Source organism: Ruegeria sp. SAZD013, assembly GCF_059612525.1.
Genome location: NZ_JBXWQT010000020.1, coordinates 625,433 through 681,110, shown reverse-complemented (window position 1 = coordinate 681,110; position 55,678 = coordinate 625,433). Strand labels below are relative to the sequence as shown.

General features: G+C 57.2%; 58 protein-coding genes (2 of these 58 cut by a window edge). 24 read left to right on the top strand and 34 right to left on the bottom strand.

The genetic code is table 11. The annotated features are described in order from the left end of the window. The 3 genes in view from AC2FLU_RS09580 to lptG are tightly spaced (each overlapping or abutting the next) and all read right to left on the bottom strand, a layout consistent with a single transcriptional unit that may run on beyond the window. Positions 1 to 714: the 5' portion of a peptidylprolyl isomerase gene (locus AC2FLU_RS09580; RefSeq protein WP_480553718.1), read on the bottom strand. The gene continues 540 nt to the left of window position 1, outside the view; the window shows 714 of its 1,254 coding nt (coding positions 1-714); its start codon is at positions 712 to 714; the stop codon falls past the left edge of the window. Further along, positions 705 to 2,867 carry an LPS-assembly protein LptD gene (locus AC2FLU_RS09575; RefSeq protein WP_496808740.1) on the bottom strand — a complete coding sequence of 721 codons (2,163 nt, stop codon included), beginning with the start codon at positions 2,865 to 2,867 and terminating at the stop codon, positions 705 to 707. The genes AC2FLU_RS09580 and AC2FLU_RS09575 overlap by 10 nt, the downstream gene beginning before the upstream one ends. Further along, complete coding sequence (gene lptG / locus AC2FLU_RS09570; protein WP_480621905.1) at positions 2,867 to 3,967, bottom strand: LPS export ABC transporter permease LptG; 1,101 nt, start codon at positions 3,965 to 3,967, stop codon at positions 2,867 to 2,869. Before lptG ends, AC2FLU_RS09575 begins: the two co-directional genes overlap by 1 nt. A 229-nt stretch (positions 3,968 to 4,196) precedes the next feature. Here lptG and AC2FLU_RS09565 point away from each other — a divergent pair, with 229 nt between their 5' ends. The 3 genes from AC2FLU_RS09565 to AC2FLU_RS09555 are packed head-to-tail and all read left to right on the top strand — an operon-like array spanning position 4,197 to position 7,202. Beyond that, positions 4,197 to 5,663, top strand: a complete 1,467-nt coding sequence (locus AC2FLU_RS09565) for a leucyl aminopeptidase (protein WP_496714811.1) — start codon at positions 4,197 to 4,199, stop codon at positions 5,661 to 5,663. 4 nt (positions 5,664 to 5,667) lie between these two features. Beyond that, entirely contained in the window at positions 5,668 to 6,126 is a 459-nt protein-coding gene (locus tag AC2FLU_RS09560) for a DNA polymerase III subunit chi (protein ID WP_480621903.1), read from the top strand. Positions 6,127 to 6,155: 29 nt separating this feature from the next. Continuing rightward, complete coding sequence (locus tag AC2FLU_RS09555; protein WP_496714812.1) at positions 6,156 to 7,202, top strand: aldo/keto reductase; 1,047 nt, start codon at positions 6,156 to 6,158, stop codon at positions 7,200 to 7,202. A 67-nt stretch (positions 7,203 to 7,269) separates the two neighbouring features. Here AC2FLU_RS09555 and AC2FLU_RS09550 read toward each other — a convergent pair whose 3' ends face one another. Beyond that, positions 7,270 to 8,256 (bottom strand): GlxA family transcriptional regulator, encoded by a 987-nt coding sequence (locus AC2FLU_RS09550; RefSeq protein WP_480517314.1) that lies wholly within the window; start codon positions 8,254 to 8,256, stop codon positions 7,270 to 7,272. Positions 8,257 to 8,389: 133 nt separating this feature from the next. Between AC2FLU_RS09550 and bcoG the strand changes: the two genes are divergently transcribed. The 3 genes from bcoG to AC2FLU_RS09535 all read left to right on the top strand — a co-directional run bounded on the left by bcoG (position 8,390) and on the right by AC2FLU_RS09535 (position 11,611). Then, positions 8,390 to 9,304, top strand: a complete 915-nt coding sequence (gene bcoG / locus AC2FLU_RS09545; RefSeq protein ID WP_480517312.1) for a 3-dehydrocarnitine:acetyl-CoA trimethylamine transferase BcoG — start codon at positions 8,390 to 8,392, stop codon at positions 9,302 to 9,304. An 85-nt stretch (positions 9,305 to 9,389) separates the two neighbouring features. Continuing rightward, entirely contained in the window at positions 9,390 to 10,856 is a 1,467-nt protein-coding gene (locus AC2FLU_RS09540; RefSeq protein ID WP_496808798.1) for a carnitine 3-dehydrogenase, read from the top strand. Further along, entirely contained in the window at positions 10,853 to 11,611 is a 759-nt protein-coding gene (locus AC2FLU_RS09535) for an SDR family oxidoreductase (protein ID WP_496808741.1), read from the top strand. The genes AC2FLU_RS09540 and AC2FLU_RS09535 overlap by 4 nt, the downstream gene beginning before the upstream one ends. A gap of 1 nt (position 11,612) precedes the next feature. Here the strand turns inward: AC2FLU_RS09535 and AC2FLU_RS09530 are convergent, their stop codons facing one another. Continuing rightward, positions 11,613 to 11,795, bottom strand: a complete 183-nt coding sequence (locus tag AC2FLU_RS09530; protein WP_480493037.1) for a hypothetical protein — start codon at positions 11,793 to 11,795, stop codon at positions 11,613 to 11,615. 79 nt (positions 11,796 to 11,874) lie between these two features. Then, the gene (locus tag AC2FLU_RS09525) at positions 11,875 to 12,744 is read right to left on the bottom strand and encodes a helix-turn-helix domain-containing protein (RefSeq protein ID WP_496714814.1); all 870 of its coding nucleotides are present in this window, start codon (positions 12,742 to 12,744) and stop codon (positions 11,875 to 11,877) included. A 108-nt stretch (positions 12,745 to 12,852) separates the two neighbouring features. Here AC2FLU_RS09525 and AC2FLU_RS09520 point away from each other — a divergent pair, with 108 nt between their 5' ends. Genes AC2FLU_RS09520 through AC2FLU_RS09510 form a run of 3 tightly spaced genes read left to right on the top strand, consistent with a single transcriptional unit; the run spans position 12,853 to position 14,875 of the window. Further along, a complete protein-coding gene (locus AC2FLU_RS09520; protein WP_267366130.1) occupies positions 12,853 to 13,056 on the top strand; it encodes a DUF2061 domain-containing protein in 204 nt (67 codons plus the stop codon). Further along, entirely contained in the window at positions 13,049 to 13,951 is a 903-nt protein-coding gene (locus AC2FLU_RS09515; RefSeq protein WP_480553713.1) for a fatty acid desaturase, read from the top strand. The genes AC2FLU_RS09520 and AC2FLU_RS09515 overlap by 8 nt, the downstream gene beginning before the upstream one ends. Before the next feature lie 21 nt (positions 13,952 to 13,972). Beyond that, on the top strand, positions 13,973 to 14,875 hold the full coding sequence (locus AC2FLU_RS09510; protein ID WP_480553712.1) for an EamA family transporter: 903 nt from the start codon (positions 13,973 to 13,975) through the stop codon (positions 14,873 to 14,875). Here the strand turns inward: AC2FLU_RS09510 and AC2FLU_RS09505 are convergent. The 4 genes from AC2FLU_RS09505 to AC2FLU_RS09490 form a co-directional block, all read right to left on the bottom strand. Continuing rightward, entirely contained in the window at positions 14,872 to 16,218 is a 1,347-nt protein-coding gene (locus AC2FLU_RS09505) for a DEAD/DEAH box helicase (RefSeq protein ID WP_480553711.1), read from the bottom strand. The two genes, AC2FLU_RS09510 and AC2FLU_RS09505, sit on opposite strands and share 4 nt — an antisense overlap. Positions 16,219 to 16,404: 186 nt before the next feature. Further along, complete coding sequence (locus tag AC2FLU_RS09500) at positions 16,405 to 17,334, bottom strand: glycosyltransferase family 2 protein (protein ID WP_480553710.1); 930 nt, start codon at positions 17,332 to 17,334, stop codon at positions 16,405 to 16,407. Further along, positions 17,331 to 18,074, bottom strand: coding sequence for a hypothetical protein (locus AC2FLU_RS09495; RefSeq protein ID WP_496808743.1), 744 nt, complete (start codon positions 18,072 to 18,074; stop codon positions 17,331 to 17,333). Before AC2FLU_RS09495 ends, AC2FLU_RS09500 begins: the two co-directional genes overlap by 4 nt. 49 nt (positions 18,075 to 18,123) lie before the next feature. Further along, positions 18,124 to 19,728: a peptide chain release factor 3 gene (locus tag AC2FLU_RS09490; RefSeq protein ID WP_496811952.1), complete on the bottom strand. Its 1,605-nt coding sequence runs from the start codon at positions 19,726 to 19,728 to the stop codon at positions 18,124 to 18,126. Between the two features lie 109 nt (positions 19,729 to 19,837). Between AC2FLU_RS09490 and AC2FLU_RS09485 the strand changes: the two genes are divergently transcribed. From AC2FLU_RS09485 to AC2FLU_RS09450, 8 genes are all read left to right on the top strand, one after another. Further along, on the top strand, positions 19,838 to 20,200 hold the full coding sequence (locus tag AC2FLU_RS09485; RefSeq protein WP_496808745.1) for a SnoaL-like domain-containing protein: 363 nt from the start codon (positions 19,838 to 19,840) through the stop codon (positions 20,198 to 20,200). Positions 20,201 to 20,272: 72 nt separating this feature from the next. After that, entirely contained in the window at positions 20,273 to 21,052 is a 780-nt protein-coding gene (locus AC2FLU_RS09480) for an SDR family oxidoreductase (protein ID WP_480476761.1), read from the top strand. A 2-nt stretch (positions 21,053 to 21,054) separates the two neighbouring features. After that, a complete protein-coding gene (locus AC2FLU_RS09475) occupies positions 21,055 to 22,167 on the top strand; it encodes a YhaZ family DNA alkylation repair protein (protein ID WP_496808799.1) in 1,113 nt (370 codons plus the stop codon). A 106-nt stretch (positions 22,168 to 22,273) separates the two neighbouring features. Further along, positions 22,274 to 23,323 (top strand): methyltransferase domain-containing protein, encoded by a 1,050-nt coding sequence (locus AC2FLU_RS09470; protein ID WP_480553708.1) that lies wholly within the window; start codon positions 22,274 to 22,276, stop codon positions 23,321 to 23,323. A gap of 107 nt (positions 23,324 to 23,430) precedes the next feature. After that, the gene (locus AC2FLU_RS09465) at positions 23,431 to 24,498 is read left to right on the top strand and encodes an ABC transporter ATP-binding protein (protein ID WP_480517756.1); all 1,068 of its coding nucleotides are present in this window, start codon (positions 23,431 to 23,433) and stop codon (positions 24,496 to 24,498) included. Positions 24,499 to 24,612: 114 nt separating this feature from the next. Further along, the gene (gene surE / locus AC2FLU_RS09460) at positions 24,613 to 25,395 is read left to right on the top strand and encodes a 5'/3'-nucleotidase SurE (protein WP_480473150.1); all 783 of its coding nucleotides are present in this window, start codon (positions 24,613 to 24,615) and stop codon (positions 25,393 to 25,395) included. Then, positions 25,392 to 26,042, top strand: a complete 651-nt coding sequence (locus AC2FLU_RS09455) for a protein-L-isoaspartate(D-aspartate) O-methyltransferase (protein ID WP_496808746.1) — start codon at positions 25,392 to 25,394, stop codon at positions 26,040 to 26,042. The genes surE and AC2FLU_RS09455 overlap by 4 nt, the downstream gene beginning before the upstream one ends. A gap of 62 nt (positions 26,043 to 26,104) precedes the next feature. Beyond that, positions 26,105 to 27,277: a peptidoglycan DD-metalloendopeptidase family protein gene (locus AC2FLU_RS09450; RefSeq protein ID WP_480553707.1), complete on the top strand. Its 1,173-nt coding sequence runs from the start codon at positions 26,105 to 26,107 to the stop codon at positions 27,275 to 27,277. A gap of 61 nt (positions 27,278 to 27,338) precedes the next feature. On the opposite strand, the gene AC2FLU_RS09445 is transcribed toward AC2FLU_RS09450, so the two are convergent. Continuing rightward, entirely contained in the window at positions 27,339 to 28,010 is a 672-nt protein-coding gene (locus AC2FLU_RS09445; RefSeq protein WP_480553706.1) for a helix-turn-helix transcriptional regulator, read from the bottom strand. 21 nt (positions 28,011 to 28,031) lie between these two features. Then, a complete protein-coding gene (locus AC2FLU_RS09440; RefSeq protein ID WP_209503726.1) occupies positions 28,032 to 28,337 on the bottom strand; it encodes a hypothetical protein in 306 nt (101 codons plus the stop codon). A gap of 222 nt (positions 28,338 to 28,559) precedes the next feature. Between AC2FLU_RS09440 and AC2FLU_RS09435 the strand changes: the two genes are divergently transcribed. From AC2FLU_RS09435 to AC2FLU_RS09420, 4 genes are all read left to right on the top strand, one after another. Further along, positions 28,560 to 28,775 carry a twin-arginine translocase TatA/TatE family subunit gene (locus AC2FLU_RS09435; RefSeq protein ID WP_209503727.1) on the top strand — a complete coding sequence of 72 codons (216 nt, stop codon included), beginning with the start codon at positions 28,560 to 28,562 and terminating at the stop codon, positions 28,773 to 28,775. A gap of 6 nt (positions 28,776 to 28,781) precedes the next feature. Further along, positions 28,782 to 29,240, top strand: coding sequence for a Sec-independent protein translocase protein TatB (tatB, locus tag AC2FLU_RS09430; protein WP_480553705.1), 459 nt, complete (start codon positions 28,782 to 28,784; stop codon positions 29,238 to 29,240). Further along, entirely contained in the window at positions 29,237 to 30,115 is an 879-nt protein-coding gene (tatC, locus tag AC2FLU_RS09425) for a twin-arginine translocase subunit TatC (protein WP_480473140.1), read from the top strand. Before tatB ends, tatC begins: the two co-directional genes overlap by 4 nt. A 117-nt stretch (positions 30,116 to 30,232) precedes the next feature. Then, positions 30,233 to 31,075, top strand: a complete 843-nt coding sequence (locus AC2FLU_RS09420; RefSeq protein WP_496714821.1) for an ATP-binding protein — start codon at positions 30,233 to 30,235, stop codon at positions 31,073 to 31,075. A gap of 60 nt (positions 31,076 to 31,135) precedes the next feature. Here the strand turns inward: AC2FLU_RS09420 and AC2FLU_RS09415 are convergent, their stop codons facing one another. The 10 genes from AC2FLU_RS09415 to alr all read right to left on the bottom strand — a co-directional run bounded on the left by AC2FLU_RS09415 (position 31,136) and on the right by alr (position 40,282). Then, entirely contained in the window at positions 31,136 to 31,780 is a 645-nt protein-coding gene (locus AC2FLU_RS09415) for an SDR family NAD(P)-dependent oxidoreductase (protein ID WP_480517279.1), read from the bottom strand. Between the two features lie 42 nt (positions 31,781 to 31,822). Next, a complete protein-coding gene (locus tag AC2FLU_RS09410) occupies positions 31,823 to 32,071 on the bottom strand; it encodes a hypothetical protein (protein ID WP_480473134.1) in 249 nt (82 codons plus the stop codon). 297 nt (positions 32,072 to 32,368) lie between these two features. Then, the gene (gene purF / locus AC2FLU_RS09405; protein ID WP_480493046.1) at positions 32,369 to 33,892 is read right to left on the bottom strand and encodes an amidophosphoribosyltransferase; all 1,524 of its coding nucleotides are present in this window, start codon (positions 33,890 to 33,892) and stop codon (positions 32,369 to 32,371) included. Between the two features lie 650 nt (positions 33,893 to 34,542). Then, positions 34,543 to 35,136 (bottom strand): CvpA family protein, encoded by a 594-nt coding sequence (locus AC2FLU_RS09400; protein WP_267364181.1) that lies wholly within the window; start codon positions 35,134 to 35,136, stop codon positions 34,543 to 34,545. Positions 35,137 to 35,176: 40 nt separating this feature from the next. Continuing rightward, positions 35,177 to 36,538 (bottom strand): DNA repair protein RadA, encoded by a 1,362-nt coding sequence (gene radA, locus AC2FLU_RS09395; RefSeq protein WP_480473130.1) that lies wholly within the window; start codon positions 36,536 to 36,538, stop codon positions 35,177 to 35,179. Between the two features lie 77 nt (positions 36,539 to 36,615). Next, positions 36,616 to 37,065, bottom strand: a complete 450-nt coding sequence (locus tag AC2FLU_RS09390) for a paraquat-inducible protein A (protein WP_480473128.1) — start codon at positions 37,063 to 37,065, stop codon at positions 36,616 to 36,618. Between the two features lie 77 nt (positions 37,066 to 37,142). Beyond that, entirely contained in the window at positions 37,143 to 37,625 is a 483-nt protein-coding gene (locus AC2FLU_RS09385; protein WP_480473126.1) for a cytochrome b, read from the bottom strand. Between the two features lie 100 nt (positions 37,626 to 37,725). Continuing rightward, positions 37,726 to 38,472: an ABC transporter ATP-binding protein gene (locus AC2FLU_RS09380; RefSeq protein ID WP_480473124.1), complete on the bottom strand. Its 747-nt coding sequence runs from the start codon at positions 38,470 to 38,472 to the stop codon at positions 37,726 to 37,728. After that, complete coding sequence (locus AC2FLU_RS09375; protein WP_480473122.1) at positions 38,469 to 39,251, bottom strand: MlaE family ABC transporter permease; 783 nt, start codon at positions 39,249 to 39,251, stop codon at positions 38,469 to 38,471. Before AC2FLU_RS09375 ends, AC2FLU_RS09380 begins: the two co-directional genes overlap by 4 nt. Then, positions 39,248 to 40,282, bottom strand: a complete 1,035-nt coding sequence (gene alr, locus AC2FLU_RS09370) for an alanine racemase (RefSeq protein WP_496808747.1) — start codon at positions 40,280 to 40,282, stop codon at positions 39,248 to 39,250. The genes AC2FLU_RS09375 and alr overlap by 4 nt, the downstream gene beginning before the upstream one ends. A 240-nt stretch (positions 40,283 to 40,522) precedes the next feature. On the opposite strand from alr, the gene AC2FLU_RS09365 reads away from it, so the two are divergent. Next, positions 40,523 to 41,062: a GNAT family N-acetyltransferase gene (locus AC2FLU_RS09365; RefSeq protein WP_496808748.1), complete on the top strand. Its 540-nt coding sequence runs from the start codon at positions 40,523 to 40,525 to the stop codon at positions 41,060 to 41,062. Between the two features lie 155 nt (positions 41,063 to 41,217). Here AC2FLU_RS09365 and AC2FLU_RS09360 read toward each other — a convergent pair whose 3' ends face one another. From AC2FLU_RS09360 to AC2FLU_RS09310, 11 genes are all read right to left on the bottom strand, one after another. After that, a complete protein-coding gene (locus tag AC2FLU_RS09360) occupies positions 41,218 to 42,708 on the bottom strand; it encodes a replicative DNA helicase (protein WP_480517267.1) in 1,491 nt (496 codons plus the stop codon). A gap of 199 nt (positions 42,709 to 42,907) precedes the next feature. Continuing rightward, positions 42,908 to 43,585, bottom strand: coding sequence for an orotate phosphoribosyltransferase (locus AC2FLU_RS09355; RefSeq protein ID WP_480473114.1), 678 nt, complete (start codon positions 43,583 to 43,585; stop codon positions 42,908 to 42,910). 149 nt (positions 43,586 to 43,734) lie between these two features. Continuing rightward, positions 43,735 to 44,727 carry a type II secretion system F family protein gene (locus AC2FLU_RS09350; RefSeq protein ID WP_480553700.1) on the bottom strand — a complete coding sequence of 331 codons (993 nt, stop codon included), beginning with the start codon at positions 44,725 to 44,727 and terminating at the stop codon, positions 43,735 to 43,737. A gap of 13 nt (positions 44,728 to 44,740) precedes the next feature. Further along, positions 44,741 to 45,709, bottom strand: a complete 969-nt coding sequence (locus AC2FLU_RS09345; RefSeq protein WP_480473110.1) for a type II secretion system F family protein — start codon at positions 45,707 to 45,709, stop codon at positions 44,741 to 44,743. After that, on the bottom strand, positions 45,706 to 47,094 hold the full coding sequence (locus AC2FLU_RS09340) for a TadA family conjugal transfer-associated ATPase (RefSeq protein WP_480473108.1): 1,389 nt from the start codon (positions 47,092 to 47,094) through the stop codon (positions 45,706 to 45,708). Before AC2FLU_RS09340 ends, AC2FLU_RS09345 begins: the two co-directional genes overlap by 4 nt. Positions 47,095 to 47,106: 12 nt before the next feature. After that, positions 47,107 to 48,333 carry a CpaE/TadZ family protein gene (locus AC2FLU_RS09335; protein WP_496715614.1) on the bottom strand — a complete coding sequence of 409 codons (1,227 nt, stop codon included), beginning with the start codon at positions 48,331 to 48,333 and terminating at the stop codon, positions 47,107 to 47,109. Continuing rightward, on the bottom strand, positions 48,333 to 48,980 hold the full coding sequence (locus tag AC2FLU_RS09330; protein WP_480603432.1) for a TadE/TadG family type IV pilus assembly protein: 648 nt from the start codon (positions 48,978 to 48,980) through the stop codon (positions 48,333 to 48,335). The genes AC2FLU_RS09335 and AC2FLU_RS09330 overlap by 1 nt, the downstream gene beginning before the upstream one ends. Continuing rightward, positions 48,977 to 49,474 carry a TadE/TadG family type IV pilus assembly protein gene (locus AC2FLU_RS09325; protein ID WP_480517257.1) on the bottom strand — a complete coding sequence of 166 codons (498 nt, stop codon included), beginning with the start codon at positions 49,472 to 49,474 and terminating at the stop codon, positions 48,977 to 48,979. The genes AC2FLU_RS09330 and AC2FLU_RS09325 overlap by 4 nt, the downstream gene beginning before the upstream one ends. Positions 49,475 to 49,487: 13 nt before the next feature. Then, entirely contained in the window at positions 49,488 to 51,026 is a 1,539-nt protein-coding gene (locus AC2FLU_RS09320; RefSeq protein ID WP_480493051.1) for a pilus assembly protein TadG-related protein, read from the bottom strand. A gap of 8 nt (positions 51,027 to 51,034) precedes the next feature. Beyond that, entirely contained in the window at positions 51,035 to 51,994 is a 960-nt protein-coding gene (gene cpaB, locus AC2FLU_RS09315; protein ID WP_480553697.1) for a Flp pilus assembly protein CpaB, read from the bottom strand. A gap of 135 nt (positions 51,995 to 52,129) precedes the next feature. After that, the gene (locus AC2FLU_RS09310; RefSeq protein WP_267367933.1) at positions 52,130 to 52,294 is read right to left on the bottom strand and encodes a Flp family type IVb pilin; all 165 of its coding nucleotides are present in this window, start codon (positions 52,292 to 52,294) and stop codon (positions 52,130 to 52,132) included. Between the two features lie 646 nt (positions 52,295 to 52,940). Between AC2FLU_RS09310 and AC2FLU_RS09305 the strand changes: the two genes are divergently transcribed. Together AC2FLU_RS09305 and AC2FLU_RS09300 are read left to right on the top strand one after the other, a co-directional pair. Further along, positions 52,941 to 53,657 carry a helix-turn-helix transcriptional regulator gene (locus AC2FLU_RS09305; protein WP_480517253.1) on the top strand — a complete coding sequence of 239 codons (717 nt, stop codon included), beginning with the start codon at positions 52,941 to 52,943 and terminating at the stop codon, positions 53,655 to 53,657. A gap of 473 nt (positions 53,658 to 54,130) precedes the next feature. Further along, positions 54,131 to 54,316: a hypothetical protein gene (locus AC2FLU_RS09300; RefSeq protein ID WP_480473092.1), complete on the top strand. Its 186-nt coding sequence runs from the start codon at positions 54,131 to 54,133 to the stop codon at positions 54,314 to 54,316. Between the two features lie 236 nt (positions 54,317 to 54,552). Here AC2FLU_RS09300 and AC2FLU_RS09295 read toward each other — a convergent pair whose 3' ends face one another. Continuing rightward, positions 54,553 to 55,678 carry the 3' portion of a hypothetical protein gene (locus AC2FLU_RS09295; RefSeq protein WP_496808750.1) on the bottom strand. It continues 128 nt past the right edge of the window, so 1,126 of the gene's 1,254 nt are visible here — the last part of the coding sequence; its start codon lies beyond the right edge, outside the window; it ends in the stop codon at positions 54,553 to 54,555.

Here is a 55,678-nt window from a genome sequence, read left to right as displayed (position 1 = left end):
CAGGTTCGAGATATTCAACCAGTCCAGACGTCCACCCTGACCCCGTGTTGCGGCTGCGGAATACTGAGCCGCGGCGGCAGAAAAAGCGTCTTGCCCTTCCAGCCGCGAGATTTCTTCGGCCAACAGCTCGGTCTGGGCAACCGTTTGCGGGTTTACCGGGATGATGATTTCGGACAGCAGGACCTGCAATCCGCCACCGCCCGTCTGGCCCAGAGCGCGATCGATCTCATCCTCGGTCGGGCGGGCCTGCGACAGATAGCGCGAACTGATATAGTCGCGCCATGCCAGTTGATCGGCGACATAATCCCGGACCGTTTCCGGGTCGACGCCCGCGTCGCCGAGAAGTTTTAGGAATTGTTCGGATGACAATTGTCCGCGCGAGGCGAATTCGTCGATGCCCAGTTGAACGGCCTCGGGCGTCGCTTGCACGCCGGCGTCACGCATGACCTGCCTGCGCAGTTTTTCATCAATCAAGGCATCCCTGACGTCAGCTTCGCTACCACCGGGCAGGCCCAGAACATTCAGGAATTGCAAGCGCTGTTCAAGCTCATACCAGGTGACAATGTCCTGATTGACGCGGATCGCGGGTGAGAACAGGCTTTGCGCGCCGCCCTGAAGAGGCGCGATTGCAAAAACTGCGGCAACTAGTGCCGGTGTGACCGGCTTAAGCCAACCGGAACCGAGAAACCTGGAGAAACCTAATATCAACTGCATGTTCTCTTGTATGTCTTGCCACCGCCTTCAAGGGCGTACCCTGTCAGAGAAAGGGTAAAGCCGAATTCTGTCGAAGGCTCAATAGTGGATGTTGAAGTAAAGCGCCGACTTACGGACATGTTAACCTGAACACATTCGTTCTGGTAGGTCACGCCCAGACCCAGCCGGATCGGTTCCGACTCGGCCAGATCGTAGCGCGCCAGGGCATTTGTCAGCCAGTTCTGATCGACCTGGTAACGCCCGAGCAGCAGAATTTCCGAGATTTCTTCGGTGATGTTTTCCGCCGGGTCCGGTTCCTGCCAGATATAGCTGCCAGACAGGCCGGCATATTTGGATGCCCATGCGCCGCGCAGCTCGGCTTTGACAAAGCTGAAATCACCGTCGATCAAACCGCGCCCGGCAAGTGACCAGCCATTGGCCGTGCTGATCTGCCCGGCCACCAGCAAATCCGACGATGTGCCCTGCAACCCCGATGTCAGCGTGAAATTCGGATCGGCGTCAGCACGAAACACCTGACCCACGGTCGCCTGGGCCTGCCAGCCACCCGCGCTATACCGAGCCCAGTTCAGGCCAACCACGCCGGTGGCGCTGTTCTCGCGCTGATCTTCAGCCGGGAAACGAGACAGGGACAGAAGGTTGCCCTGATCGAATTCCTGAAAGGTACTTTCATCATTCGGTACATCGGTGTCCGACACATGTGTCCATCCAAACTGTGCGATCGGTTCGAGGAACTGAACTGCCCCCGACTCCTCGCGCCGTGTCATTGGATAACGGAGTGTCAAAGCCGCACGCGGTGTAGATCGGGTCACGTTGTCTGGATAGTTGCTGTCGTGGCGGACGTTGAAAGTGTCAACCGACGCCCCTAGCGTCGTATCGACCCGCAGCCCCGACGCGAACGTCCAGCTGCGCAACCATTCGGCGTCGAAGGTGGCCCGTGCAATATCCCGGCCAACAACATCTGTGTTGCTGGTTCGTTCGTGCGCGTGGCCGATGAAAGCCAGCCGAACCTCGCCACCCAGTGTGTTGGGAAAATAGCGTTTTTCATAGTTGAGATCGAAGACGCGGGACGGGATCTCGTCCTGATTTTCGCTGTCCCGCAGTGTTTTGTAATAGATCAGGCTGGTTTTGAACGCGCTGTCGCGCTTGATCCTCTCCAGCGCGATTTCACTGCGCAAACGGTCCAGATCCGGCAAGCCATAGTCGGCCAGGTAGGCATCGTCGGATGTGGTTTCCAGATTGAAGGTCAGACGAAAATCGTTCTTCAGATTGAACCAGCCGGTGGCAAAAAGGTAGCCGCGATCCTGATCGGGTTGCACATCATCCCGTGTATAAGCGCCTTCCACCTGAATGCGTCCGTTCACGAAAGCCTGACGATAGCGGTATCCCAGCGTTGTCGTCTTGGCTGAGACGTAAGGAGTAAGTGTCAGGTCCTTGTGATCGCCAAGTTTAAAGAAATAAGGGACCTGAACTCCAGTGCCCAATTGCGACGTGCTGCGGATCGAAGGAACCAGAAATCCGGTTGCCCTCTCTAGCGTTGGGTCGGGCAAGCGCAGATAGGGAAAGTAGAATACCGGATAATCCAGCACCCGAAGCTGAGCGCCTTCGAAATATAGTTGCCGTTCCAGTTGATCATGCGTGACTTTGCGCGCCCTGATCTGCCACAGAGGCGGCCTGCCGTCGGTGCAGACATGACAAGATGTGGCCGAAACCTTGCTGAATTGCGTATAGCGACCTGCGGTCCGTTTCGCCTGAACCGAGGCGATTTGTACCTGCTGTTCGAACACCATGCGTGCGCCGATCAGCAGTCCGTTCTGAATTCCGCTGTCCAGTTGCCCTGAATCCGCCAGTAGCGTGGTCTGGCCACCCTGATCGATACGAATGGGGCCTTCCAGTATCAGCTCGCCGGTCTCGCGGTCATAAGTGATGCGATGAGCGGACAATTTGGTGTCGCCCTGAAAGGCTTCGACATTGCCTTCTGCCACAAGTTTACGTTCAGGCGTGATGAAAACCTTGTCGGCCACCAGCAAGGCAGGCTCTTGCTGCGCTTGTGTGCCCTGTGGCTGTGGTTGACCTTGAGAGGTCTGTGCTGCAAGTCCCGCCGGGACGGACAAAGCGAGCGCACTGGTAAGCAACACATGAATAATATGCCGCATCAGCCGTCCTCCGCATGCAGAAGCAGACCAAGAGACAACAGAATTGCGGCAAAGGGCGGTGCCCAGGCAGCGATATAGATGGGCAATTGTCCGTTTTCCCCGAGGATTTGCGCAAAATTGCGCACGAAATAGATGGCAAATCCAAGCAGGACGGCTGTCAGGACGGCGATCCCTGTGCCGCCGAACCGAACGTGGCGCATGGTGAACGCGGCCCCGATCAGAACCATCGAGATCAGAAACAAAGGCCGGGCAAGCTGAACTTGCAGCCAGACCTCATATTGTTTGGTCGAAAATCCCGCCTCGCGCAGGTCGCTGATCAACTGGGGCAGGTCATAAACCGAAACCGAATCCTGTTGTCCCAAAGTGTCCATGATCCGCTGTCGGGTCAGCGAGGTCGGCAGCTCCAGACGCTCGTGTACAACTGAATTGGATTCGGGGTTTTGCCCATCCTGCAAGGCCCAGGTTTTTGCCTGATACAGAACCCAGTTCCTATCTTCCAACTCGGCCCGGTTTGCAACGATCTGCTGGGTCGGTTTGCCATCCCGCCCAAAGGTGATGACGGTTACACCGTCCAGCCGCAGCTTGTCTTGGTTCGACGTTGACCGGGCGTGGATAACGGCCTGTCCGTTTTCGGCGGACTGGCGCAGCCACAGGCCCTCGCTGCTGATCGAAAGGGCCGAACTGCCGTTGTTTCGGTATGAATCCGACAGGCGGCGGAACTCTTCGGATGTGGCCGCTGCGATGGGGTTCAACAATGCAACGGCCAGCGCGCCGATGATCAGCGACAACAAGACAGGGGCGACCAAAGCGCGGATGCCCGAGCGGCCAGTTGCACGGGTCACCACAAGTTCTGATGTGCGTGCCAGCCCGACGAACAAGGCGATGGTGGACAGGATAACCAGCAGAGGCAGCATTTCGCTGATGGCGGCTGGTGTATTCAGGAGCGTAAGGTGCAGCAACTGGGCAAATGACAGGTCGAAATCGTCAAAGCGGCGAATCTGTTCGATCAGATCGATGAGAATCATCAAGGTCAGGAAAATACCTCCGATGACCATGAAGCTTTGCAGGAACCGGCGAGCGAAATAACGGTCCAGGATCATAGGCACGACCCCGCAGTGCCTGTAGTGCGAGGCTTCGGGCCGATATCGCGCCTGCGCAATGCTGTGCGCGATGGCGTATGCCTGCCCTCTCGTACCACGTCTTTCTCCCCCGAGCCTGCCGGTCATTTTTTCGGGACCTTAATGCAATTGAAAGGCGGGGAAAACTGCTATCTGGTCAACGCGTGCCCTGCGGGCTAGGTCTTGGGGAACAGAATTCGAGGAGTGTACAATGAGCAGTCTGATACCGATCCGTTTTCAGGAGTTTGACCTGGAGGCTATGGCGCAGGCCGGAGGGCGCGTCGCCATCATCATTCCGGATGACGGTAAGATGGGCCCGGCAGCCCGCAAGGCGAACCGTCTGACAAAGGGCGGGTTGGCGCGGCTTGTTGAAAGCGAGAGTTTCAGAAAGTCCAAGACAGGTGATGTCATCTCGATGGCATGGCCCGCCGGAATGGCGGCTGAGGCGCTGGATGTTCTGGTTCTGCCACGTCGCCCCGAGGCCGCCGAAGCCCGCAAGGCAGGTGCGGCGCTGGCTAAGCTGGCAGGCGGCAAGGACATGCTGGTGATGGTGGGCAATCAGGCGCGGGCCGAGGATCTGGCACTGGGGATTGTTCTGCGCAGCTATGAATTCGAAGCGCATAAAACCAAGGAAAGCCAGAAGGCCGGTACAGTGACAATCAGCCACGCAAAGCCTGCAGAGATCGAGGCAGATTTTGCACCTCTCTATGCAATTGCTGATGGCGTTCGGATGACGCGCGATCTGACCAATGAACCGGCAAATGTTTTGACCACTACCGAATTCGCGGACCGTCTGGTTGAGATGCAGGAGCTGGGTCTTGAGGTCGAAGTGCTGGACGAAGACAAGCTGGCCGAGTTGGGAATGCGCACATTGCTAAGCGTCGGGCAGGGCTCGGACAGCCCTTCGAAAGTGGTGGTGATGCAGTGGAATGGCGGGGCCAAGGACGACGCGCCCCTGGCTTTGGTCGGAAAAGGCGTAGTGTTCGACACGGGTGGTATCTCGCTCAAACCAGCTGCTGGCATGGAAGAGATGACCATGGACATGGGCGGAGCCGGAGTTGTTGCGGGCACCATGCGCGCGCTGGCCAAGCGCAAGGCAAAAGCCAATGTCGTGGGGCTGGTTGGTCTGGTCGAGAATATGCCCTCGGGTAACGCCACCCGTCCGGGTGATGTGGTCAGGTCTATGAAAGGTGATACGGTCGAGATTATCAACACCGACGCCGAGGGCCGCCTGGTTCTGTGTGACGTGATGTGGTACGCGCAGGAACGGTTCAAGCCGGTCGGCATGATCGATCTGGCAACTTTGACCGGTGCGATCATTATCGGGTTGGGCCATGAGAATGCTGGTGTCTTTTCGAACAATGACACATTCTGCGATGCCTTCCTGAAATCAGCCAAGGCCGAGGATGAAGGCGCCTGGCGGATGCCATTGGGCGATGCCTATGACAAGTTGCTGAAATCGCGCATTGCCGACATGAAAAACGTGGGCGGTCGTCCCGCGGGTTCAGTCACCGCCGCGCAATTCCTGCAGCGTTTCGTGAAAGAGGAAACGCCGTGGATTCACCTGGATATTGCGGGCGTCGCCTCGGTGGCCGACGAGACATCTTACGCGCCCAAAGGCGCCACCGGCTGGGGTGTGCGCGCACTGAGCCGGTTTGTGCAGGACAATTTCGAGTAGGCATATGGGCGCTGTCTATTTCTACCACCTGACCCGCCAGCCGCTGGAGCACACCTTGCCTGCGCTGCTTGACAAGGCGCGGCAAGCCGGGTGGCGGATAGCCGTGCGGGGTACTGACACTGCACGGATGGACTGGCTGGATGAAAAACTGTGGCTGGGACCCGAGGACAGGTTCCTGCCCCATGGACGCGCAGGCGGTCCGTATGACGCGGACCAGCCGATCCTGCTGACCACCAGCGCCGTGGCGGGAAATGGCGCGACCTGTATCATGGCTGTGGATGGCGCGGTGGTCGAGGCGGAAGAAGTCGCCGCGCTGGAACGGGTTTGTATCCTGTTCGATGGCAATGACGACATGGCTGTACAACACGCGCGCGGGCAGTGGAAAGCGCTGACGGATGCCGGATGTTCCGCACAATACTGGTCGGAGGAGTCCGGGCGGTGGGAAAAAAAGGCCGAAGCCTGACCGGCCCGCAATTTTCAGGAGATACGACGATGCAGAAGAAGCCTTTGGGCCGTACCGGAATTATGGTGAGTGATCTGTGCCTTGGCACGATGACATTTGGCTCTCAAACATCTGAAAGGGATGCGCACCGGCAGATGGATATGGCGCTGGACGCGGGGATCAACTTTGTCGACGCGGCCGAAATGTACCCGGTGAACCCTGTCGCGAAGGAAACGATCGGGCGCACCGAAGAGATTTTGGGAAACTGGAATGCCGCCAATCCTACCCGCCGGGGTGATTATGTTCTGGCGACCAAGCATTCCGGCGCGGGGCTGTCCTTTGTCCGTGATGGTGCGCCGATCACCGCCCGCACCATACCCGAAGCGATTGAGGGGTCTTTGCGACGATTGCAGACCGGGTACATCGACCTCTATCAGTTCCACTGGCCCAATCGGGGCAGCTATATGTTTCGGCAGAATTGGGATTATGCGCCGTCTGGCGAAAACACAGACGAAGTGCTGAGCAACATGCAGGAATGCCTTGAGGCACTGCAGGCTCAGGTGGACAAGGGCAATATCCGTGCCTTTGGCCTGTCGAATGAAAGCGCTTGGGGAACCGCGCAATGGCTGCTGCTGGCCGAACAGATGGGGGCGCCGCGTGTGGCATCTGTGCAGAACGAATATTCATTGCTATGCCGCCATTTCGACACCGACCTGGGTGAGTTGAGTGTGCATGAAAATGTTGGGCTGATGGCGTTTTCCCCTTTGGCAGCAGGATTTTTAACCGGAAAGTACCAAAACGACTGCGTGCCCGACGGATCGCGTATGTCATTTGTGCCAGAGATGGGCGGCCGGAAATCCGGTCGTGTTTTCGAGGCGGTTGCAGCTTATCTGGACATCGCCGCGCGGCATGGTCTGGATCCGGTGCATATGGCGCTGGCGTGGTGCCGGACGCGCCCTTTCATGATGTCGGCTATCTTCGGGGCCACGACCGTCGCGCAGCTGGATCATATTCTGGCGGGCGTGGATCTTGAGTTACCCAAGGACGTGTTGGCCGAGATCGGCAGGGCGCATCGGGCGCACCCGATGCCGTTTTAGGGGCTCTGCCCCCGTCGCCTTTGGCGACGCCCCCGGGATATTTTTGGCCAGATGAAGGGGGATCCGGTCAGTGATGGGTGGGATGCGCGCGTTCGTGTCTCAGGTCGCGGGCCGATTGACCGTGGGCGGTGCGGAAAGCGCGGGCAAAGCTGGATTGTGAGGCGAAGCCGGTGGCGAGTGCCACATCCATCAATGGCATGTCGGTGTCGGTGACCAGACGGCGGGCCTCGGCCAGGCGCAGTTGCAGATAGTGGTCCTGCGGCGTGGTGTTCAGGCGGAGGCGGAACTGTTGTTGCAGCGTCCGTGGGCTGGTGCCCAGGCGGTCTGCGATAAAGGCCAGCGGCAGGGGATCATCCAGTGACGCCTGCATCATCGAGTTGGCCTTGGCCGTCAGCGCTGTGTGGCGATGTGGCGCGCCTGTGCGGCTTTGCGGTTTTCCGGGGTCCGGAGCGCCATCGTAAAGGAACAGGCCTGCAACGCGCGCGGCGAAACTTGCGCCGTGACGGGCGGCGATGATGTGCAGCATCATTTCTACAGCCGGAATTGCGCCACCCGAAGTCAGGCGGTTGCCGGAAACGGTGAAGCGATCAGTGCGCACATCAACTTCGGGAAACCGGGTGGCAAAATTTTCGAGGTCTTCCCAATGGGTTGTTGCCAGATGGCCATCCAGTAGCCCGGCCTCGGCCAGGAGCCACGGGCCGCCATCAATGCCTGCCATCGTTGCGCCTGTGCCCGCGATGCGCCGCAGACCAGCCAGCAGGCTGGGGGTGGCGTGGCGGGCCAGTTGGAAACCGGCGACCACGATCATCAGGTCGCAGGATTGCAACCGGGCCAGTGGGATACCGGGCACTTGCAACGCACTGGTAAGCACCGCGGGTTCTGGCGTCGCGGTCACATAGTCCCAGTCAAAGGCCGGGCGGTCCGCCAGACGGTTCGCGGCCCGCATCGGGTCCACCGCAGAGGCAAAGCTGAGCGTGTTGCATTCGTCCAGTACAAGCACCGCAGTTTTTAGGGCGCGGTGTTCCGGTTGCAGTATGTTTTTTGCGGATTTCATCAAGTTTGATTCGCATATTGCCAAGTGGGTTTCCCAAAGCTGCGCCAGAGTCGGGTCAGAACGCAAATCGGAATCCGGGGAAAAGCCTGGGGAAAACCCAAGGCAGAACCGGGTATAACTTGGGGAAAACACCATGCCTCTGGAAATGAACCGCGAAGTCTTCATTACCTGTGCCGTAACCGGCTCGGGCGGAACGCAGGACCGCAGTCCGCATGTGCCGCGGTCACCGCGGCAGATCGCCGACAGCGCGATTGCCGCCGCCAAGGCCGGGGCGGCAGTGGTTCACTGCCACGTGCGTGACCCTGAGACCGGCGTGCCAAGCCGCCGGCTGGATCTGTATCGCGAGGTAACGGACCGCATCCGCGACGCTGATGTGGACGTCGTATTGAATCTGACGGCCGGGATGGGCGGCGATATCGTGTTCGGCGGTGTTGAAAACCCGTTTCCAGTGGCCGCGGGCACGGACATGGTCGGAGCATCGGAACGCGTGGCGCATATTGCAGAATGTTTGCCCGAAATTTGCACCCTGGACTGCGGCACAATGAACTTTGCCGAGGCAGATTATGTTATGACGAATACGCCCGGGGCATTGCGCGCCATGGGCAAGATGATGACCGATCTGGGTGTCAAGCCCGAGATCGAAGCCTTTGACACTGGCCACCTGTGGTTTGCAAAGCAACTGGTGAAGGAAGGGATTCTGGCACCCAACGCTCTGGTCCAGCTGTGCATGGGGGTACCGTGGGGCGCGCCGGATGATCTGAATACCTTTATGGCGATGGTGAACAACGTGCCGGATGACTGGACCTTCAGCGCGTTTTCGCTGGGACGGAACGAGATGCCGTTTGTCGCGGCTTCGGTTCTGGCGGGCGGCAATGTGCGCGTTGGGCTTGAGGACAACCTGTGGCTGGATAAGGGCGTAATGGCCGAGAACTGGCAACTGGTGGAACGTGCAGGATCCATCATCGAGAATATGGGCGCGCGCGTGATCGGCCCTGACGAAGTCCGTGCGAAGCTGGGGCTGACCAAGCAGGCACCTGTTGCAAAATAATGGACACGCAGGTTTTTGGGGGCCAGCCCCCAAGCCCCCGGAGTATTTCTAAAAAGATGAAACATGAGCAGCCAGTAGGTGGGGAATCATGAAAACGGCGGCAATTATTGGGGGCGGAGTTATCGGCGGCGGATGGGCTGCGCGGTTCCTGCTCAATGGCTGGGATGTGCGGGTGTTTGACCCTGATCCCGAGGCGGAACGCAAGATTGGCGAGGTGTTGGACAACGCAAGACGGTCCTTGCCGGGGCTGAGTGACGTTCCGTTGCCAGCCGAGGGTGCGCTGAGCTTTCACAGCGACATGGCCGAAGCGGTTAAGGGTGCGCGTTGGATACAGGAGAGCGTGCCGGAGCGTCTGGATCTGAAATTGAAGGTTTACAAAGGCTTGCAGGAGGCTTGCGATCCGGGCGCGATCATTGGATCCTCGACAAGCGGGTTCAAGCCGTCCGAACTTCAGGACGGAGCGCTGCGCCCCGAGCAGATCGTGGTGACGCACCCCTTCAACCCGGTATACCTGCTACCTTTGATCGAGCTTGTACCAACGGACAAGAACCCGCCCGAGATGATCAAACAGGCCCAGGACCTGTTGAAATCGCTTGGGTTCTTCCCGTTGCATGTCCGAAAAGAGATCGATGCGCATATCGCCGACCGGTTCCTGGAAGCTGTCTGGCGCGAGGCGCTTTGGCTGGTCAAGGATGGCATCGCGACAACCGAAGAAATTGACGAGGCCATCCGTATGGGTTTCGGCATCCGCTGGGCGCAGATGGGTCTGTTCGAAACCTACCGCGTGGCCGGGGGCGAGGCGGGGATGCGGCATTTCATGGCGCAGTTCGGGCCTGCCTTGAAATGGCCTTGGACCAAGTTGATGGATGTTCCCGAGTTCACTGACGAACTGGTCGATTTGATCGCCAATCAATCTGACGCACAATCCGGGATGCATTCGATCCGAGAGCTGGAGCGCATTCGCGATAACAACCTTGTCGGTATGATGCGGGCCCTCAAGGCGCAGAATTACGGCGCGGGTGCGGTGCTGAACCAACATGATGCACGGTTGAAACCCGGAGCGCTGCCGACGCTGGATCAAGCGGACCTGAGCCAGCCCATCCTGACCCTGTCGCGGGCTGTTCCTCTGGACTGGACGGATTACAACGGCCACATGAACGAAGCGAAATATCTGGAAGCCTTTGCCGCCGCCACCGATCGGTTCATGGAAATCATTGGATGCGATGCGGATTACATCGCCTCGGGTGGCAGCTATTTCACGGCGGAGAACCATATCCGTTATGTGGATGAAGCTCATGCTGGTGCCAAAATCGACGTGCGCACGCAGATGCTGTTGGGGCAGGGGAGGAAGCTGCACGTGTTCCACAGCATGTACGAGGGCGACAAGCTGCTGGCCACGGGCGAAAGTTTTCTGCTGCATGTCAGTCTGGAAACCCGTCGCCCCAGCCCGCCATCTGCTGAAATTGAGGTAGCTATGACGCGGGTTGCCGAGGCTCAGGCCGGGTTGCCTTACCCCGAAGGCGCAGGCGCGGCGATCAGGAAGCCTTCATGACGCGCCGGGTTCTGGTGACGGCTGGCGCGTCAGGCGTCGGCCGGGCCATGGCCGAGGCGTTTGACGCTGTTGGCTATGACGTCCGGGTCACGGATATCGATCAGGCGGCGTTGGTTTCTTTGCCCGAACATTGGACCAGGCACCGAGCGGATGTTGCGGACGAGGCTGACATGCGCGCGGTATTTAACGCCATCAGGTCGACGGGCGGGTTGGATGTGCTCTGCGCCAATGCCGGTATTGCCGGCCCGACAAATGCTATTGAGGAAATTGATCTGGACGCGTGGCGTGCTTGTGTCGCGGTCAATCTGGACGGTGCTTTTCTGGCGGCAAAATATGCAGCGCCGCTGATGAAATCGGCGCGGGCGGGCAGTATAATTCTGACCTCGTCGACAGCCGGGCAGTATGGCTACCCGTTCCGTGCGCCCTATGCGTCGGCAAAATGGGCCGTCATTGGGTTGATGAAGACGCTGGCCATGGAGTTGGGGCCCTATGGCATTCGTGCCAATGCCATTTGTCCGGGCGCAGTTGAAGGCCCTCGGATGGAAGGCGTCCTGACCCGTGAAGCCGCAGCCAAGGGCATGACCCGTGACGAGGTCTATCAGGGCTATGCCTCTGGCACCTCAATGGGGCGCTTCGTCGAAGCGCAGGATGTCGCCAATATGGCAGTATTCCTTGCCTCGGATGCGGCACGTCTGGTTTCAGGTCAGGTGATCGCGGTGGATGGTCACACGGTCAACCCGGACCCGAAACTGTAACTCAGCCTTGGTTTGGACCACGGATCTGGCGGATGGTCCGACGGACCGCTTGCCAGTCCTGGGCCTCTTGCCGATTCCCGGCAGCTTCGCAGTCGCGCATTTTTTTCGCGGCTTCGGCCTCGGCTTGGTCTCCATGGGCGGCAAAAAGTGCACGTGCGTATTGAGCGGTTTGAATTGCGTCCATTCCTGTGCTCCTCCGTCTGTGTTCGGAATGCCTTATGGTTCGCGCCATAGTAAAATAGCACAGGTTGAGCGCTGCTGCATCACCCGTCGCGGGAAACCGCCGTTCTGAGGCAACGCAGGTGGTTTGGAAAATCCCGGGCGACCACTTCGGCCTCACGTACCAGCGTGTCGAAATGGCGTGAGAATGTCTCGATCCGATCCCGGTCGCGGAAGGCCATATAGTGACTTCCCGCGTAGAATACACAGAGTAGCGGGCCGAAAATCGTTACCGGTGCCGAATAAAGCCGTTTTGCGTCAAACAGATAGATGCGCATCCGCGGATAGAGCTGTTCGCACAGCGCCAACAGGTGATCGATCTGTTCCAGCCGAACCTCTGGGCTGAGATCTTGATAATACCCGGTGCCGTTTGCAAAGCTTTCGATTTCGAATAACGGCATGGCGATCTCATAGTCCGACTGGGCGCTGCGCATCCAAGTCAGACGATCCGCCGACGCGCCGATGGCTTGATCAGCGGTCCGGCCCAGATGCGGGGCGTATTCCCATTCCAGTATCGCACGCGTCTTGAGCATGTCGGGCAAGGTGGCCGGGACATAGCGGATTTTGTACCCGGCGGCCTCCTGATGCCACTCGAAGATACGTTCATCGACAAGGGCGCGGGGGGCCTCGGTAAAGGTCAGCGAGCTTGCCAGAAGCTCAGCCGCGCTTTCCGGCCTGTCGGAAAGGCTCAGCAACCAGTCGGCCGATACACCAAGCGCCGCTGCGCATCCGCCAACAACATGTGCGTTGGGCAACCGAGCACCATTATCTGTCAGCAATTGGGAAACGGTCGAGCGGTCAACGCCAATATAGCGCGCAAGGGCACTTTGGCTGACATGGCGCTCTTCCATCGCGCGGGCTAGGCGGAGACGAAACTGGGAGGCGCGATCGCGCTTGTCGATATTTCCCTGCATGTCATGATTTTTATCACTGTTGTTGAATTTTGTTAATCATATTCAGAATTTCCAATACTGGGGTCCGGATGTAACGCTTTTGAGTAAGAAAAAGGAACGGGGTTCGGAATGGAAACGCGGCGAAGATCAGTCGTGAAAGCAATCGTTTGGAATGCGATGGGGTTGGCGATCATGACAATGGTGGGCTTGTTGGCAACAGGCTCGGCCGCTGTAGGAGGGGCGCTGGCGTTGGTGAACACGGCCATCGGCCTGACGATGTACGTGATTTACGAAAGAATCTGGGCGAACATTTCGTGGGGACGAAATGGCTGATCCCACTGCACCCAAATCACCCGAATGGGGCACGTTATTCCTGATTGTCTTGTGTTATGCGGCATGGCTTGCCGGTTTGTTTTGGTTGGCGCTTGCATCCTTGTGGTTGGCAGTCCCGGCTCTGGGTGTCGTTGCGGCTCTGCATTCGTCACTGACGCATGAAGCCCTGCATGGGCACCCCTTTCGTGCCAAATGGCTGAACGAGACGTTGATGGCACTGCCGTTGACATTGGCCATTCCGTATAGCCGCTTTCGGGACCTGCATCTGGCGCATCATCAGGATGCCACCCTGACGGACCCTTATGACGACCCGGAATCGAATTATCTGGACCCGCATATCTGGTCGGGATTGCCGCGGCTGGCGCAGATGATCTTGAGCTTGAACAACACGCTGTTGGGGCGGATGGTGTTGGGTCCTGCTCTTGGTCAGGTTCTGTTTATGCGGGACGAATGGCGTGGATTTATGCGCGGGGACAAGGCGATCCTGCTAGGATGGGCTTTGCATTTGCCCGGTGCGGCGGCGGTGCTGTGGGTGGTTGCGCAATCGGCCATGCCGGCCTGGGCCTATCTGATCGCAGCCTATCTGGGGTTGTCGCTTTTGAAGATCCGCACGTTTCTTGAACATCGTGCACATGAAAAATCCCGCGCCCGCACGGTAATCATCGAAGATCGCGGACCTTTGGCTTTTCTTTTTCTGAACAATAACCTGCACGTCGTTCATCATATGAATCCGGCCGCTCCTTGGTATCGCCTACCTGCATTGTACCGGGACGGAAAGGACAGGTACTTGGCTTGCAATGAGGCTTATGTTTACCGGTCCTATACACAGATCTTCCGGCAGTATTTCGTTCGCGCAAAAGACCCTGTGCCACATCCTCTCTGGCCAAAGCCTTGATTTATCGACACAACGGGTGGCATGAGTCTCTGGATTCCTGTCACCATAGCCGCCGCCAGTTTTCAGACTGTGCGTTTCATGCTGCAAAAGTCCCTGGCCAGCGTGAAGCTGTCTGCTGCAGGTGCAACTTTTGCGCGGTTTGCCTATTCTATGCCGTTGGCCGTTATCGGGCTATGTGTTGCGTTGCAGTTAACTGGGGCGAGTATGCCCCAGCTCAGCAGTTTGTTCTGGCTTTACGCGGTTATCGGCGGGACAGCGCAAATCCTTGCTACGATCTGCGTGGTGGCGCTGTTCAAACAACGCAATTTTGCCGTTGGAATTACCTTCAAGAAAACCGAAGTGATCCAGACCGCGATTGTTGGCTTTTTGGTCTTGGGGGACAGTGTATCGCGCGGCGCATTGATCGCGATCCTGTTGGGGTTGATGGCTGTGCTTTTGTTGTCAAAAACACCCGGAGGGGACGGACCCTGGTGGCGCCATCTGACCAATCGGGCTTCGCAATTGGGGCTTGGATCAGGTGTTTTGTTTGCGTTTTCCGCCGTCAGCTATCGTGGGGCTTCACTGCAACTGGGCGATATCGATGCGTGGTTCCGGGCGCTGGTAACACTGGCAGTGGTGGTGACATTCCAGTTTACCAGCATGGGGATATGGCTGCTGTGGCGCGACCGCGCAGAACTGCACGCAGTCTGGCAGACGCGGAATACCGGAGTGTTCGTCGGCCTGACCAGCCTCGGTGGCTCGTTTTGCTGGTTCTGGGCCTTCACCTTGCAGAATGCGGCTTACGTCAAAGCTCTGGGGCAGGTAGAGCTGATCTTTAGCCTCATGGCTTCGATCCTATTCTTCCGAGAAACGATCACCCGGCGCGAGATCGCCGGGATGATGTTGCTTGGGTTCTCGATTTTAGCGCTTGTGCTGGCAATCTAGCTGGCGCGACGCTCGTCAAAGCTAAGCGCGATGAAGCTGGGCAGGTGATCTCCCATGCCCACGACGGTCTGGCCGGTGCCTTCCTTGCGCCCACGACTGTGCCCCTTCGGCTCGCGATATTTTTTACCTTCTTTCATGCTTTCGGGGGCCTTAGCCTTTTTCTCGGGCTTCGGCTGTTCGGGCTTGGGCTCTTCCTGAACCGGGTTGTCTATGCGCGGGATGTCTTTCTGGATCAGCTTTTCGATCGCAACCAGTGCTTTTTCGTCGCGTCCCGAGCAGATTGTGATGGCCTTGCCTTCGCGCCCGGCGCGACCGGTGCGGCCAATGCGGTGCACATAATCCTCGGGGTGGCTGGGGACGTCGAAGTTGAACACATGGCTGACAGCCGGAACATCCAGACCGCGTGCCGCCACGTCTGAGGCGACCAGCAGGCGCAAGGACCCGTCACGGAATCCATCCAATGTTTTCATCCGCTGCGACTGGTCCAGATCGCCATGGATGGCGGCGGCGTCGTAACCGTATTTCTTCAGCGACTTGGCGCAGATGTCGACATCTGTCTTGCGGTTGCAGAAGATGATCGCGTTGGTGCATTTGTCACCTTCGGCATCGATCAGCGCGCGCAGAAGGCCGCGCTTGTTGCTGGCCTCGCGGTCACGGCGCCCACCTTTGAACATGACGACGCTCTGTTCAATGGTTTCGGATGCGGTGGCCTGCCGGGCCACTTCGATCCGGGCAGGGGCCGACAGGAACGTATCGGTGATCCGCTCGATCTCGGATGCCATTGTCGCCGAGAAGAACAGGGTCTGCCGGGTGAATGGTGTCAGTGAGAAGATGCGCTCGATATCGGGGATGAACCCCATATCCAGCATCCGGTCCGCCTCATCCACCACCATGATCTGAACACCGGTCAGCAACAGTTTGCCGCGCTCGAAATGATCCAGAAGACGGCCCGGCGTGGCGATCAGAACGTCGACGCCCCGGTCGATCAGGGCATCCTGTTCCTTGAAGCTGACGCCGCCGATCAACAGTGCTTTGGTCAGTTTCAGGTGCTTGGTGTAGGTGTCGAAGTTCTCCGCTACCTGCGCTGCCAGCTCACGCGTGGGGCATAAGACCAACGAACGTGGCATGCGTGCACGTGCGCGACCGCGGGCCAACAGTGTGATCATCGGCAGAACAAAGCTGGCGGTTTTGCCAGTACCAGTCTGGGCAATGCCCAAAACATCGCGCCCTTCCAATGCGGGTGGAATCGCACCTGCCTGGATCGGAGTTGGGGTTTCGTATCCGGCTTCCTCAATGGCTTTGAGGACCTTCGGGTTCAGGTTCAGTTCGTTAAATTTTGTCATGTAAGTCCGGTTTAATGCGGACACTTGACCTGGCCCGCGCGTATAAGATGTGCCGGGCCCGGATGGCCATGCCCGTGATGCGGCATATCGGCTTGGACGCGGACATAACAAATACGTGGGTCGGGGTCAAATGAAGACCGCAGAATCTTGGTTTGATTGAAACAGGTTCGAGTTTTGCGCAACAATTCAGCAGCTTCCGGGAAAGTGTTTCGCCAGTTTCCCGTCCAGATTCAATGCGCGGTGGCGGATCAGCCCATTCTGCTCCAGCCGGGCGCGGACTTCTGGGTCAGCGCCGCTCATCTCGTTGAAGAACGCGCGCAGCCCATCCTCGCCGTGTTCGCTTTCAATCCAGCTGAGCAATTCATTCTTGTTCAGCCCGCCCATCTCGCGAGGGGCATTCGGAGCCATACCAGCCTGATACGAGCCGCGATCCATGCGGAACGGATAGTGTGCGATCCAGTGATCCCAGTCCGGCGCGTGGCGGTGGCATAGATCGACCTGTGCAAGCTCGTAATTGCACGGCCGCAATTTCCCGTTCTGAAACAGGTTGTGGATACGAAAACTCAGACGTTTCAATCCCGTGCGCACAAACAACTTGCCCTGTACATGGCTGAGGAACCCGCCAAGGACGAAAGCCCCATAGTTGGGATAAAGCATCTCAATCAACTCTGTACGGGCCGGGCTTTGTGGCACATGAGCCTTGTACAGGTCTTCACCGCCTGCCAGCGCCTCGATTGGGCGGACACGGGCGGCGTGAACCTTGGCCGGGATATCGCGCAACACATCCGAGATTGGGGTCGGCGACCACAGAAACTCGTCAACATCGATATGGGCCAGCCAATCCAGGTGCGTGTCGCGATAGGTGTATGTTGCGTTGACCGATTGGCGAACTTGGTGCTTTTCCGGTCGCGTGCGTTTTAGCTTTTGCCAATAGGCGTCATCGCAAACCTTTACGCAAACACCGGGATGTGCCTTCAGCGCCTCGAACGTGCGCTGGTTCGGTTCATCCAGATAGATATAGATGGTCTCGGCGCCCAGATCGAGGTGATGGGCCACGAACCGAAGGACATCTTCGGTCGGGCCCCTGACCATCGACACGACACCCCATGTGGTCATGTGCGCTGCGCGCGCACTTCGCGCATGCGTTTCAGGCGCCGAAAGATACCGCCGGGATCTCTGTTGAGCTCGGTCATCAAGTGATCGACCAGCGGCGCGATGGTGGTATCGCTTAGGGCCTTGGTCCAGACCGGAGCAATCAGATTGACATCCAGTCCGCCACTTCCAAGGGAAAACCCTTTCATCTGAAAGGGCAGCGGGACACTTCTCAAATTCTGGTGTTGAAACGGTGTTTCCGGGGTCAGCCCCGAAAAGCGCCTTTCGAACTCATATAGCTTCATCATGCCGAACAACATGCGCAAAGCGTGACCAACCTCGCGCTGAGTTGCAGTTTGACCGTGGTCCGCAAAGGTCTGAACCGACGAGACCAGCCATCGCAAATCAAGCGTGGACAGAAGGTGGTCCGACTGTTCGTCCCAAAGGCGACAAAACAGAAGCGGGGCGTGACGCGGGAAGGACCGCTTTCGCAAGTTCGAGATCAGCTGGGCATTCAGGAAGGCAAGTTCCGAGTTTCCGACAAATTCCCGCGCAATCTGAGCACGCTTGCGATCCCAACTTGTACTGGGCTTCGGCGGGGGCACAGTCGCACTTTCGGGCAATGTTCGACCGGCCAGTTCAATAAGGTCAATGTCAAGGTCAGGCAAAGAGGTGGTGCCGAACTGAAACGGGCTGCGCCGGTTCTCATACCTGTCCAGCATGTCTGGAAGACCGCCGAGGAAAGTCAGTTCATCCTTGTTCATGCGCGCAGAATTGCACAGGCTGACTCGGCTGTGCAATCAGTCAGTTGGATCACACCATCATCTCTTTGGTGGCGGTCAGATTCAGGGCGGGATAGTCCCGAACCACCCGGTCGATGTCCCATTGCAGCCGGGTCAGATAGACAATGTCGCCGTCAAGGTCGTGCGCGATGTGCTGCTTGTTTGCATTCACAAACTTTTCGACCTCAGCCTTGTCACCGCTGACCCAGCGGGCCGAGGTGAACTGAGACGCCTCGAAACGCACAGGCAAGCCGTATTCCATCTCGATCCGGCTGGCGAGCACCTCGAATTGCAGCGCGCCGACGACACCCACGATAAAGCCTGACCCAATTGAAGGTTTGAACACCTTTGCCGCGCCTTCTTCGGCAAACTGCATTAGGGCCTTTTCCAGATGCTTGGCCTTCATCGGATCACCCGCACGGACGCCTTGCAGCAGTTCCGGCGCGAAAGAGGGGATGCCGGTGACGCGCAGCGCCTCACCTTCGGTCAGCGTGTCACCGATGCGCAGCTGGCCGTGGTTGGGAATGCCAATGATGTCTCCGGCCCAGGCCTCTTCAGCCAGTTCCCGGTCAGATGCCAGAAACAGCACCGGGTTTGAAATCGCCATCGGTTTTTTCGACCGCACATGGGTCAGTTTCATACCGCGTTTGAAATGGCCTGATGCCATGCGGACAAATGCCACCCGGTCGCGATGCTTGGGGTCCATATTGGCCTGAACTTTGAAAACAAAGCCCGCGACCTTCTTTTCATCCGGAGAGATCTGGCGGGGTTCGGCTGATTGCACCTGCGGCTGTGGTCCATATGCGCCGATGCCTTCCATCAGTTCCTTGACGCCGAACGAGTTGATGGCCGAGCCGAACCAGATCGGGGTCATATGCCCTTCAAGCACCGCCTGCGGGTTCAGCGCGGGCAGCAACTCGCGCGCCATCTCAACCTCTTCCAGCAGCTTTTCCAGCAGGTGTGCAGGAACATGTTCCGACAGTTTCGGGTCATCAAGCCCGTTAATTTCGATGCTCTCGGCCACCTTGTTGCGGTCGGCGCGGTCCATCAGCTCCAGCCGGTCACGCAGCATGTCGTAACAGCCGATAAAATCGCGACCCACGCCAATCGGCCACGCGGCGGGGGTGACGTCGATGGCCAGCATCTCTTGAATTTCGTCGATGATCTCGAACGTATCGCGGCTTTCTCGGTCCATCTTGTTGCAAAAGGTCAGAATCGGCAGATCGCGCAGGCGGCAGACCTCGAACAATTTTTGCGTCTGGCTTTCGACACCCTTCGCGCCGTCGATCACCATCACGGCCGCATCCACGGCCGTCAGTGTGCGGTAGGTATCTTCCGAGAAATCGCTGTGGCCGGGCGTGTCCACCAGATTGAACCGGAAATTCCCGTAATCGAAGGACATTGCCGAGGCCGAGACCGAGATGCCGCGATCCTTCTCCATCTGCATGAAGTCCGAGCGTGTCCGCCGTGCCTCGCCCTTGGCGCGCACCTGACCAGCCATCTGAATGGCGCCCCCGTAAAGCAGGAACTTTTCCGTCAGCGTCGTCTTGCCCGCATCCGGGTGCGAGATGATGGCGAATGTCCGGCGACGGGCAATCTCGGGCGGCAGAGTAGGTTGGTTCGAGGTATCAAGCATGACCGCGCGTATAGGCGGGGAATCCTGCCGAAGCAAGACAAAGGGGCTGGTTCGAATCATAGGCCTGTGGCAATAAGAACATATAGTGAACAAATTGTGGAGAAGACCAATGGATTTGAAAGAGATTGCCAACGAGTTGGTGGCCGGCTGCCGCCAGGACCGCGCCAAGGAAAATCTTGAGAAATTGTATGCGTCAGACGCAGTTTCTGTTGAAGCGGTCGATTACTCAGGCATGGGGCGCGAAATACAGGGGCGTGATGCGATCCGAGGAAAACATGAATGGTGGGAAGGCGCCCACGAGGTTTCGGGCGCTTCGGTCAGCGACCCGTTTGTGCACGGCGAAGACCGTTTTGCGGTGATTTTTGAAGTGCAGGGCAAGGTAAAGGAAACCGGCGAAGCCTTCGATATGCGTGAAGTGGGTGTCTATCACGTCGCAGATGGCAAGATCGTGCGGGAAGAGTTCTTCTACTGATCCCAAGCCATTTCTGGTCTTCCCTGTCTGGCCGATGCTAGACATGCGGCAATGACTGACAGGGAGGATCCGATGGATCTTGGCATAAAAGGAAAGCGCGCGCTGGTCTGTGCCAGCAGCAAAGGGCTGGGTTTGGGCTGTGCCGAGGCTTTGGCTGAGGCTGGCGTAAATCTTGTGATGAATGCGCGTGGTTCGGACGCTTTGGAGAGCGAGGCGGCACGCCTCAGGTCAGAGCATGGCGTCGAGGTACAAACAGTCGCTTGTGACGTGACGACTGCGGAAGGGCAGGCGAAGGTGATCGAAGCGGCGCAGGGCGTTGATATTCTTGTGACAAATGCCGGTGGACCGCCGCCGGGGTTATGGGCGGATTGGGAGCGTGATGATTTCATCAAGGCGCTGGATGCCAATATGTTGACCCCCATTGCGTTCATGAAAGCGCTGCTTCCCGGAATGATGGACAAAGGTTGGGGGCGGGTGGTGAACGTCACCTCACAATCCGTGCGCGCGCCAATTGCGGTGCTGGGGCTTTCGAATGCAGCCCGCACGGGTTTGACCGGATATGTCGCAGGAACTTCACGCCAGGTTGCACCGCATGGCGTGACCATCAACAACCTGCTGCCCGGCATTCACGCTACGGATCGTGCGGATGCGCTGGACAGCGGCGTGGCTTCCCAGCAAGGCATCTCGATCGAAGACGCACGCGCAAACCGTTCGGCAACCATTCCCGCGCGACGCTATGGAACACGGCAGGAATTCGGAGCAGCCTGCGCGTTCCTGTGCTCTCATCATGCGGGGTTCATCGTTGGTCAGAACATTCTACTGGATGGTGGCGCAACCAATTTGACGATGTGACCATGGCACAAGGGTTTTCGTTGAAAGATCAGATGTTCAACGCTGAGAAAGTAAATTATCTCGGCGGTTTGTTTTCCGATTCTCATGCAGAATTTGATGCCCCGGCATTCCGATCTGCGGTCATGTCGCGATTGCTGGATCTAGAGCTGAAGGATCGGATCATCTGGATCGCCACATGCCTGCAACAGGCGGTACCCGGTGATTTGCCTGCTGTTGCCCCGACGATCCTGCGTGCCTTGCCTGCACCTTTGGACCCAACGAAGACTGATGACGACTTTGGCGATTTCATCTTTGCGCCGGTCGGTGAGTGGGTGGCGACCATAGGACTTGAGCATACCGATCTGGCATTGGACGTGATGGAGGAACTGACACAGAGGTTTTCCATGGAATGGGCAATCCGACCGTTCCTTAACCACGACCCGGACCGGGTATTGCGGCGGATGCAGGACTGGTGCTCTCATGACAGTTACCATGTGCGCAGGTTGGTCAGCGAAGGCACGCGCCCCCGATTGCCATGGGGGCAGGCGGTTGGATTGGGTTTGCAGGACCCGCTGCCGTTGCTGGACAATTTGCACATAGATGCGACGCGATATGTCACCCGGTCCGTATCCAATCACCTGAATGACATCACCAAGAAAGACCCGGATCTGGTATTGGATCGTCTGAAGGCGTGGCGCAACCAGGGTCATCAGACTCAGGACGAACTGGACTGGATGACGTCACACACCCTGCGCGGGCTTGTGAAAGCGGGGCATCCCGAAGCAATGAAGATGTTAGGCTATGACCCGGACGCGGACATCGAGGTCGCGGTCAACCTTAATTCGGAAGCTCAGATTGGTGACGCTCTGGCCTTTTCCGTCGCTTTGAAAGGGGTCGGAGAGCTGCCAGTTCTGGTTGACTATATCATTCATTTTCAAAGACCTGGCGGGAAAATCTCAGCCAAGGTGCACAAGTTGAAGCAGGCGGCTTTGAAGAACGGGAAACTGACGCTGGAAAAACGCCACAAGTTGAAGGGTGATGCCACAACGTTCAAGTTGGTTCCCGGCGCGCACCGGCTGGAGGTTCAGGTAAATGGCAAAATTCGTGCAGGCGTGGACTTCGACCTGCTTGGGTAAAACCGCGCGGGACCGCTCACGCTTTCGTCAAAAACGCCTTCCCCGGATTGCGAACCCCCGGCGGCTGCATTAGCTCGTACATGACCATTTGCGAGGGAAAAGCGCGATGAAACATGAATCGGTGCAGAACTATTATGGTGAAGTCCTGCAAAGCAGTGCTGACTTGCAGACCAATGCGTGCTGCACGCCTGACGACATGCCCGACCATGTCAAAAAGATCCTTTCAAAGATTCATGACGACGTTCTGACTCGCTACTATGGCTGCGGTCTGATTGCCCCACTTGACCTTGAAGGCACGTCGATCCTAGATCTGGGGTGTGGGGCCGGGCGGGATGTATATGCCTTGTCCGTCATGGTCGGTAAGACGGGCCGGGTAGTGGGTGTCGACATGACGCCCGAACAACTGGACGTCGCCCGCGCGCATCAGGATTATCACGCCGAGGCATTTGGATATGCCCGCAGCAATGTGGAATTCCATCACGGCTATATAGAAAAACTGGATGAGCTTGATCTGGAACCCGGATCGTTCGATATCATCGTCTCGAACTGTGTCATCAACCTGGCCACGGATAAGAATGCGGTTCTGCGCGGCGCACATAGGTTGTTGAAAGAGGGCGGCGAGATGTATTTCTCGGATGTCTATGCAGACCGCCGTATTCCGCAGGCGATGGCCGAAGACGAAGTTCTTTATGGCGAGTGCCTGTCCGGCGCGCTTTATTGGAATGATTTCCTGTCAATGGCTCGAACGGCCGGTTTCGGCGACCCGCGCCGCGTGACACATCGTCCGCTGACGATCGAAAATCCCGTACTGGAAGAGCGTGTTGCGCCGTTGAAGTTCCTGTCCGCGACATACCGTCTGTTCAAACTACCTGCATTGGAACCGGCTTGTGAAGATTATGGGCAAGCCGTGATCTATAAGGGAACCGTGCCAAACGCACCGCATGAATTTGGTCTGGATGACCACCACGTTATAGAAGCCGGCAAGGTGTTTCCGGTTTGCGGCAATACCTGGATGATGCTGAAAGAAACGCGATTTGCCCGTCATTTTGACTTTATCGGCGATTTTTCGACCCATTATGGTATTTTCGAAGGCTGTGGTGGCGAAAGCCCGTTTGAAGCCATGGGTGCATCTGTCGCTTCTGGCGGGTGTTGCTGATCCCTTGCACCTGAGGGGCGGGGTTGCTATCCCCGCTCAAGCCCGATGGATTTGATCGGGAAAGGTAACGGGGTCCATCGGTGACAGGTAACGCAATTCCACCGCGTCTGGAAATTCGCAACATTATCCGTCGGTTTGAAGGCCGGGTTGTTGTGGATGATGTTTCACTGACCGTTCAGGCAGGCAAGGTGACCTGTCTGCTGGGGCCGTCGGGCTGCGGGAAATCCACCACGTTGCGCATGATCGCCGGGGTCGAAATGCAGGACTCGGGTGAGATTTATGTTGATGGCAAGCTGATCTGCGACACCGTCTTCCGGGTGCCTCCGGAACGGCGCGAGATCGGTCTGATGTTTCAAGACTTTGCGCTGTTCCCGCATCTGAGTGTGGCTAAAAATGTGGCCTTTGGTCTGAAGGGCAGCAAGGACGAAAAACGCGCCCGGGTCGAGGAGTTGTTGCAGAAGGTCGACCTGATGCGATTCATCGATGGTTTTCCGCATCAACTATCGGGTGGCGAGCAACAACGCGTGGCGTTGGCGCGTGCCCTGGCGCCGCGCCCGCGCATCATGCTGATGGACGAGCCCTTTTCGGGCCTCGATAACCGTTTACGTGATGGTATCCGTGACGAAACGCTGGCCATTCTCAAGGAAGAAGATGCCGCTGTACTGCTGGTCACGCACGAGCCGGAAGAAGCGATGCGCATGGCCGACGAGATCGCCCTGATGCGGCGTGGCAAGATCGTGCAACAGGGCGCGCCCTATAACGTCTATACGCGTCCCGCGGATAAGGCGGCGGTGGCATTTTTCAGTGATGTCAACGTTTTGCGGGCGCAAGTGAATGGCGCATTGGCGGATACGCCCTTTGGTCAGTTCCTGGCACCGGGCATTCCGAATGGTACGGATGTCGAGATCGTCTTTCGCCCTCAGCACATCAAGCTGGACTTTGACCGCAACGGCAGGGGGCCATTGCCGACACCAACAGACGGTGTTGCGGCCCGTGGTGTCGTCGAACGCGCGCGATTTCTGGGAAATGAAAGCCTGGTAGAGTTTCGCATGGACTATGATGGCTCGATCCTCAGGGCTACGGTTCCAAACGTGTTTGTGCCCAGTCCGGGCCGGGTGATGTGGCTGACCATCCGCCGCGACAAGTGCTTCGTTTTCCCCGAAACAAGGCGCTGATCCATCGATTTCCACCCGAGTGGTGCGCGAAAACCTCAGATTGCGGGGCCGCGTCGCTTGCCGCAACGCAGGCCCGGGTCTATCAAGAGCCAAACGCGGGGGTAAATCGGGCACATGCGAATTCTTCTGACCAATGACGACGGGATCAATGCCCCGGGCTTGATCACGCTTGAGGCGATTGCAGCTGAACTGGCCGGACCGGATGGAGAGGTCTGGGTGGTCGCACCCGCGTTTGAACAGTCCGGGGTCGGACATTGCATCAGCTATACCCACCCGATGATGGTCGCCAAGCTGGGCGAGCGGCGCTTTGCAGCCGAAGGTTCACCTGCGGATTGTGTTTTGGCAGGGCTTCACGACGTTATGTTGGATACCCCTCCCGATCTGGTTCTATCGGGCGTGAACAGGGGCAATAACTCGGCTGAAAACACGTTGTATTCCGGTACGATCGGCGGCGCGATGGAAGCGGCATTGCAGGGCGTCCCAGCGATTGCCCTGTCGCAATATTTTGGCCCCCGCAACCTGGGCCTTGACGACCCGTTTGAGGCAGCCGCCCGGTATGGTGCAGATCTGGTGCGCCGGATTCTGGACGCAACTCCGGCAGAACAAGATGATTACCGGCTGTTCTACAACGTGAATTTCCCACCGGTTCCGGCAGACGATGTTCTGGGCACGCGGATTGCGGCGCAGGGGTTTCGGCGCGACACGCGTTTTTCGGTCGAACCGCACAGTTCGCCTTCGGGGCGACGGTTCCTGTGGATCAAGGGTGGCTATCAACACAATCCGACCGCACCCGGAACGGATGCGGCCGTCAATCTGGAAGGCTATATCTCGGTCACGCCGATGCGCGCTGACCTGACTGCGCATGACATGCTGGAGGCATTGAAGGCGGTCGAATGAGCGGACTGGACCCTGAAACCGTAATGCAATTCCTGTTTGCCCTGCGCAAACGGGGGGTCACGGATGCGCGCGTGCTGGCTGCGATGGAGCAGGTGGACCGCGGTCACTTTGTCACCGGTCTGTTCGCAGGGCGCGCTTACGAGGACATGCCGTTGCCGATTTCCTGCGGTCAGACGATCAGTCAACCGTCGGTTGTAGGTCTGATGACGCAGGCCCTGAACGTTGGACCACGGGACACGGTGCTCGAGATTGGGACAGGTTCAGGTTATCAAGCGGCGATCCTGTCCAAACTGGCCCGCCGGGTCTATACAGTGGAACGCCACAGGCGGTTGGTGAGCGAAACAAGCAAGCTGTTTGCCGATCTGGGCCTGACGAATATCACTTCTATGTTGTCTGACGGGTCATTTGGCCTGCCGGAACAAGCCCCTTTTGACCGGATCATTGTCACAGCCGCAGCCGAGGATCCTCCGGGCCCGCTCTTGGCGCAGCTGAAAATCGGGGGTATTATGGTTCTACCCGTGGGCCAGTCGGACGCGGTGCAGCAGTTGATCAAAGTGACGCGCACCGAAAATGGTCTGGATTATGACGAATTAACGTCGGTCCGTTTCGTTCCCCTTCTGGAGGGGCTTGGAAAGGATGAGGCGTAATAGGCTTAAAGAATTGGTCGCCGGAACTCCGGGCAACAGGGGCAGGCGTTGAGGACAGAATTATGAGAGCAGTATCCAAATCAGCAATGCGCCGCTGTGCGACCGGGGTGGCCGCTCTGGCCATTTTGGCCGGGTGCGAGGGACCTCTGGATTATGACCTTCGTGGGCAGATCGGTGGATTTTCGACCACCAATGCAGCGCAATCCGCGACGGCATCCCGCCCGACACCGGACAGCCGGGGCGTCATTACCTATCCGAATTATCAGGTGGTCGTGGCGCGCCGCGGCGATACGGTGCGGGACGTGGCCGCGCGGGTTGGCCTGCCCGAGGGCGAGCTTTCGCGCTTCAACGGCCTTCAGACAACGGACACGCTGAGAGAGGGTGAGGTTCTTGCCCTGCCACGCACTGTCGGTGCTGGAAGCAGCGTGGACATCGCGTCGGTCGCCGGGTCTGCAATTGACCAAGTGCCGGCGTCGGGTTCGGTTCAGACCACAACCCTGGAACCCGCGAAACCGGCATCAACGCCTGCGCCGATTTCAACTGGGCCGGAGCCGGTCAGGCACAAGGTCAAGCGGGGTGAGACGGCCTATACAATCTCGCGCCTCTACCAGGTGCCGGTTGAATCTCTGGCGGAATGGAACGGGTTGGGATCAGATTTTACCGTGCGTGAAGGTCAATACTTGTTGATTCCGGTCAAGAACCAGCCCGCGCCCCGGCAAAATGCGGCTAGTGCCGCGCCCGTTCCCGCCACGGAGGTGACGGAACCGGGACAGGGATCACCGACGCCGACGCCACCCAGCGCCACGCAGCCCTTGCCGGACGAGAAAGTTGAGCCGTTGGCCGAGGCCCCCGACGTGACCGCCGAAGCGCCAACCAATACGCGCACATCCGCGCTGTCCCTGCCGGTTGGCGGCACTATCATTCGCGGTTATGACAAGGGCAAGAATGAGGGCATCGACATCGCTGCCGCTCCGGGTACGTCGGTCACAGCTGCCGAAGCCGGTACGGTCGCGGCGATCACCGCGGACGCGGATCAGGTGCCGATCATTGTGGTCAAGCACAACAACGATCTTCTGACTGTCTACGCAAATGTCGACAAGATCACTGTCAAGAAAGGCGATAAGGTACGCCGTGGCCAGAAGCTGGCGCAATTGCGGGGCGGCGACGATGCCTATGTGCATTTCGAAGTCCGCAAAGGGTTCGAGTCCGTGGACCCGGAACCCTATCTGAAGTGAGGCTGGATGGCCCGTACCGGGCCTGCCTTCGGCGAGAGTATTTCTGAAAAGATGAAGCCTGTCAGGCGTATGGGTCATAGTCGCTCAGGCGTTTTCCGGGTTCGTCGGCGAAGATTTCCGGAAGGGGTGAAACTGCTTCGATCAGGTCGATGCGAAAGACACGAAATCCATTGCGCAGCTCGCACCAGGCGGTAAGGGTCCAGACCCGCCCCCAGTATTCCATATGGAGCGGGCGGATGGTGCGTTCGGTCAAAACGCCGTCAATGCGGCGATAGGACAGGTGAAGTTTCTGACGTGATTTGATGGCTGCACGGATCGGGGCCATATGGGCAAGGCCCCTTGCGGCATCGGCAAATGGGTAGACCGCGAATTTCCAGCTATCCGCCTCGGCCAGGACCTGCGTTGGTAAAACAGCGTCGATCTTGTCGGCAAGCGATTGTGCGGCAGCCTTCAGGTCAGTATCCGCGGCCTCGGCCACGATGGCCATGCCAAGATTCAGCGCCTCAAGCTCGGCTGTAGTCAGGTTCAACGGGGGCAGGGTGATCTGCTCGCGCACCATGTAGCCGACACCGCGCTCGCCCTCGACCGGAACGCCCGAGGCAACAAGCGTATCCATGTCGCGATAGATGGTGCGAACCGACACCTCAAGCCGGTCCGCAATGTCCTGCGCGCGGTGCAGTTTTCCGTCGCGCAGGATCTGGATGATATCGAACAGGCGGTCAGTGCGGCGCATGACACGCCGTTCTGACCGCGTTTAGGCAGTCATGTTCCATAGTACTTTCTCGTGTCGCATCTGGATGCTATCCGGATTGATGACCGCCATCATGCCTGCTGCACATTCCTGTTGAGGAAACTGTGCGGCTGCGTCCTGTGCCGCCTTCAAATCGGTCCAGACAACATAATCGGTCCAGCGACCATCTTCGCCCTGGCTAAGCTGCCGATGGGCAAATCCCGGCGCGCTGCGCACAAAGGCCTCAGAGGCCTGACTGAGTTTCACGAACTCTTCCGGCGTGGTGCCATTGGCCAGGGTGAAGGTGACGATTTCAGCAACGTGGGTCATTTAATTCTCCATTGACCTTGTTTCGATGCCAAATCCCTAACGGATAGCAACTGACATAAACCTGTCAGTTGAGAATTGCGACCCCTTAGATTTCACGCGATTGATACAATTTTCGCCGGCAAATCGGAGCAGATCCCTTTTGAGACCAGCGATCGAGGCGTAAAGACTGAGTCAGATCATGTTCCCGGCGCGCAAACGTGCCGACGAAAAAGGAGAAAAGACATGCTCAACAATATCGGCCTTCCTGGCCTGCTGCTTATCGCCGTTGTGGTTCTGGTTCTGTTCGGGCGCGGCAAGATCAGTTCGCTAATGGGCGAAGTTGGCAAAGGCATCACCGCGTTCAAGAAGGGCGTAAAGGACGGTTCGGAAGAGCTGGAAAAGGACGCTTCTGAGCTGGCCAAGGACGTCACACCTGAAACCGAGAAAGACAAGGCGTAAGCGCGGATGTTTGATCTGGGCTGGACCGAGCTTCTGGTCATCGGCATCGTTGCCCTGATCGTTGTGGGGCCAAAGGACCTGCCGGTGCTGTTCCGCAATGTCGGACGTTTTGTCGGCAAGGCGCGCGGAATGGCGCGCGAGTTCAGCAGCGCCATGAACGAGGCCGCCGATCAGGCTGGGGTGAACGAGATCAAGAAAGGTCTCAACGCTGCCGTGAACCCTGTGGGATCGGCCATGGACGGTGTCAAGCAAGCCGCGCAGGAGATGGCGAAAAGCATCGATCCCACAAAGTTCGACCCTGAAAGCGAAACGGGTAAACTGGCGGCCGAGCGGGCCGAGCAGGCCAAAAAGGTTCAGGCGTCAGCCGCCCGTGCCACCGCCGAGCGCAAAGCCAAGGATGCAGCCGATGCGCTGGCCAAGGCAGAAGAGGCCGAAGCCGCGCTGAATACTGAAAGCAAGACATGAGCAAAACCGACGAGATTGACGATTCTTCGGCCCCGTTGATCGAACATCTGGCCGAACTGCGCACACGGCTGATCCACAGCGTTGTGGCGTTTCTGATCGGTATGATCATCTGTTTTTCGGTGGCGACGCCGATCTTCAATTTCCTGACCAATCCCCTGTGTGACGTTCTGGCCGAGCGCGGGCAGGATTGTGGCCTGATCTTCATCTCGCCACAGGAAGGGTTTTTTGTTGCAATCAAGGTTTCCCTCTTGGGTGGGTTCATTCTGGCATTTCCCTATATCGGGATGCAGATGTGGCGCTTTGTGGCACCGGGCCTCTACAAGTCCGAGAAAAACGCGTTCCTGCCATTCATGCTTGCTTCGCCCTTTATGTTCCTTCTGGGCGCAAGCTTTGCCTTCTACGTTGTCACGCCTCTGGCCTATGACTTTTTCCTCGGGTTCCAGCAATTCGGGGCTGAGGGTGAAGCCGTGGCCGATGGGGTCAGCGCGGCACCGCTGAGTGTGGTGTTTCAAGGCTCAGCCCAGGAATATCTGAACCTGACGATCAAATTCATCGTTGCCTTTGGATTATGTTTCCAGTTGCCGGTTCTCCTGACCCTTATGGGGAAGGCAGGACTGGTCAGTGCCGAGGGGCTGGGCGCTGTTCGGAAATATGCGGTGGTCGGCATTCTGGTTCTGGCCGCAGTCGTCACACCACCGGATGTCATTACGCAGATCATTCTGTTTGTGGTGGTGTACGGTCTGTACGAGATTTCGATCTTCCTGGTCGCGCGAGTTGAAAAGAAACGCGAGGACCAGTTGCGCGCTGACGGTTACTACGATGATGAAGCGGAAGCGGATGATGACCTGATGCAGGAGTTCGAAGACGACAAGTAAGTCTGCCGACGAAACCAAAAGGGCGCGCCATCCAATGGCGCGCCTTTTTCATTGGAAACTCTTGTTGTGCCAATTGGAACGTGCTTTGAACCCCTCAAGACAAAACCGGAGGCCCACATGGACGACCAAGCCCTGAACCGTATCGCCGAGGCGTTGGAACGCATGGCACCGGCTCCTTTGGTGGCGCCTGATTTTGCTGTTGCTCAAGCATTTGTGTGGCATGTCGAACCGGAACGACTGGAACCTGTTACGCATGTCAACCGGGTCGATCTGGATCTTCTAGTCGGCATCAATCGCTCTCGCGACACGTTGATGGACAATACGCGCCGGTTTGCAGCAGGGTACAAGGCAAATAACGCGCTGCTCTGGGGCGCGCGGGGGATGGGCAAGTCGAGCCTTGTAAAGGCCGTGCACGGCTCACTGAGCGCTGATTACGCCGACCTTAAACTGGTCGAATTGCAGCGCGAGGATATGGGAACGGTGGCGCGGTTGCTGAACCATCTGCGCGCAGCGCCCTACAGGTTCATATTGTTTTGCGATGACCTGTCGTTCAGCCACGATGACCAGCATTATAAATCTCTCAAGGCTGTTCTGGATGGTGGTATTGAAGGCAGGCCAGAGAATGTGGTCTTCTATGCCACTTCAAACCGTCGCCATCTGATGCCGCGGGATATGATCGAAAACGAACGCTCCAGCGCCATCAATCCTTCCGAGGCGGTCGAAGAAAAAGTCTCGCTGTCGGATCGTTTCGGCCTGTGGCTTGGGTTCCATCCCTGTGATCAGGACGAGTATCTTGCGATGATCGACCGCTATTGCGCCGCCTATGGCGTTTCAGTTGATGCACAGACCCTGCGCGCCGAGGCAATTGAGTGGCAAGCCACGCGCGGTTCGCGCTCTGGCCGTGTCGCTTGGCAATTCTTCGTCGATCTGGCCGGGCGCAACGACGTGCATATCGTCTGATCCCGGCTTCACCTGGCTGCAAATATCCCCGCCAGAGGCATGGCCCGTCAGGGCCATTTCCTAAAGAAGTGCCAGAATCCGTGCAGCTTCATCCTTGGTGCTGTTCAGAACGCTCCGGTCTTCCCCGGGATGAAACCGCGCGCGGACGGCCGTAGGCATCGGCGCGGGTTCGACAACCGAAACCCGCGGACCGGTGCGTTCGGTCTCGACGGCCCAGCTGCGGGCCAGAGCCATCTGCGCGGCCTTGGTGGCACCGTAGATGCCATAAAACTTCTCGCCAGCCTTCGGATCGTCAAAAAACACCGCATGGCCATTCTCGCCCAGAAGGGGTGAGACATAGGGAATCAGAACCGAGGTCGCGTTTGCATTTGTGTTGATCGCCTTGGCCCATTCCTTGGGGTCAACAAAATGCACCGGTGTCAGTGCTGATGTGTGGATGGCTGTGTGCATCCACAGGTCGACCTTACCCCAACGGTCATGGATGCCACGACACAGGGTCGCCATGGCGTTTGGATCGGTGATGTCCATGGGGGCCAGAGTGGCTGACCCGCCCTTCGCCTTGATTCGGTCGTCCAGCTCTTCCAGCCCGCCGGTGGTTCGGGCGACGGCGACGATATGGTATTCAGGTGCCAACGCTTCGGCCAGCGCAGCGCCCAACCCGCGAGAGGCCCCGGTGATAAGGGCGATTTTTGTCTGATCGGTCATGGCTGCGGTTTGAACCCCTGCGCGAGGGGCGTCAAGTCGCGATTAGCTGCCGGGAATGGCGATCCGCTTGGTCTGGCCGCTTTGTCGCAGCATGATTCCCTGTTCATCAATTGCAACTACCATGCCCGAGGCGACACGGCTTCCGGGTTCAACCTCTTTCACGCGGCCCGATGACAGGCGTACCAAGGCGTGCAGATCGGTTTTGGGCCCGAACACACCCAGGACAGAAACAGAGTTCTTGTTTAACGCGCCCTGCTGCGTGGCCGCGCTTTTGACATTGGTGTTTGACATGGTCCGTGGCCCGGCGTGAGTTCCGAACCCCTTATTTGTGTGAGTGGTTGCCGTCCGATAACAAAACGATCAGGTAAGCAAAAGACCCTCACAGACACGACGCTTCACGACGTAGCGACCCTTTTGTTAGCCCTTGTGATCGTGCAAGATTCACCGCCGGGTTGTGGCAGATTTCCACTCATCGGCGGAATAGTTTAGATGCGAGCCATACTTAACAGGGCTGTCCTATCTGTATGTCGAACGGTTTGATTCGCTGTTTGAACAGAATCCAGGCGTGCCATAAATGGGTGGGGTCTTTCAGCCTGAGGCGAGTTTGGCCGCATTCCAGGACCCGCCCGGAACCTGCATATCCGCGCGTTTCTGGCTGACACGGCTGCTGTTTTCCAGACTGTCCAGGTAATCCGCGCTGACGCTGCCGGTAATGTAATTGCCGTCAAAGCAGGAACAATCAAATCCTTGGATGTCCGGGTTGCCTTCCTGGGCGGCCCAGATCAGGTCCTCCAAATGCTGATAGAACAGCGCATCGGCGCCCAGCTCTTCACGGATCTCTTCGATCTCTTTGCCATTTGCGATCAGCTCGGCCTTGGTCGGCATGTCGATGCCATACACATTGGGGTATTTGACCGGCGGCGAAGCGCTGGCCACATAAACCTTCTTTGCCCCAGCGTCGCGGCACATCTGAACGATCTTTTTGATGGTGTTGCCCCGCACGATGGAATCGTCGATCAACAGAACGCTGTGACCTTCGAATTCCAGCGGAACGGCATTCAGCTTGCGGCGCACGGATTTCTGTCGCTCGGCCTGACCCGGCATGATGAAGGTACGCCCGACATAGCGGTTCTTCACCAACCCCTCGCGATAGGGGATGCCGGTGATTTTAGCCGCTTCCAGTGCCACGGGGCGGGCGCTGTCGGGTACGGGAATGATCCGGTCGATTTCCAGGCCCGAGTCCTGAATTTGTTTCGCCAGCGTCTGTCCCATGCGCATCTGGGTTTTATAAACCGAGACTCCGTCCAGCAGTGAATCCGGACGTGCCAGATACACATACTCGAAGATACAGGGCGTCAGCTTGCCTTCGACCGCCTGAAACTCGTGCATGTTGCCTTTCAGGTCGATCAGGATGGCCTCGCCCGGGCGCAGATCGCGCAGCTTCTCAAAACTGTTGATGCCAAAGGCCACGTCTTCCGAAGCAAAGGCATAATCGTCCCCCTGACCGTCGACATTGCGCTTTGCGACCGACAGGGGCCGAATGCCATATGGGTCGCGGAACGCCAGCATGCCAACACCAGCCACCAGACAGATTACCGAGTAGGCACCTTGAACCCGCTCCATCGTCATCTTCACACCGGCAAAGATGTTTCGGATCGGATCCGAATTGCCGTTCACCTTGATGGCGTCAGCCACTTTGTCGGCCAGCACGTTCAGCAGGATTTCCGAATCCGATGTGGTGCGCAGGTGGCGACTATATTTCCCGGTCACTTTCTCGCGCTGTTCCGCTGTGTTGGTGATGTTGCCGTTGTGAACAAGATAGATACCGTAGGGTGCGTTCACGAAGAAAGGTTGCGCTTCGGCCGCGCTGAGTGATCCGGCCGTGGGATAACGAACATGACCCATGCCGATATGACCCAGAAGGGTTTCAGCATCCTGGGCGTTGAACACGTCCTTGACCAACCCATTGGCTTTCTTTTCCCGGAAGAATTCGCCGTTGTAGGTCACGATCCCGGAGGCATCCTGACCCCGGTGCTGCAACATCAGCAACCCGTCATAGATCTCAGCAAAGACATCATGTGTCCGGCTTGCGATTCCTAAAATCCCACACATTTAAGGGGCTCCAACTTCTATGACGATTTCATTCGAGGATTGACCGCAGTTCGGCACCGGACTTTCTGCATCTTCAGCGCGGAAATGTTCGCTACGCAGGAACAAGACGCCGTTAGGGCGACCATCACTGCGATCAGCGCGCATTCATACAGAAAGTACAAGATCGGTGGCTCCGATTCCGTGGCGGGTTGGCCCCCACATAATGCCTATTGGCGTGGCTGTCATCAAAGGATCACAATAGCCAAATGCCGCAGGCCAAGTTTGCGCATGTCGATGTAGAAAAACGAAGATGGTGACATGCGCAAACATATGTGCTGTCATGCATTTGATTGCATACATAACTGCTAAATCTCAGCACCTCGGGGGGACCTGAATGTGGCAACATAAACCTCCTCACAAGAACCAGGAACGGATCAGGCAGCGGTGCCATCGGTGCAGGGGATTGGGGCGCGCGTCGTGCCAGATCTGTAACGGAGCAGGCGAGGTCGCCAAAAGCAGAGATATCTTTGGAAAACCGGTTTTCAGTCGATGTGACGGATGCTTTGGCTTGAAAACAATCCGCTGCACCGTGTGCGGTGGAGAGGGGTTTGTCTGATCTGCAACAAAAACGCCCGGCAGCGCCGGGCTTTCATGAATTGGTGAACTGCCTATCAGCCGTTGGAAGGCGCAGTTGTTGCCGGTTCAGCGTTTCCTGCCGTGCAACTGGCGACCAGCTGTTCATACTGAGTCGTAACCCAGCCCAAAGCCGCCTCGGGGTTTTGTTCCTCAATCTGGCCGCTGAACTGTTCAAACACCTTGGCCGACCGGCTTTCATCAACAATTGTGTAAGACTGGCCGGTCATGACGGTGTCGTAAACGAAGAATGCAATCGCAACCAGAAGGATGCCACGAGCGATGCCGAAGAACAGCCCCAAAGCCTGATCCAGGCCGCCAAGGGCCGAACGCTGAACCAGCGATGAAAACAGCGGTGTGAAGATACTGACCACGATCAGCGCCACCGCAAAGACCGCTGCAAACCCGGTGATCACAGACAATTCACAACTGTCACGCAAGAAATCTCCGACGACCGGGATTTCCTTGACCAGAGGTACAGCCTGCGGGGCGAAGATGAACGCCAGAACGGCCGCCGCAACCCAACCCGCGATGGCCAGAACTTCGCGCATGAAACCACGCGAGTAGGCCAGCAAGCCTGACAGCACGATGATCAGGGCAACTACCCCGTCGATTATTGTAAAACCTTCCATGGCCCTCGCCTGTTCTTTTTCTGCCCCTCAAGGCGCGACTTTAACCTGCTCCGAAGGTTTCGCCAACAAACCCCACCAAATCAGAGGGTCGGGTGAGTGTCAGACCTGCCACAGTACCGGTTTTGCCACCTGCCGGAGCTATTGCCGCTGTGAAACCAAGTTTTTGTGCTTCTTTCAACCTGTTTTCTGTCTGCGGAGCCGGTCTAAGTGCCCCTGACAGCGAGATTTCCCCGAAAACGACGGTGTCTGCGGGCAGGGCTGTGTCTTCGCGTGCGCTCAGCAATGCAGCAGCCACGGCCAGATCGGCGGCGGGTTCACTGACTTTCAACCCACCGGCCACGTTCAGATAGACGTCGAGACCCGCAAAAGGAATGCCGCAACGCGCTTCAAGAACGGCAAGGATCATCGCCAACCGCCCGCTGTCCCATCCCACCACTGTCCGGCGCGGCTGTGAATGGGGGGACGGGGCGACAAGGGCCTGCAATTCGACCAGAACGGGCCGTGTGCCCTCAATCCCGGCAAAGACGGCAGAGCCTGGGCTGGGCGTACCGCGTTCCGACAGGAACAAGGCCGAGGGGTTGGTGACCTGCGCGAGCCCTTTGCCCGTCATCTCGAACACGCCAATTTCGTCGGCGGGACCAAAGCGGTTCTTGACCGCCCGCAAAATACGAAACTGATGGCCGCGCTCGCCCTCGAAATACAGAACCGTATCGACCATGTGTTCGACAACACGGGGGCCCGCAATCTGGCCATCCTTGGTCACGTGTCCGACCATGATGATCGACACGCCGTGCCGTTTCGCAAAGGCGGTCAACTCATGAGCAGCCGCCCGGACTTGCGACACGGACCCCGGCGCGCTGTCGACATTGTCGGCCCACATGGTCTGGATCGAGTCGATGATCGCCAGACCGGGTTTTTCGGCTTCAAGCGTGGTGAGAATGTCGCGTAGGTTGGTTTCGGCTGCAAGTTGCACCGGCGCGTTCTCCAGCCCAAGGCGGCGCGCCCGCATGCGAACCTGAGCACTGGCTTCTTCGCCCGAGATATAGATCGTCTTGACGCCGGCACGGGCAAATCGGGCAGCAGCTTGCAGCAACAGGGTGGATTTACCGATGCCGGGGTCGCCGCCCACCAACAGGGCAGATGCAGGAACAAGCCCGCCACCAAGCACTCGGTCCAGCTCTTCCACTCCGCAGAGCGTGCGGGGCGGCGGGGTTTCCTCGGTCGACAGGTCGGTGAGCGTCATCGACCGCCCGCGTTTCGAGCCCAGCGATTTCTTGGCTGGGCCTGCCGACAGCGGTACGTCCTGTATGATTGAGTTCCACTCGCCGCACCCGTCGCAGCGACCCGACCAGCGGGAATGGGATGCGCCGCAGGCGGAGCAGGAGAAGGTTGGTTTTGCCATGACGCCTTGGTGCCCGAGGACGGGCGGTTCTTCAAGCCCTTGCAGGGCTTTCCTCGTCGTCAGCGGTACACCGTACTCTATCTCCGGGCGATGGTTTTGTTGTGGCGTTCAGTGAGAATGCCCAAAGCGATGGAGGCAAGGATGCAGGCGGTGAAAAGGTAAAGACCCCATGCGGTCTCAACAGTGGCGTAAGAGATGCCTTTGGCCAGCGTGATGTATAGCGCGATCAGGAATATGTCGGCCATCGCCAGCTTGCCGAGGATGTTGAGCGCAGGCTGCACACGGGCATCCAGCAGGTTCCATTGGATCAGCGCCGTGCCGATGGTTTTGATGTAGGGGGCGAAAAGGGCGAAGATGGTGACGATCAGCGCAAGGAAGACGTCAGATTTCCACAGGGACTGGAGGCCGGTGATGACGCTGATTTCGCTGAGGCCAAAGATCGGCAGAAACCCTGCGCGCATCAGCGGGGCGAACCACGCGATGGGGTAGAAAACCAAAAGTGACAGGGTTGCGAAACGCAATATCATGGCGGCCAACGCTATTATGTTTGACCGCCTGACATTACGGTGTTGGATCGTGGGTTCAAGGATGCTTGTTCAGTAGTTTATCTTGCGCGCTTCATACGAGCCATCAGATTGGTTTTGAGAATGAACTGATGGAACAAGGCGGCCAGGAAATGCAAGACAATCAGAACGAGCATTAGCGTTTTCAGGATCTCATGCACTTCGGCGGACGCTGCTATCCCACCAAACCAGGCCAGGGCACCTGAGGCGGGCACCAATACCATCAACGCATAGAGTGAGAAGTGCGTGGCATGCGCGGCGAGCTTCATCGCGGCTGTTTCTTTATCCGGAAGCGGTGGCGCGCCGCGGGTCAGGCGCAATGCAATCCGCCAAATCGCGAGTGCAAGGACAAGCAACCCTCCGAGCACATGGAGAGCAACTGGTGCTTGAATAGAGATAGGCAATCCGCGTTCGAATTGATCCCAGGCATCAGACATCGGCTCGTGAAAGAGAAACTGAATTGCGATCAGAACGAAAATGACCCAGTGAAGGGCGATTTGCGCGCGAGAATACGAAGTGGGCATGGGGAAGCTCCGACAAACTTTAACGTTGCTCTGGTTTAACGCGAAACTGTCAGATTTCCGTCGATGGTTTTTTTGATTTATTTGTCCAGCTTCACTGCCATCACCGCACCGCCTCAATCGGCCCCTCGGCACTCCCGCTGATAAACTGTTCCACATAAGGATCACCCGAGGCATCCATCTGACCGACTGGTCCAGTCCACTGAATGACGCCTCCGTGCAGCATCGCCACGTTGTCGGCAATGGCGCGGACGGAACTCATGTCGTGGGTGATGGTCATCGCGGTGGCGCCCATCTCTGTCACGATTTCGCGGATCAGGTCGTTGATGACGCCGGACATAATCGGGTCGAGGCCCGTGGTGGGTTCATCAAAAAAGATGATCTCGGGCTCGGCGGCGATGGCGCGGGCAAGGCCCACGCGTTTTTGCATGCCACCTGACAGTTCTGCCGGAAAGCGGTCCGCCACGTCCGATTTCAGGCCCACGCGGCGCAGTTTTTCGATTGCGATCTCGCGCGCTTCTTCGGTGGGGCGTTTCAGGGATCCACGCAGCAGGCGGAAGGCGACGTTCTGCCAGACGGTCAGCGAGTCGAACAGCGCACCGCCCTGAAACAGCATGCCAAACCGCGCCAGAAACGCGTCGCGGTCGCCTTTGGACGCGTCTTTGCCGTCGACATAGATCATGCCGTTGTCGGGTTTGATCAGACCCAGGATACATTTCAGGGCAACAGATTTCCCGGTGCCCGAGCCGCCGATGATGACCATCGAGGTTCCTTTGGGAATCTCAAGATTCATTCCACGCAATACGTGGTTGTCACCAAAGGCTTTTTCTACGTTCTCCATCCGGATCATAGTGAGAAAAACACCCCTGTGAGAACAAAGTTTGCGGCGAGGATCAACACGGCTGCGGCCTCGACCGACCCTTTGGTTGCGCGACCGACACCCTGTGCGCCGCGGCCCGAGTTCATGCCGTAATAGCAACCCATGATAGCCGCGATCACGCCAAAGGCCGCGCCTTTGACCAGAGACGATACAATGTCGCGCATCTCAAGGAAATCGACGGTGTTTTTCAGATACGCCGCCGGGTTGAAGCCCAGGTTCTGCGTGGCGACAGTGTACCCGCCCGCAATCCCGATAACGTCACCTACGGCGACCAGCGCAGGCACGGTGATCAGGGCGGCCAGTACACGCGGAGAAGTAAGGTATTTCATCGGATGAGTGGAGAGCGTGACCAGAGCGTCAATCTGTTCGGTCACTTTCATCGTGGCGATCTCGGCCGCGATGGACGAGGTCACGCGCGCGGCGATCATCAGGCCGACCAGCACCGGGCCAAGCTCTCGCACCATGCCGATGGCGACAATCTGGGGCACGACGGCTTCGGCGTTGAACCGCGCACCGCCCGCATAGATTTGCAAGGCCAGCGCGCCGCCGGTGAAAATGGCGGTCAGACCGACCACCGGCAGGGACAACCAGCCGATATTCAGCAGGGCCATCCCGAATTCACGCGGATAGAAAGGCGGGCGCAAGATGTGCGACACTGCATCAAGCGCGAACAGGGCCACCCGGCCAAAGGCCGCAAGCAGACCCAGCACGGTGCGGCCCAGCCCCCCCAGCGCGCTGATTGGGTTCATTCGACGTAGCCCCGCGAATAGCGATTGCCCATTGATGTCAGGATTTCATAGCCGATCGTACCAGCAGCCTCGGCCAGATCATCAACGGTTTGATGACCGTTGAGAATGCGCAGACGCTCCGGGTCTTTCGGCAGGTCTGTGACGTCCACGGTGATCAGGTCCATCGAGATACGTCCAACAACCGGGCAGGGTTGGTCGCCCGCAAATGTGTCGATGCCGCCGCCAATGGCGCGATGCAGGCCATCTGCATAGCCGGCAGCAACAGTGGCGATCCGGGATGGCCGTCGCGCCACCCAGGTGTTTCCGTAACCCACGGTCTCGCCCACGGCCAACCTACGCACCTGAATGACGGGAAGGTCAACGGTTACGACCGGTTTTGCACCGGCAAAGGGCATGCCACCGTAAAGGCCGATGCCTGGGCGACAGAAATCGAAATGAAACTCAGGCCCCAAAAGCATCCCGCCCGTCGCTGCCAGAGAGCGCGGCGCGGCCACCCCATCAGTCATCTCGCGGAAGGTTTTCAGTTGTTGCTGGTTCATCGGATGGTCCGGCTCGTCCGAGCAGGCCAGATGAGACATGATGAGCGCCGGGTTCAAGGCTTCGGCTTTGGAGCGCAACTCTGCCCAGTCGGCAGGTTCAAGACCAAGCCGGTTCATGCCACTGTCCAGTTGGATACCAAACGGGTGGTCGGGCAGGGCCTCTGTGTGGCGTTGAAACTGTTCCGGCGAGTTGATCAGCGGTATCAGGTCGTTGCCGCGCAGCAGATCGGCATCGCCCTCCATATGTCCAGAAAAAACGAAAATCATCGGGCCGGGGCCAACTGCCTCGCGAACGGTTGTGCCTTCTTCTGCGGCAGCTACGAAAAACTTGCGAACGCCTTCTTCTGCCAACGTGTCGCTGACAGGTCCTGCGCCCAGCCCATAGGCATCCGCCTTGACAACGGCGCCGGTTTCGACCCCGGTTTTCGCGTCGAGTGCCCGCCAGTTTCTGGCGAGTGCCTGAAGATTGATCGTCAAACGTGCAGTACTCATGGGACTGTTCATGACATTGCGCCGTCCAAGGTCAAGAGGGAAAGGGCTTTTTCCGCGACAGATTGCACCCATCAAACGACAGATACGGCGGAAAACACCCAAAAAAGCAGGCATTTTGGCGACTTACTGCTGTGTTAAGCGGTTTTCAGGATTGTCTTCACATAGGTGTTAAAGTGATCTTGTGAACAAGATCGTCCCATCGCGGCAATAAACGGTGCTGCGGCATATGCCGAGGAAATCATGGATTTTTATACCGATCAAACGCCAGACCAGTCCGAAACAGCCCGGTTTTTCGCAGAAGTTTTTTCGGCGTCGGAAAGCCCGGACGAGGGGGCTGTTATCGAAGCTTTCGTGCAAGAGTTGATCGATACCACCCCACCACAGGATCTGATGGTGTGCACCGCGCGACGCGATCAGGTGTTGCTCGGCTGTGCCATCTTTTCCCGAATGCTGTTTCCACAGGATGCGCGCCGGGTTTTTATCCTGTCGCCAATGGCTGTCAGAACAGACAAGCAAAAAGCCGGGATTGGACAGGCTTTGATCGCGTATGGTCTGGATTGCCTGCGGACAACAGGCGTGAACGTGGCGCTCACCTACGGTGATCCCGCTTACTATCGAAAAACAGGTTTTGAACAGATTTCTGAGGCCACTGCACAACCGCCGCTGAAGCTGAGCCATCCGCATGGCTGGCTGGGGCAGTCGCTGGATGGTCAGGCGCTTGCGCCACTTAGCGGCCCGTCGCTATGCGTGTCTGCGTTGAACAATCCGACGCTTTGGTGAGTGCGGAGTTCAATCTGTCAGAAAACAGGCGGGCGGACCCATTCTCGGTTCGAGCGCTAGATCCTGAATGGCGCGAAAGGTTCAGAGAACCTTTATTGCTTTGCCAGCAATCAAATGAAGGTCAGGAAAACCCAGGCAAGGCTGTCCTTTCGCGATCAATAACCTTCGATTTCACCACCCTGCTGCCAGGGCTTGACCAGATTGCCGAACCGGGTGAATTGCGCCTCGAATGACAACTCGACCGTGCCGATTGGACCGTGGCGCTGTTTGCCAACGATAATCTCGGCCTTGCCATGAAGCCGTTCCATGGCCTGCTTCCATTCTTCCATCTTCTCAAGCTCGTGATCGCCGGGTTTTTCACGTTCCTTGTAGTATTCTTCGCGGAACACGAACATCACGACATCGGCGTCCTGTTCGATCGAGCCTGATTCACGCAGGTCAGACAGCTGTGGACGTTTGTCGTCGCGGTTTTCGACCTGACGGGAAAGCTGCGACAGGGCAATCACCGGAATGTTCAGTTCTTTGGCGATTGCTTTCATGCCCATCGAAATCTCGGCAATCTCGTTAACCCGATTGTCGGACATGCCGCGACACAGTTGCAGATAGTCGATCACCAGCAGGTCCAGACCATGCGTGCGTTTCAACCGGCGCGCGCGGGCGGCAAGCTGAGAAATCGGAAGGGCGGGCGTGTCGTCGATAAAAAGCGGGCAGGCTTCAAGTTGTTTGGCCGCATCCACGAAACGGCGGAATTCGGCCTCGGTCATGTCGCCCTGACGGATTTTGTGGCTGGAGATTTCGGACGCCTCAGCCAGAACGCGCCCGGCCAGCTGTTCGGCGCTCATCTCAAGTGAGAAAAAGCCGACGACCCCGCCGTCAATTGCGCCTTCGGAACCATCCGGTTTCAGACCGCGTTTGTACGCTTTAGCCACGTTGAAGGCCACGTTGGTCGCCAACGAGGTTTTCCCCATCGACGGACGACCCGCGAGAATGATCAGGTCCGAGGGGTGAAGACCACCCAGTTGTTTGTCGAGATCGACCAGACCGGTCGAGATCCCAGCCATGCCGCCACCGCGCTGGTAGGCTTCGTTGGTAACATTGACGGCTTCTGTGACCGCCTTGAGGAAGGACTGGAACCCCTGTTCGGTCTGGCCCTGCTCGGAAAGCTGATAAAGCTGTTGCTCGGCCTCGACGATTTGTTCTTTCGGTTCGCTGGCTACATCAACCCGCGCGGCCTTGTCGGAGATGTCGCGGCCCAAGCGGATCAACTCGCGCCGGATGGCGAGGTCATAGATCATCTGGGCGTAATCATGTACCGCAAAGGCGCTGATCGAAGCGCCGGCCAGTTTGACAAGATAGGCGGGCCCGCCCAATTCCTTCAGGCCCTCATCCTCAGCCATGAAGGATTTCAACGTCACAGGCGAGGCCAGCGTGTTCTTTGCAATGCGTGCAGCGGCGACCTCATAAATGCGGGCATGAACCGGGTCATAGAAATGCTCGGACCCAATGATCGAAGCGACCCGGTCGTAAAGGTCGTTGTTCGTCAGAATGGCACCCAGAAGCTGCTGTTCAGCCTCAATGGAATGCGGCATGGTTTCAGCGTTCTGGATCTTTGCCGCTGCCTGCTCGATACTGCTGATCTCGTTCATTGCTGTTCTCTTGCCCCTTGGACAGAGGCCATAACGCAGCGCCCTGAGTCGGCGCAAATTGTATGTTTTCTGGGGATAGCCTGTGCATATCTTCCCGCCCCATCATATTGCAGGATGGGGCAGGGTCTCGTCAACATGTTGTGGATGGAGCGTTGGGCTTACTCGTAATGTTTCTGAATGAGAAACGGTTTGCGCAACGTCAGTCTTTGTTCGCGTCCTGCCAGCCACGCGGGTCGTTCAAAAACGCCTCGACCCCGTCAAGTGTTTCCTGATCAAAGGCTTTTTGCGCCTTAGCCTCGGCCAGAACATCCCACCACGTACAAAGGTGATGCAGCTTCACACCATGGTCGCTCAGCGTCTTCTCGGTTTCGGGGAAGATACCGTAGTAAAAGATCACAGCCGTATGCCCGCAGGTGGCACCGGTCTCGCGGATTGCATCGACGAAGGACAGTTTCGAACCACCATCGGTGGTCAGGTCCTCGACCAGCAACACGCGTTCGCCTTCGCTCATTGCGCCTTCAATACGCGCGTTGCGCCCATAACCTTTGGGCTTCTTGCGCACATAGGTCATCGGCAGCGCCATACGTTCGGCCACCATCGCGGCAAAGGGGATGCCCGCAGTTTCGCCGCCCGCTATGTTGTCAAAGGCTTCAAAACCCGCGTCCCGCATTACCGTGACGGTCAGAAAATCCATCAGCGTGGAACGAATGCGCGGGTAGGAGATCAGCTTGCGGCAATCGATATAGGTCGGGCTGGGAAGGCCACTCGCCAGCGTGAACGGCTCGCGCGCGTTGAAGTGGACAGCCTTGATCTCCAGCAGCATCCGGGCCGTCAGGCGAGCGATTTCAGTGCTATCGGGAAAAGAACTGGGGATCATGGCAGGACCTCGGCGATGAAATGATGTTTCGGGCTGATAGCCCGACCCTTGGCCCGGAGTCGAGAGCTGTTGGAACAAAAGAAAAGCGGACCCCCCTAAGGTCCGCTGTTTCCCGGGCATTCAGCTATGCGAACACCATTGTCGCTGCGTTACCCTTGCCCGAACATGTTGACCCACCGGATCAGCATTGGCGCCAGACAAATCAGCAATAGGACAGGCATCATGCATATGGCCATCACGGCAGACATCTGCACAGGCAGACGGTTTGCCTTCTCCTGGGCGCGAAGCTCTCGGTCAAGCCGCATGTCAGTGGCGAACCGGCGTAATGACGCGGATATGCTGGTTCCGTACTGGTTGGATTGCAAAAAGGCGTTCGCGAACGAATTCATCTCGTCGATACCGACCCGGTTCGCCATATCCAAAAAGGCGGCCTGACGTTCTTTGCCTGCCTGCAACTCCAGTTGAAGAACCGAAAACTCCTGCGAGATTTCCGGAGCTGCTTTGGCCAATTCATGCGAGACCCGGATCATCGCCGCGTCAAAGCCCAGCCCGGCCTCGATAGCGACTTGCAACAGGTCGAGCGCGTTTGGCAGGCTGTGTTCGATGGCCCGGCGGCGTTTCTTTATTCGACGTCGCAACCACAGTGCCGGGCCATAAAAGCCCATGACCATCAGTGCCGTCACGACCTGCATTGTGTTAACCCACGTAACACCCTGCAAAAGGTCGGCGATCCCTAACTGAACTTGCGTTTCGATTGGCAAAGCCATGGTTGCTACGAACGCGGCAGGCAACACAAACCCCAGGACGACCCGAAAGGTATAATATGTGCGAATGGCGTGCTTCTGCCGAATTCCGGCTTGTTTCAAAAGCTTGCCGATCTTGGAGCGTTCGCGTTTTGACGACGGGACAAAGGCCTTCAGCAACCCGTGCGGGTCGCTGTTGTCACCCTGGATAAGGTCAAAATCCTGCCCATGCCCTTGTGATACCGTCCCAACGCGCATGCGGCGTGCTGCCGTGTTTTCACTGGCCGTAAATCCGGAAAGGCCCATGACGACAAAAAAAACACTAAGGGCGATTCCGACCAACAGGATCAACTGCGGTGTGACGCGCGGATCGTTTAGAATGTCCTGAAGAATATCCATATCCCAATTCCTTTTAGAATCTGAATTTAACCAGTCGCTTCAGGATGAAACCCTGGGCAACTGTCAGGCCAATGATCACCTGGGCGAAATACGGAAACAGCGGATCGCTGCGTACGTCGCCGTAAAATGTTGGAGAGGAGACCTCGATCGAAAGATAAATGATGACCGGCAAAATTGTGAGGATAAGGCTGCTCAGGCGACCTTCGGCAGAGATTGCCTTGATCTTCTTTTGCATCGTGTGCCGGTCCCGGATGGTCTGGGACAGAATGCTTAGAACGCGAGACAGGTTGCCGCCGGTTCCATGCTGAATGCCGATACTTACGGCAAGGTATTTTGCATCCTCTGTTCCGACCCGTTGCGCAAAGTCGTGAAAGGCGGTCGCGACGTCATCACCATAGTTGATCTGGTCTTTGATGATGCCAAACTCTGACCCGATCGGATCCGGTAGATCAGAGGCAACGTTTCCAACCGTCACCGCGACGGGGTGGCCCACTTTCAGCCCCCGGGCCATCAGGTCTAACGCGTCAGGCAGTTGTTTCGTCAGTTTCTTCGCGCGGGCGTCTTTCACGGCGACCAGCAGGATGATCGGGCTGATGAGGCCGAAAACTGCGCTCAGAATGACCGCCAGTTCCAGGGCAAGGAACCGGGAGGCCCCGAAAAAGATCATCAAAACCAGAAGGGAGACGGCGAGAACCACCCAAATCGGGTTGACCGCCACACCAGCTTGCACAAGCAGACGGCGAAACCGCGTAATCAGCCCGGCTTTTTCACCAGCAGCCAGCATCGCCGGATCGCGGAGCAGCTGCAACACCTGATCCGTCGAAGCCCCGTTCTGGATCAGTTTCATACGGCGGTTTCTGGCCTCGCCATGCGTTTCCTTGCGCGCCAGAAGCTGGTGAACGCCTTCGTAGGCGAGCAGAATTCCCAGAAAAATCGAAATATAGATCAGGATGTTCAGTGTATTGGGCTGAAAGTCAATCATGATGCCGTTGCCCCGTGAATAAACATGTTGGTGTCCACATCAACACCAGCCGCTACCAGCTGGTCGAAGCATTTTGGCCGTATTCCGGTTGGCAGGAATTCTCCCAGAACGTCGCCATTCTCAGACTTGCCACGGCGTTTGAAGACAAAGATGTCCTGCATCGTGATCGTGTCGTCTTCCATGCCCGTGATTTCGGAAATACTGACGACCCTGCGTGTCCCGTCGCTCAGACGGCTGAGTTGCAGGACGATCTGAATGGCCGAGGCGATTTGAGACCGGATGGTTCTGACGGGCAAATCCGCCCCCAGCATCGTCACCATCTGTTCGACCCGGCTGAGTGCATCGCGGGCCGAGTTCGCATGTACGGTCGTCATGGAGCCGTCATGTCCTGTATTCATGGCCTGAAGCATGTCAAAGCATTCGGCACCACGGACTTCGCCGACAATAATGCGGTCAGGCCGCATCCTGAGTGCGTTGCGCACCAGATCCCGCTGTGTAATCACCCCTTGACCTTCCGAGTTGGGGGGACGGGTTTCCAAGCGAACGACATGGCTTTGCTGTAACTGAAGTTCGGCCGCATCTTCGATTGTCACGATACGCTGCTTGCCGTCGATAAAGGATGAAACGGCGTTCAGCATTGTTGTCTTGCCGGAACCGGTACCGCCCGAAATCAGAATGTTCAGCCTGGCTTCGACCAGCGCAGCCAGTAGCTTGGCTGCCTGTTCGTTCATGCTGTCCCGCTGGACCAGCTTGTCGATGGTCAGGGGATTGCGCGAGAATTTGCGGATCGACAACGCCGGTCCATCAACTGAACACGGGCGAATAATCGCGTTGACCCGGCTTCCGTCTTCCAGACGCGCATCGACCCATGGCTGGGATTCATCGATACGACGGCCGACTCGGCTGACGATTTTGTCAATGATCCGAAGCAGATGGCGTTCGTCGCGAAAGCGCACGGACGATTGCTCGAGCAGGCCAAAGCGTTCCACGTAGACCTGATCATAAGAGTTGACGAGAATGTCGTTGATGGTCGGGTCTTCCAGAAGAGGTTCCAGAGGGCCCAGACCCATCACTTCGTGAATGAGTTCATCAACAAGGGCTGTAAATGCCTCGGACCGTAAATGAAGGCGTTCGGCCTCGATCAGCCCGGTAACCAGCGCAGCGATCTGACGTTTCAGTTCGGATCGTTCGACCTTGTCGATCACGGACAGGTTCAGACGGTCGAGAAGCTCGCTGTGCAGGCGACTTTTAAGCTCCAGATGCGCTTGCAGGTCAACGTCCACCGGTTCTGGTGTTGCCTTGGATTTTGGTACCTCGATTGGCCGTTCCAGAACCAACACATTCGACTTGGACGCGGCCCGGCGTGATTTGTACTCGTTAAACACGGCGATCTCCCATTATACAGTTTTTTGTGCGGCTGGCCGGGTGCCTTCGGACATGGACGCAGCCAGTTTCGTCAGGGCCTTGCCAAGGTCCGAATGCGGCTTCATGTCCACAATCGGTCGTCCCAGATCGACCGCGTTTCGCGCAATCTTGGGATTGTCCGGCAGCCAGTGCTTCAGTTTCGTTTCCAGCACCTTTTCAGCCTCGCGAACATGTGCAGGTTTGATCAACGTCTTCCGCTCGCGGTTCACGACAACCTCGACCGGCAGGGCCACGTTCGCCTCGCGATAGAAATCGATCAGGCGCCGGGTCTGGCGAACGCATGGAACCGTGGTGTCAGTTACCAGCGCCAGTTGGTTCGCGCGTTTGAAAATGGGTTCGACCCATTCCACAACGGCACAGGGCAGGTCGATGACAACATAATCGTACCGGCGCTGAAGCAGGTCGAGCATCCCTTCGATCAGGCCCGGTCGTATGGACTGAAGCGGAACCAACGGCGCGGGCGCGCACAACACATCAATACCGAGCGCGTGGTTCTGAAGGATCGACGTCAGGAAATGATCATCCGGCTCTTCCTGATTTTCGATGAGTTGGAGGCATCCCCCGTTATCTTCAAGATCGAGAAACACGTTCGCGTTTCCGAATTGCAGATCAAAATCCAGAAGCGCGACGCGGTTTTTCGCCTTTTTCCTCAGGAAGGATCCTTTCCCGCCCACCAGCGAGCAGGCAAGGTTTACCGCGACCGTTGACGCTCCGATCCCACCGCGGGATTTTGCAACCGGAATGACGGTGCCAAGGGCAGAGGGACCATTTTGAATGAATCCCTGCGGAAGTGATCGGGAGGAGATTTTTTCTGCTACCGCAGCTTTCAGCCCATCCTCATCAATGGACAGGGGCAGAACTTCGTCGATGCCGATTTTCCGCAACTCGCGGGCGACCGAGATCGAAACGTCATTCTGCGTCAGCGCGACAAATAAGGTGTCATCTTGCCGATGGGTCAGGAGGTCTTTGACGGCCAGAACCTCGCCCGCGTCGCAGGGGTCGATTTCGAAAATAACCAGGTCATGCTTGAATGCCAGATTGCGCGCCGTACCGTTCAACGCTTTGAACGAACCCGCATTCTCGGAGATTTCGTTGTTTTGACCGGCGGGAAAGGCATTGGCGACCACCTGAGCGACGGTTTCGCTTTCAGATACAAGCATGACGGAATGTGAATTGAGACTAGAAACGTTCTTAACCATTAACCTGACTCTCCTGATGCTAGGTCTTCGGCAGGCAGCGAAACGCTGAAATTGGAAAACCCGGCTGTTGAAGGAATTGTGCTGCTGGTCGCGCCTGCGGCGTTTGCAAGTGCGGCCAGCGGCGACACGAACTGAAAATCATTCAGGTTCAGCTCAACCGTGACCATGGGTGTGTAAGGGCCACCCAGGAAGCCCAGATTGGAATTGAAATCATAGGAAAACTGCAGGGCGTCAATCGTCGTGCCGGGGGGCAGCAACGGGTTGATGCGCCCCCAGATTTCAGATGCTGTGGTGTTGGCGGCGTCACCCGCACAAGGTGGCGTTACCGGGTCGGCACATACGCCAGCCGACGCACTGCATGGGGTGCCAAAGCGAGGGGACAACGCGGATGTTCCCCGCGTGTGGGTTTGTGGAACACCCGGACATGCCGCAGGGCGCACCACAGCGATGCGCGCCGCCAGCTGTGCCGCCTTCTGCGCGTTCACTCCGCTGTATGACAGCCGACCAAAGTCCAGCAATGCCAGGAACAGGAAGGAAAACAGGGACACCACCACGGCAAATTCAACAAGAACCCCACCATTTTGGTCGCGCAGCAACGTGTCCGCGACCTGGCGCCAGGTGGCGCGATTATTCCGCAACCATGTCATTGGCCAAATATCCGCGATGTGTCAGCGACGTCGGTGGTTATCGATGACGCGCCGCTGCCGAAAAGCTTCAGAATGCCCCCTAGCGGAAACTGAACGGTGATATTGGCGCTTACCTGACCGACAGGCGCCGGGTTCATGCGATACGTGCCGGACACGCAGGATAGGCTGGGCGTTACCGAGTTGACGGTTATGCTGGGCGGAAACAGGCTGTTGCCGTGAATGTCACGCTCGACAATCCCTTTCAGAGTTGTGCTGAGCCCCGCGACTGTTCCGCCAGACGAACAGATATCCGAGGGCGTGACGCGCGACATGTATCGGCTGGCATCCCGGACCCCGGCAATGACCGACTGGTACGACCACATAAGGCGTGCGGATTCCAGGGTTACCGCCAACAGCAGCAGCATAATCGGCATGACAAGGCCAAACTCGACAAGGATCGCGCCATCTTCGTTTTTGGCGAAGCGTTTGAAAGGGGATCTGAGGCGAATACACATGAACACTCTGCCCCTATCGATACAACTGTACGACGTCGCGAAAGATGCCGCCGAACCCGTTGCCGCCGCTGCCAACACCGGTCACATCGGGGAAACCGACGACCTCTCCGTGGATGTCGAAACTGGGGGGCGAGCCGCCGTCATCACCCACCGGTTCAGTCAGGAACACGGCAACAAATTTTGTGACTGGAACTCCGGTAGTCGAACCGGAAACCGGGTTTTGCGCGCAATCAACACCAGCAGCCGTAACAACGCGCCGCGCCGGGTCTTCGGACATCTGGCTGGAACACATCGGGCGTCCGGTTTCAGCAAGCGAAGGGTCCAGAATGGAGTTTGCGTTCGGCGGCGCGTGAGGGTTTGTATTTCCGTAGGCTATTTCCCTCAGATACATTCCGTACCGCGTCCCGGCGAAAACGGTATCCGACCCGGACAGCGCGGGCAGATGCGAGTCGCTGCCTATGCCGTCGGCAATCCCATCTGCCAGATCGTGGTTTCGATTAAGGTATCCGGTTCGATCCCAGTTGCCGTCGCCGAAACGGTTGTTTCCGCCGCATGTGCCCGCAGTCATGCACAGGTCGCGCCCCAGACCAGTTGTATCAGGGGTCGTCTGTTCATTTCCCTGAATGCAAGCGCCGCCACCGTTGCTTTCAATCCCCTTGATCACATTTGGTGCGGGCGCGAAATCGATGTTGTTTTTCTCACCGTTGAGAACCGAGCGGTAGATGTCAAAGCGGACGTTGAATGCAGCATTGGTAATGCCGTTTTTCTGGCCGGGTTCGGTGTTCAGACCATTGGTCAGAACACATTGGGTGATCTGGCTTTGCGCCGCGATCAGACAGGCCAGTTTATTGCCCCCTTCGTCGGCACACACACCCGAGCTGTCTTGGAAATTCGCCAGATCAATAAAGCCGAAGTTACCCGGTCCCCAGGCCGTTCCGTTGCCGCCGCTGCGCAACAGGATCTGGTCGCCCACAGTCAAAGTGGATTCCCAATTCGGGGGCAGGCAGAACATCAGGGGTGAGATATCGCACGCCGCTTTCGAGTATCCGGCCACTGCCTCGGCTGAAACGCTGGCAGCAGAAAACCCAGCCCCACCAAGCATTTTGTCCAGCGCCGAAGCCAGGCTCATCGTCAGGGATTTGGGTGTCAACACGACTTGCGCGAACCTGGCCTTCCGTGGATCAGTTGTAATATCTGCGCCAAGCGGGGTCAGATCCGATGCCGGAAGCGCCGAGTGAAACAAGAGGGTATAATCCGACGATCCTGAAAGCGTGGTTGCCCCGTTCGCGAAGGTCTGGCTGTCGCTGACAAGATTTGCTGCTGCATTTGTGGCGCGTGTAATCGCGTCTGGTTGGCCGTCCAACTCTCCCGCTGCGGCCAAAGCCACGTTGTCGGCAAATGACTGCAGCTCTGCATGTGTCGAATTCAACCGGCCAACGTCCAGCGTGATCGCAAAGAACCCGAGGAATGCGACCAAAGCTGTGCCCCACAGGATCGCGACGGTGCCGTTCTCCTCTTGGGCGAATGCGGATATGATTGCATGTGCTCGCATGGCTGAACTTATTGACCAGGTGTCTGACTGACTGTGATTGGGCGAATGCGGGGTTTGACGCGCGGCATCGCGGACGCCGGCGCAAGGTGCGCATCTTTTGGGGTATCAGGTTGCAATTTGGCGGCGGGCGCGGCTTCTGTTTCCTGTTCCGCTTCTTCCTGTTGCCGCTGGATGGTCACAACCTCGGTCTCGGTTCCCCGGCGCAGCTTTACAGTGGGTTGAATATCAACCTTTTCTGCAGGTCCTTCCTCCTGCAGCAGATCGCGCAGGCGAACCATCTCCATGGGCTCATCCTCGACGCTGTCCAGGGTGCGCAGTGTAAGGCTCAGGGTTCCGGCCTTTTGAGCCAGGGCCAGACGTTGACCTTGCTGCGGGGTCACTTCCACTGTGATCGTGCGGGCGACCTCAGGCTGATCGCTTAATTCTTCCGACTGCTGGTCTACGCCAATGACGCGAATATTCTGCAAGATGGTGACCGCGCGCAGGTCATGCTTGGCACCTTGGGTCAAGACGATATCAACGTGATCGCCCGGGGTAACAAAACCGCCCACGGCCGTTACAGCATCGACCTCGATTGCCATGGCGCGTGTGTTTTCCCCCAACTTTTGAACTAGGGTGACTTTTTCACCAAAGTTCGAAACCTTGGAAAGAAGCATTACTTCGCCGGGATAGAACCGGCCCTTGGCGCGCCGCAGCTGACGGCGATTGTTTGGAACAAGTACATCAATATCCGTGAAAACTCCGGCCGGGAGCGCCTCGCGCGGCCAGGGATGAATTGTGACGTCGTGCGCTTCGATCGTTTGACCAAAAGCAATTTCTGATCGGGCCACATAGATCTCAACCAGATCGGCATCTGGCGAGACACCGGCAGTGCTTGTCTTAAACTGAATGTGATCTTTCGCCAGGTAAACGGAACCGGACGCTATCGCAATTCCAAACAGTGTAGAAATGATTGGCCTGATACGCATCACTCTCTCCAACAATTACGTTCTGAAATATGGAACTTCGGTCGTCTTGCTTTCGCGAAATTCCTGGCGGTGAACTCTGCGCCGCAACAGTGGCACGGCGGCGCAGAGTTCAGTATTTTGGTAAGTGTGTTTGGGTCAGCAGGTCGCGCTACCCAGAGCAGCGCATGCACCAGTCACGTTTGTGTTGGTGGTGGTGCCCAGGTACGAGAATGCGCCAACTGCAATCGACGCCACGACCAAAAGAGCCAGGCCATATTCGACAATTGCTGCACCGCTTTCATTCTTAACAAACTTCTTCATGAATTTAGTCATTATTTCCCCCAAATAGGTTAGACGTTTTCAGCGCTCCATATTCTTGAGCGCAAGCCAGGCGAAAATGCATTAGCTCGGGAATCAGAATAGAATCGCAGGAGATGCGTGACCTCCTTCAAAGGTAACTGAAATACAATCAAAGATTGAAAGATTTTAAAGTAATAAATTCTATGGGAGATTACTTTTAACCCTGCATTAACAACCTATTAACATACGGCGAATCGCCTTTTTTCGAAACAATGAATTGAGTCGGGTCGCAATTGTGAGCAGGATGGTTGTTGATTTTTACTGAACGGTCAGGCAATCGCGGATTGGTCCCGTGCCGATTGTTGGTGATATGGTTCATAAAAACACATTAAAAACAGATAGATAAAGTTTTGTAGTAGTATTTGTTTGAAAACTTTCCGCGCAGACAAGCCAGATAATTCCGGTTGCTGTGGCTGCGTAAGGGGCACAAGTTAGTTGTTGTAATCCGAACCTGTTTGTTTGGTCGGTCTGTTTGGTTGAATGGTTAATTGTTATGAGTGTTAGTTTTTTAAAGAGCGCTCAGGCGAGGGAGAGTCTGGACTTTGTAGTGGAGTGGACTCAGGCCCTGTGCGGTAATGGCTCCTTGTCTCGATCCGTAAATTGTTTAATGCGCCTGGTAAATGCTGATGCGGTTCTAATAGTCAGAACGCAGAAAAAAGGTTGGAAGGCAAAGCACATTGCGCGCTGTTGTGTTCAGCTGGGAAAAATCTGGCCTTCACAGCCGCAAACGCAGGCCGAACTGGTTATTGGGGAGTGTATATCAACTGCAAGAGCGGGTTCAGTCTGGAAACTATCAGACCTGGTGTTTTCCGACGCATCACCAATGTCCCATTATCGGCCTCAAAAGCCTGAAGGGCTGGTGGAGGTTATCCTGATTCCGCTGGACGTAGCCGGGGCGCAGGTCGATTACATCGAGCTTCATTACAGTATTCGCCCGCAGACCTTCGAACTTGATCTGATAAGTGCGCTGGCTCCAACACTTTCATCTGGCTGGAGTAAACGCTTACCCGGAACGGTTGCTGCCAATTCCGAAGTTCTTCGGGGTCACCGGTCCAGATACGACAGCAACAATCGCTTCGTTCCAATCCTTGATCCAAATAACCCAGCCGAACTCAGCAGATGCGAGTTTCGGGTATGTGCGATGATGAAAGAGGGAATGACAGTGAAGACAATCTCGGAGACTTTGTCCATTGGCCCGACGACGGTTCGTTCGCACTTAAGTTCCATATTTTCCAAGACAGGGGCAACGAGCCAGATCGAGCTTTTGCATCTATTGAACCGAAGCGTTGATGCTGACAGGGGTTTTGCTCAGATCGCGGGTTAGCGAACCGAATGGATTGCTACCAGGACGGTCTGAAGACCTTTCCTTGATCTTTTTTTTGGATCTATCCGCCGTCATGGTCTTACCTTTTGTCGTGCCACGCCGGTCGAACAACTGCTGAACTGTGTCGTAATTTCGTCGGCTGTTTTGTAAGTTTCTTTTTTTCGGCCGCAATTTTGCCCTCTATTGCGGTGTAGGGAATCTGACTCGTTCGCTTTGACGATCTGCCACTTTCGTGCGGGGAAACAACCCTACGGAGTAGGGGGAGTTCGCCTGATTTTTCTGTTCGTCCCACTTGATCGCAGATACAATAGAAGGAATTATTCTTTTTTGTTAACGGCTTAGTCTTTGTTCATGATTTCGCGACAACATTAACATAATGTGAACAATGTATTCTCTGAGTGTTCAACTGGTTCGGGGCATACTAATCGCACAGGCCGGGCAAACCACGTCCGGTTGAATGGAAGGGGAACAGCATGATCAAGACTGCTATTGAGGTTGCGCCGTATGCATGTGCGACAATGCAACCCCATAATCCCGTCATGAATGGCGAAGTTTCAAGCAATACAAATTCGAGCAGCAGTCGCTTCCCTCCTATCGAAAATGCACTGACAGAAATCGTAAATAACAAGCGACTTGAAGAGGCGAACCGGGACTTCTGAAGATCAGAACGTCCGATAGATTTCCAGATCAACATGATCAGGGAACGATAAAGCCCGCTCCGAATTGGAGCGGGCTATATTTTTTCTCAGTAACCTTTGCCAACTTGCGTAGGGCATGCGCGCAATACAACCTGGCGGTCAGGATCTTTACGAGAAAGTCGGGCCAGCCAAACGGCTGGTAATCACTTAGCTGGCCCGGTCTTTTGCCCACTTCATAAGAATGAAGGCAAAAGCTGTTAGCTATCCAGTCCGAGCATTGCCTTTACAGCAGCCTCGACCTCGTCGGTGACGGGTTTGTTCGCAGCGTCTTCCAATGCCGCGCGCTCATCGAGTGACTGCTGCTCAACGGCGTCAGTCAGGTCTTCGACGTCTTGCACGGCTTCCTCATATTCCAAGGCTGCCTGTTTTTCGGCATTCAGGCTGTCAGCGGTATCTTTGGAAGCCTGCAGATCATCGTTTGCGTCCTGAAGAGCGTCCTCGATATCAGGATCGGTGCCTCCCGCGTCTGCCAGCTGCTGTTCGAGATCATCGACGATGTCCTGCTTTTCCTGAACATCGGCCAGCGCTTCCTCAAGGTCGTCATTGATTTCGGCGCTGGAGCGATCCGGCGGGGTCATATCATCCAGAAGGTCTTGTTTTTCGGCAAGTTCAGCTCGGATGCTGTCGCCAGCCAGAACCGTATCGCGATAGGTTGCAATGCGACCGACGCGCGAATTCGGTGCAGCGTTCTGAAGGGCCTTCTCACTTGCGTTGGCTGCGTTCAGTGCACCCAGTTCTGAAGGGTGGACACCCAGTACGGCAGCCAGTTTATTCCCCTTCTTATGGGAATCGGTCAGGTCCGTTTCCTCGACCTGAACCTTGGATTTTGTCGCGTGCGCGGCCGGTGCGGTCTTGGTCTGAGTTTTCTTGGACTTCTTACCGGTAAACAGCTCTTTCAAAGAGAACGATTTTCCCTTCGAGGATTTTGACTTCGAACCCTTTGCGCCAGAGGTTGTGCGCCCCGACTTACCGGCGGATTTTGAACCACCACTTTTGGTCGCCCCATTACCACCGCCGTTGCCTTTGCCATTTCCGGCGTTGTCGCTGTTTCCATTACCGCCGCCGTTTCCTTTACCGCCACCATTGCCTCCACCGTTGCCATTGCCGTCTTTGGCGTAGGCCACATCTGGAAGGGCAACTGCCGCCACGATAGCAGTGGAGCCCAACATTGCGATTGCGAGAGCGGAGGCCTTCAGCACGCCGGTCAAATTGGTTTTCATAGCGATCCTCGTAGGTCGAACGCGAGTTTCATTTGGGCCGGCAGAGTATTTCGCGGTCAGCACACACGAAAAACCGCTAGCCGGAATCAATATCTGACAGGTG

Coding starts and splice junctions, on each gene's coding strand:
- AC2FLU_RS09575 (WP_496808740.1), bottom strand. CDS start 2,867: ATGCGGCATATTATTCATGTGTTGCTTACCAGTGCGCTCGCTTTGTCC.
- lptG (WP_480621905.1), bottom strand. CDS start 3,967: ATGATCCTGGACCGTTATTTCGCTCGCCGGTTCCTGCAAAGCTTCATG.
- AC2FLU_RS09565 (WP_496714811.1), top strand. CDS start 4,197: ATGAGCAGTCTGATACCGATCCGTTTTCAGGAGTTTGACCTGGAGGCT.
- AC2FLU_RS09560 (WP_480621903.1), top strand. CDS start 5,668: ATGGGCGCTGTCTATTTCTACCACCTGACCCGCCAGCCGCTGGAGCAC.
- AC2FLU_RS09555 (WP_496714812.1), top strand. CDS start 6,156: ATGCAGAAGAAGCCTTTGGGCCGTACCGGAATTATGGTGAGTGATCTG.
- AC2FLU_RS09550 (WP_480517314.1), bottom strand. CDS start 8,256: ATGAAATCCGCAAAAAACATACTGCAACCGGAACACCGCGCCCTAAAA.
- bcoG (WP_480517312.1), top strand. CDS start 8,390: ATGCCTCTGGAAATGAACCGCGAAGTCTTCATTACCTGTGCCGTAACC.
- AC2FLU_RS09535 (WP_496808741.1), top strand. CDS start 10,853: ATGACGCGCCGGGTTCTGGTGACGGCTGGCGCGTCAGGCGTCGGCCGG.
- AC2FLU_RS09530 (WP_480493037.1), bottom strand. CDS start 11,795: ATGGACGCAATTCAAACCGCTCAATACGCACGTGCACTTTTTGCCGCC.
- AC2FLU_RS09525 (WP_496714814.1), bottom strand. CDS start 12,744: ATGCAGGGAAATATCGACAAGCGCGATCGCGCCTCCCAGTTTCGTCTC.
- AC2FLU_RS09520 (WP_267366130.1), top strand. CDS start 12,853: ATGGAAACGCGGCGAAGATCAGTCGTGAAAGCAATCGTTTGGAATGCG.
- AC2FLU_RS09515 (WP_480553713.1), top strand. CDS start 13,049: ATGGCTGATCCCACTGCACCCAAATCACCCGAATGGGGCACGTTATTC.
- AC2FLU_RS09510 (WP_480553712.1), top strand. CDS start 13,973: ATGAGTCTCTGGATTCCTGTCACCATAGCCGCCGCCAGTTTTCAGACT.
- AC2FLU_RS09505 (WP_480553711.1), bottom strand. CDS start 16,218: ATGACAAAATTTAACGAACTGAACCTGAACCCGAAGGTCCTCAAAGCC.
- AC2FLU_RS09500 (WP_480553710.1), bottom strand. CDS start 17,334: ATGACCACATGGGGTGTCGTGTCGATGGTCAGGGGCCCGACCGAAGAT.
- AC2FLU_RS09495 (WP_496808743.1), bottom strand. CDS start 18,074: ATGAACAAGGATGAACTGACTTTCCTCGGCGGTCTTCCAGACATGCTG.
- AC2FLU_RS09490 (WP_496811952.1), bottom strand. CDS start 19,728: ATGCTTGATACCTCGAACCAACCTACTCTGCCGCCCGAGATTGCCCGT.
- AC2FLU_RS09485 (WP_496808745.1), top strand. CDS start 19,838: ATGGATTTGAAAGAGATTGCCAACGAGTTGGTGGCCGGCTGCCGCCAG.
- AC2FLU_RS09480 (WP_480476761.1), top strand. CDS start 20,273: ATGGATCTTGGCATAAAAGGAAAGCGCGCGCTGGTCTGTGCCAGCAGC.
- AC2FLU_RS09475 (WP_496808799.1), top strand. CDS start 21,055: ATGGCACAAGGGTTTTCGTTGAAAGATCAGATGTTCAACGCTGAGAAA.
- AC2FLU_RS09470 (WP_480553708.1), top strand. CDS start 22,274: ATGAAACATGAATCGGTGCAGAACTATTATGGTGAAGTCCTGCAAAGC.
- surE (WP_480473150.1), top strand. CDS start 24,613: ATGCGAATTCTTCTGACCAATGACGACGGGATCAATGCCCCGGGCTTG.
- AC2FLU_RS09455 (WP_496808746.1), top strand. CDS start 25,392: ATGAGCGGACTGGACCCTGAAACCGTAATGCAATTCCTGTTTGCCCTG.
- AC2FLU_RS09450 (WP_480553707.1), top strand. CDS start 26,105: ATGAGAGCAGTATCCAAATCAGCAATGCGCCGCTGTGCGACCGGGGTG.
- AC2FLU_RS09445 (WP_480553706.1), bottom strand. CDS start 28,010: ATGCGCCGCACTGACCGCCTGTTCGATATCATCCAGATCCTGCGCGAC.
- AC2FLU_RS09440 (WP_209503726.1), bottom strand. CDS start 28,337: ATGACCCACGTTGCTGAAATCGTCACCTTCACCCTGGCCAATGGCACC.
- AC2FLU_RS09435 (WP_209503727.1), top strand. CDS start 28,560: ATGCTCAACAATATCGGCCTTCCTGGCCTGCTGCTTATCGCCGTTGTG.
- tatB (WP_480553705.1), top strand. CDS start 28,782: ATGTTTGATCTGGGCTGGACCGAGCTTCTGGTCATCGGCATCGTTGCC.
- tatC (WP_480473140.1), top strand. CDS start 29,237: ATGAGCAAAACCGACGAGATTGACGATTCTTCGGCCCCGTTGATCGAA.
- AC2FLU_RS09420 (WP_496714821.1), top strand. CDS start 30,233: ATGGACGACCAAGCCCTGAACCGTATCGCCGAGGCGTTGGAACGCATG.
- AC2FLU_RS09415 (WP_480517279.1), bottom strand. CDS start 31,780: ATGACCGATCAGACAAAAATCGCCCTTATCACCGGGGCCTCTCGCGGG.
- AC2FLU_RS09410 (WP_480473134.1), bottom strand. CDS start 32,071: ATGTCAAACACCAATGTCAAAAGCGCGGCCACGCAGCAGGGCGCGTTA.
- purF (WP_480493046.1), bottom strand. CDS start 33,892: ATGTGTGGGATTTTAGGAATCGCAAGCCGGACACATGATGTCTTTGCT.
- AC2FLU_RS09400 (WP_267364181.1), bottom strand. CDS start 35,136: ATGGAAGGTTTTACAATAATCGACGGGGTAGTTGCCCTGATCATCGTG.
- radA (WP_480473130.1), bottom strand. CDS start 36,538: ATGGCAAAACCAACCTTCTCCTGCTCCGCCTGCGGCGCATCCCATTCC.
- AC2FLU_RS09390 (WP_480473128.1), bottom strand. CDS start 37,065: ATGATATTGCGTTTCGCAACCCTGTCACTTTTGGTTTTCTACCCCATC.
- AC2FLU_RS09385 (WP_480473126.1), bottom strand. CDS start 37,625: ATGCCCACTTCGTATTCTCGCGCGCAAATCGCCCTTCACTGGGTCATT.
- AC2FLU_RS09380 (WP_480473124.1), bottom strand. CDS start 38,472: ATGATCCGGATGGAGAACGTAGAAAAAGCCTTTGGTGACAACCACGTA.
- AC2FLU_RS09375 (WP_480473122.1), bottom strand. CDS start 39,251: ATGAACCCAATCAGCGCGCTGGGGGGGCTGGGCCGCACCGTGCTGGGT.
- alr (WP_496808747.1), bottom strand. CDS start 40,282: ATGAGTACTGCACGTTTGACGATCAATCTTCAGGCACTCGCCAGAAAC.
- AC2FLU_RS09365 (WP_496808748.1), top strand. CDS start 40,523: ATGGATTTTTATACCGATCAAACGCCAGACCAGTCCGAAACAGCCCGG.
- AC2FLU_RS09360 (WP_480517267.1), bottom strand. CDS start 42,708: ATGAACGAGATCAGCAGTATCGAGCAGGCAGCGGCAAAGATCCAGAAC.
- AC2FLU_RS09355 (WP_480473114.1), bottom strand. CDS start 43,585: ATGATCCCCAGTTCTTTTCCCGATAGCACTGAAATCGCTCGCCTGACG.
- AC2FLU_RS09350 (WP_480553700.1), bottom strand. CDS start 44,727: ATGGATATTCTTCAGGACATTCTAAACGATCCGCGCGTCACACCGCAG.
- AC2FLU_RS09345 (WP_480473110.1), bottom strand. CDS start 45,709: ATGATTGACTTTCAGCCCAATACACTGAACATCCTGATCTATATTTCG.
- AC2FLU_RS09335 (WP_496715614.1), bottom strand. CDS start 48,333: ATGGTTAAGAACGTTTCTAGTCTCAATTCACATTCCGTCATGCTTGTA.
- AC2FLU_RS09330 (WP_480603432.1), bottom strand. CDS start 48,980: ATGACATGGTTGCGGAATAATCGCGCCACCTGGCGCCAGGTCGCGGAC.
- AC2FLU_RS09325 (WP_480517257.1), bottom strand. CDS start 49,474: ATGTGTATTCGCCTCAGATCCCCTTTCAAACGCTTCGCCAAAAACGAA.
- AC2FLU_RS09320 (WP_480493051.1), bottom strand. CDS start 51,026: ATGCGAGCACATGCAATCATATCCGCATTCGCCCAAGAGGAGAACGGC.
- cpaB (WP_480553697.1), bottom strand. CDS start 51,994: ATGCGTATCAGGCCAATCATTTCTACACTGTTTGGAATTGCGATAGCG.
- AC2FLU_RS09310 (WP_267367933.1), bottom strand. CDS start 52,294: ATGAAGAAGTTTGTTAAGAATGAAAGCGGTGCAGCAATTGTCGAATAT.
- AC2FLU_RS09305 (WP_480517253.1), top strand. CDS start 52,941: ATGCGCCTGGTAAATGCTGATGCGGTTCTAATAGTCAGAACGCAGAAA.
- AC2FLU_RS09300 (WP_480473092.1), top strand. CDS start 54,131: ATGATCAAGACTGCTATTGAGGTTGCGCCGTATGCATGTGCGACAATG.